50 protein-coding genes (1 of these 50 running past the window's edge) are annotated in these 56,519 nt (G+C 74.6%); 23 read left to right on the top strand and 27 right to left on the bottom strand.

All coding sequences use genetic code 11. The annotated features are described in order from the left end of the window. From ACFC1T_RS26375 to mscL, 4 genes are all read right to left on the bottom strand, one after another. Positions 1-524 carry the 5' portion of a right-handed parallel beta-helix repeat-containing protein gene (locus ACFC1T_RS26375; protein ID WP_375892368.1) on the bottom strand. It extends 1,930 nt beyond the left edge of the window, so the window shows 524 of its 2,454 coding nt (coding positions 1-524); it begins with the start codon at positions 522-524; its stop codon lies beyond the left edge, outside the window. Between the two features lie 297 nt (positions 525-821). Beyond that, positions 822-1,697, bottom strand: a complete 876-nt coding sequence (locus tag ACFC1T_RS26370) for an MOSC domain-containing protein (RefSeq protein ID WP_375892366.1) — start codon at positions 1,695-1,697, stop codon at positions 822-824. Between the two features lie 262 nt (positions 1,698-1,959). Continuing rightward, entirely contained in the window at positions 1,960-2,754 is a 795-nt protein-coding gene (locus tag ACFC1T_RS26365) for a DUF6643 family protein (protein WP_375892364.1), read from the bottom strand. 419 nt (positions 2,755-3,173) lie between these two features. Beyond that, the gene (gene mscL, locus ACFC1T_RS26360; RefSeq protein WP_375892363.1) at positions 3,174-3,620 is read right to left on the bottom strand and encodes a large conductance mechanosensitive channel protein MscL; all 447 of its coding nucleotides are present in this window, start codon (positions 3,618-3,620) and stop codon (positions 3,174-3,176) included. A 498-nt stretch (positions 3,621-4,118) separates the two neighbouring features. On the opposite strand from mscL, the gene ACFC1T_RS26355 reads away from it, so the two are divergent. The 3 genes from ACFC1T_RS26355 to ACFC1T_RS26345 all read left to right on the top strand — a co-directional run bounded on the left by ACFC1T_RS26355 (position 4,119) and on the right by ACFC1T_RS26345 (position 7,041). Beyond that, on the top strand, positions 4,119-5,315 hold the full coding sequence (locus ACFC1T_RS26355) for a glycosyltransferase family 4 protein (protein ID WP_375892362.1): 1,197 nt from the start codon (positions 4,119-4,121) through the stop codon (positions 5,313-5,315). Positions 5,316-5,407: 92 nt separating this feature from the next. Continuing rightward, complete coding sequence (locus ACFC1T_RS26350) at positions 5,408-6,100, top strand: thiol:disulfide interchange protein DsbA/DsbL (RefSeq protein WP_375892360.1); 693 nt, start codon at positions 5,408-5,410, stop codon at positions 6,098-6,100. 65 nt (positions 6,101-6,165) lie between these two features. Beyond that, positions 6,166-7,041 (top strand): alpha/beta fold hydrolase, encoded by an 876-nt coding sequence (locus tag ACFC1T_RS26345; RefSeq protein ID WP_375892358.1) that lies wholly within the window; start codon positions 6,166-6,168, stop codon positions 7,039-7,041. Positions 7,042-7,059: 18 nt separating this feature from the next. Here ACFC1T_RS26345 and ACFC1T_RS26340 read toward each other — a convergent pair whose 3' ends face one another. Next, positions 7,060-7,806: an SAM-dependent methyltransferase gene (locus tag ACFC1T_RS26340; RefSeq protein ID WP_375892357.1), complete on the bottom strand. Its 747-nt coding sequence runs from the start codon at positions 7,804-7,806 to the stop codon at positions 7,060-7,062. A 104-nt stretch (positions 7,807-7,910) separates the two neighbouring features. After that, positions 7,911-9,059 (bottom strand): glycosyltransferase, encoded by a 1,149-nt coding sequence (locus ACFC1T_RS26335; protein ID WP_375892355.1) that lies wholly within the window; start codon positions 9,057-9,059, stop codon positions 7,911-7,913. Positions 9,060-9,116: 57 nt separating this feature from the next. Between ACFC1T_RS26335 and ACFC1T_RS26330 the strand changes: the two genes are divergently transcribed. Beyond that, on the top strand, positions 9,117-9,887 hold the full coding sequence (locus ACFC1T_RS26330; protein ID WP_375892353.1) for a glutamate racemase: 771 nt from the start codon (positions 9,117-9,119) through the stop codon (positions 9,885-9,887). 856 nt (positions 9,888-10,743) lie between these two features. Here ACFC1T_RS26330 and ACFC1T_RS26325 read toward each other — a convergent pair. Beyond that, positions 10,744-11,934, bottom strand: coding sequence for a polysaccharide deacetylase family protein (locus ACFC1T_RS26325; RefSeq protein ID WP_375892351.1), 1,191 nt, complete (start codon positions 11,932-11,934; stop codon positions 10,744-10,746). A 341-nt stretch (positions 11,935-12,275) separates the two neighbouring features. Here ACFC1T_RS26325 and ACFC1T_RS26320 point away from each other — a divergent pair, with 341 nt between their 5' ends. Together ACFC1T_RS26320 and ACFC1T_RS26315 are read left to right on the top strand one after the other, a co-directional pair. Further along, positions 12,276-12,545 (top strand): hypothetical protein, encoded by a 270-nt coding sequence (locus ACFC1T_RS26320; protein ID WP_375892349.1) that lies wholly within the window; start codon positions 12,276-12,278, stop codon positions 12,543-12,545. A gap of 276 nt (positions 12,546-12,821) precedes the next feature. Further along, positions 12,822-13,310 carry an NUDIX domain-containing protein gene (locus ACFC1T_RS26315; protein ID WP_375892347.1) on the top strand — a complete coding sequence of 163 codons (489 nt, stop codon included), beginning with the start codon at positions 12,822-12,824 and terminating at the stop codon, positions 13,308-13,310. Between the two features lie 72 nt (positions 13,311-13,382). Here ACFC1T_RS26315 and ACFC1T_RS26310 read toward each other — a convergent pair whose 3' ends face one another. Further along, on the bottom strand, positions 13,383-13,922 hold the full coding sequence (locus ACFC1T_RS26310; protein WP_375892345.1) for a PTS-dependent dihydroxyacetone kinase phosphotransferase subunit DhaM: 540 nt from the start codon (positions 13,920-13,922) through the stop codon (positions 13,383-13,385). A 412-nt stretch (positions 13,923-14,334) separates the two neighbouring features. Here ACFC1T_RS26310 and ACFC1T_RS26305 point away from each other — a divergent pair, with 412 nt between their 5' ends. The 4 genes from ACFC1T_RS26305 to ACFC1T_RS26290 all read left to right on the top strand — a co-directional run bounded on the left by ACFC1T_RS26305 (position 14,335) and on the right by ACFC1T_RS26290 (position 17,551). After that, positions 14,335-14,523: a DUF397 domain-containing protein gene (locus tag ACFC1T_RS26305; RefSeq protein WP_360243590.1), complete on the top strand. Its 189-nt coding sequence runs from the start codon at positions 14,335-14,337 to the stop codon at positions 14,521-14,523. An 801-nt stretch (positions 14,524-15,324) separates the two neighbouring features. Next, complete coding sequence (locus ACFC1T_RS26300) at positions 15,325-15,819, top strand: hypothetical protein (RefSeq protein WP_375892343.1); 495 nt, start codon at positions 15,325-15,327, stop codon at positions 15,817-15,819. Positions 15,820-15,936: 117 nt separating this feature from the next. After that, the gene (locus ACFC1T_RS26295) at positions 15,937-16,020 is read left to right on the top strand and encodes a putative leader peptide (RefSeq protein WP_375892426.1); all 84 of its coding nucleotides are present in this window, start codon (positions 15,937-15,939) and stop codon (positions 16,018-16,020) included. Between the two features lie 169 nt (positions 16,021-16,189). Continuing rightward, positions 16,190-17,551, top strand: a complete 1,362-nt coding sequence (locus ACFC1T_RS26290; RefSeq protein ID WP_375892340.1) for an acyl-CoA dehydrogenase family protein — start codon at positions 16,190-16,192, stop codon at positions 17,549-17,551. A gap of 57 nt (positions 17,552-17,608) precedes the next feature. Here ACFC1T_RS26290 and ACFC1T_RS26285 read toward each other — a convergent pair whose 3' ends face one another. Then, the gene (locus tag ACFC1T_RS26285; RefSeq protein ID WP_375892338.1) at positions 17,609-18,820 is read right to left on the bottom strand and encodes a phosphotransferase; all 1,212 of its coding nucleotides are present in this window, start codon (positions 18,818-18,820) and stop codon (positions 17,609-17,611) included. A 469-nt stretch (positions 18,821-19,289) separates the two neighbouring features. Between ACFC1T_RS26285 and ACFC1T_RS26280 the strand changes: the two genes are divergently transcribed. After that, a complete protein-coding gene (locus tag ACFC1T_RS26280) occupies positions 19,290-20,771 on the top strand; it encodes a hypothetical protein (protein ID WP_375892337.1) in 1,482 nt (493 codons plus the stop codon). A 103-nt stretch (positions 20,772-20,874) separates the two neighbouring features. Here ACFC1T_RS26280 and ACFC1T_RS26275 read toward each other — a convergent pair whose 3' ends face one another. Continuing rightward, entirely contained in the window at positions 20,875-21,378 is a 504-nt protein-coding gene (locus ACFC1T_RS26275) for a PAS domain-containing protein (RefSeq protein ID WP_375892335.1), read from the bottom strand. 287 nt (positions 21,379-21,665) lie between these two features. Here ACFC1T_RS26275 and ACFC1T_RS26270 point away from each other — a divergent pair, with 287 nt between their 5' ends. Further along, entirely contained in the window at positions 21,666-23,162 is a 1,497-nt protein-coding gene (locus ACFC1T_RS26270; RefSeq protein WP_375892334.1) for a HEAT repeat domain-containing protein, read from the top strand. A gap of 92 nt (positions 23,163-23,254) precedes the next feature. On the opposite strand, the gene ACFC1T_RS26265 is transcribed toward ACFC1T_RS26270, so the two are convergent. The 3 genes from ACFC1T_RS26265 to ACFC1T_RS26255 all read right to left on the bottom strand — a co-directional run bounded on the left by ACFC1T_RS26265 (position 23,255) and on the right by ACFC1T_RS26255 (position 25,683). Beyond that, positions 23,255-24,097 (bottom strand): undecaprenyl-diphosphate phosphatase, encoded by an 843-nt coding sequence (locus ACFC1T_RS26265; protein ID WP_375892425.1) that lies wholly within the window; start codon positions 24,095-24,097, stop codon positions 23,255-23,257. A 260-nt stretch (positions 24,098-24,357) separates the two neighbouring features. Continuing rightward, on the bottom strand, positions 24,358-25,092 hold the full coding sequence (locus tag ACFC1T_RS26260) for a class I SAM-dependent methyltransferase (protein WP_375892332.1): 735 nt from the start codon (positions 25,090-25,092) through the stop codon (positions 24,358-24,360). Between the two features lie 57 nt (positions 25,093-25,149). After that, entirely contained in the window at positions 25,150-25,683 is a 534-nt protein-coding gene (locus ACFC1T_RS26255; RefSeq protein ID WP_375892330.1) for a PadR family transcriptional regulator, read from the bottom strand. A gap of 144 nt (positions 25,684-25,827) precedes the next feature. Here ACFC1T_RS26255 and ACFC1T_RS26250 point away from each other — a divergent pair, with 144 nt between their 5' ends. Continuing rightward, positions 25,828-26,610 carry an alpha/beta fold hydrolase gene (locus tag ACFC1T_RS26250; RefSeq protein WP_375892329.1) on the top strand — a complete coding sequence of 261 codons (783 nt, stop codon included), beginning with the start codon at positions 25,828-25,830 and terminating at the stop codon, positions 26,608-26,610. Between the two features lie 31 nt (positions 26,611-26,641). Here ACFC1T_RS26250 and pxpB read toward each other — a convergent pair whose 3' ends face one another. The 4 genes from pxpB to ACFC1T_RS26230 form a co-directional block, all read right to left on the bottom strand. Continuing rightward, complete coding sequence (gene pxpB / locus ACFC1T_RS26245; RefSeq protein ID WP_375892424.1) at positions 26,642-27,295, bottom strand: 5-oxoprolinase subunit PxpB; 654 nt, start codon at positions 27,293-27,295, stop codon at positions 26,642-26,644. 68 nt (positions 27,296-27,363) lie between these two features. After that, the gene (locus ACFC1T_RS26240; protein ID WP_375892327.1) at positions 27,364-28,140 is read right to left on the bottom strand and encodes a LamB/YcsF family protein; all 777 of its coding nucleotides are present in this window, start codon (positions 28,138-28,140) and stop codon (positions 27,364-27,366) included. Positions 28,141-28,283: 143 nt separating this feature from the next. Then, complete coding sequence (locus ACFC1T_RS26235; protein WP_375892325.1) at positions 28,284-28,808, bottom strand: hypothetical protein; 525 nt, start codon at positions 28,806-28,808, stop codon at positions 28,284-28,286. 254 nt (positions 28,809-29,062) lie between these two features. Next, a complete protein-coding gene (locus ACFC1T_RS26230; protein ID WP_375892323.1) occupies positions 29,063-30,106 on the bottom strand; it encodes an IPT/TIG domain-containing protein in 1,044 nt (347 codons plus the stop codon). Between the two features lie 194 nt (positions 30,107-30,300). Here ACFC1T_RS26230 and ACFC1T_RS26225 point away from each other — a divergent pair, with 194 nt between their 5' ends. The 4 genes from ACFC1T_RS26225 (at position 30,301) to ACFC1T_RS26210 (ending at position 38,175) form a co-directional block, all read left to right on the top strand. Beyond that, entirely contained in the window at positions 30,301-31,836 is a 1,536-nt protein-coding gene (locus ACFC1T_RS26225) for a hypothetical protein (RefSeq protein WP_375892422.1), read from the top strand. Positions 31,837-31,913: 77 nt separating this feature from the next. After that, positions 31,914-32,789: a hypothetical protein gene (locus ACFC1T_RS26220; RefSeq protein WP_375892322.1), complete on the top strand. Its 876-nt coding sequence runs from the start codon at positions 31,914-31,916 to the stop codon at positions 32,787-32,789. A 42-nt stretch (positions 32,790-32,831) separates the two neighbouring features. Continuing rightward, on the top strand, positions 32,832-37,397 hold the full coding sequence (locus ACFC1T_RS26215) for a hypothetical protein (RefSeq protein WP_375892320.1): 4,566 nt from the start codon (positions 32,832-32,834) through the stop codon (positions 37,395-37,397). Positions 37,398-37,416: 19 nt separating this feature from the next. After that, positions 37,417-38,175 carry a metallophosphoesterase gene (locus ACFC1T_RS26210; RefSeq protein ID WP_375892318.1) on the top strand — a complete coding sequence of 253 codons (759 nt, stop codon included), beginning with the start codon at positions 37,417-37,419 and terminating at the stop codon, positions 38,173-38,175. Here ACFC1T_RS26210 and ACFC1T_RS26205 read toward each other — a convergent pair. Then, the gene (locus ACFC1T_RS26205) at positions 38,168-38,596 is read right to left on the bottom strand and encodes a hypothetical protein (protein ID WP_375892317.1); all 429 of its coding nucleotides are present in this window, start codon (positions 38,594-38,596) and stop codon (positions 38,168-38,170) included. The two genes, ACFC1T_RS26210 and ACFC1T_RS26205, sit on opposite strands and share 8 nt — an antisense overlap. Before the next feature lie 160 nt (positions 38,597-38,756). Next, the gene (locus ACFC1T_RS26200) at positions 38,757-39,452 is read right to left on the bottom strand and encodes a FadR/GntR family transcriptional regulator (RefSeq protein WP_375892315.1); all 696 of its coding nucleotides are present in this window, start codon (positions 39,450-39,452) and stop codon (positions 38,757-38,759) included. 149 nt (positions 39,453-39,601) lie between these two features. Here ACFC1T_RS26200 and ACFC1T_RS26195 point away from each other — a divergent pair, with 149 nt between their 5' ends. Both ACFC1T_RS26195 and ACFC1T_RS26190 read left to right on the top strand, forming a co-directional pair. Continuing rightward, on the top strand, positions 39,602-40,156 hold the full coding sequence (locus tag ACFC1T_RS26195) for a gluconokinase (RefSeq protein ID WP_375892313.1): 555 nt from the start codon (positions 39,602-39,604) through the stop codon (positions 40,154-40,156). 2 nt (positions 40,157-40,158) lie between these two features. Then, positions 40,159-41,547, top strand: coding sequence for a gluconate:H+ symporter (locus ACFC1T_RS26190; protein WP_375892421.1), 1,389 nt, complete (start codon positions 40,159-40,161; stop codon positions 41,545-41,547). Between the two features lie 72 nt (positions 41,548-41,619). Here ACFC1T_RS26190 and ACFC1T_RS26185 read toward each other — a convergent pair whose 3' ends face one another. After that, complete coding sequence (locus ACFC1T_RS26185) at positions 41,620-42,243, bottom strand: TetR/AcrR family transcriptional regulator (protein ID WP_375892311.1); 624 nt, start codon at positions 42,241-42,243, stop codon at positions 41,620-41,622. An 83-nt stretch (positions 42,244-42,326) separates the two neighbouring features. Here ACFC1T_RS26185 and ACFC1T_RS26180 point away from each other — a divergent pair, with 83 nt between their 5' ends. Beyond that, positions 42,327-43,547, top strand: a complete 1,221-nt coding sequence (locus ACFC1T_RS26180) for an amidohydrolase family protein (protein WP_375892310.1) — start codon at positions 42,327-42,329, stop codon at positions 43,545-43,547. A 61-nt stretch (positions 43,548-43,608) separates the two neighbouring features. On the opposite strand, the gene ACFC1T_RS26175 is transcribed toward ACFC1T_RS26180, so the two are convergent. The 5 genes from ACFC1T_RS26175 to mmuM form a co-directional block, all read right to left on the bottom strand. After that, positions 43,609-45,204, bottom strand: a complete 1,596-nt coding sequence (locus ACFC1T_RS26175) for an FAD-dependent oxidoreductase (RefSeq protein ID WP_375892308.1) — start codon at positions 45,202-45,204, stop codon at positions 43,609-43,611. Positions 45,205-45,378: 174 nt separating this feature from the next. Then, the gene (glpK, locus tag ACFC1T_RS26170) at positions 45,379-46,899 is read right to left on the bottom strand and encodes a glycerol kinase GlpK (RefSeq protein WP_375892307.1); all 1,521 of its coding nucleotides are present in this window, start codon (positions 46,897-46,899) and stop codon (positions 45,379-45,381) included. A 113-nt stretch (positions 46,900-47,012) separates the two neighbouring features. After that, complete coding sequence (locus ACFC1T_RS26165; RefSeq protein WP_375892419.1) at positions 47,013-47,723, bottom strand: MIP/aquaporin family protein; 711 nt, start codon at positions 47,721-47,723, stop codon at positions 47,013-47,015. Between the two features lie 308 nt (positions 47,724-48,031). Then, positions 48,032-48,796: an IclR family transcriptional regulator gene (locus tag ACFC1T_RS26160; protein WP_375892305.1), complete on the bottom strand. Its 765-nt coding sequence runs from the start codon at positions 48,794-48,796 to the stop codon at positions 48,032-48,034. A gap of 144 nt (positions 48,797-48,940) precedes the next feature. Continuing rightward, on the bottom strand, positions 48,941-49,885 hold the full coding sequence (gene mmuM, locus ACFC1T_RS26155) for a homocysteine S-methyltransferase (protein WP_375892303.1): 945 nt from the start codon (positions 49,883-49,885) through the stop codon (positions 48,941-48,943). A 161-nt stretch (positions 49,886-50,046) separates the two neighbouring features. On the opposite strand from mmuM, the gene ACFC1T_RS26150 reads away from it, so the two are divergent. The 3 genes from ACFC1T_RS26150 (at position 50,047) to ACFC1T_RS26140 (ending at position 53,730) form a co-directional block, all read left to right on the top strand. Then, positions 50,047-50,997, top strand: a complete 951-nt coding sequence (locus ACFC1T_RS26150) for an NUDIX domain-containing protein (protein ID WP_375892301.1) — start codon at positions 50,047-50,049, stop codon at positions 50,995-50,997. A 21-nt stretch (positions 50,998-51,018) separates the two neighbouring features. After that, positions 51,019-51,567, top strand: a complete 549-nt coding sequence (locus tag ACFC1T_RS26145; RefSeq protein ID WP_375892299.1) for an NUDIX domain-containing protein — start codon at positions 51,019-51,021, stop codon at positions 51,565-51,567. Between the two features lie 144 nt (positions 51,568-51,711). Then, positions 51,712-53,730, top strand: a complete 2,019-nt coding sequence (locus ACFC1T_RS26140) for an acetoacetate--CoA ligase (RefSeq protein ID WP_375892297.1) — start codon at positions 51,712-51,714, stop codon at positions 53,728-53,730. Positions 53,731-53,824: 94 nt separating this feature from the next. Here the strand turns inward: ACFC1T_RS26140 and ptsP are convergent, their stop codons facing one another. Together ptsP and ACFC1T_RS26130 are read right to left on the bottom strand one after the other, a co-directional pair. Next, the gene (ptsP, locus tag ACFC1T_RS26135; RefSeq protein ID WP_375892295.1) at positions 53,825-55,495 is read right to left on the bottom strand and encodes a phosphoenolpyruvate--protein phosphotransferase; all 1,671 of its coding nucleotides are present in this window, start codon (positions 55,493-55,495) and stop codon (positions 53,825-53,827) included. A gap of 103 nt (positions 55,496-55,598) precedes the next feature. Beyond that, positions 55,599-56,048: a PTS glucose transporter subunit IIA gene (locus tag ACFC1T_RS26130; protein ID WP_375892293.1), complete on the bottom strand. Its 450-nt coding sequence runs from the start codon at positions 56,046-56,048 to the stop codon at positions 55,599-55,601. Positions 56,049-56,519 lie beyond the last annotated feature (471 nt).

The following is a 56,519-nucleotide window of genomic DNA, read 5'->3' as shown; positions in this document are numbered from 1 at the left end:
CCGAGCACGGCGAGCCCGGCCTGGCCGGCCGCGGCGACCTCGCAGTCCTCGAAGGCGGCGGCGGTGCCCTCGCCGCGCAGCCGCAGCCCGAGGCCGCCGGGGTTGGCGACCACGCAGCCGCGCAGGGTCGGGCGGGCGCCGCCGCCGATCTCGACCCCGGTGGCGGAGCGGGTCTCGATCCGGCAGCCGCTGAACGCGGGCGTCGCCTGCGCTCCGGTGACCAGGACGGCCGGGGCGGAGCTGTCGCCGCCCTCGACCACCAGGTCGCGCACGGTCGCGGCGGCGGTGACGGTGATCGCCACCCCGGAGGCCGGTTCGATCCGGACGGTGCCCGGGCCCTGGGCCGCAACGATCGTCACCGGCTTGTCCAGCAGCACGTTCTCCCGGAAGGTGCCGGGCCGGACGGTCACGGTGTCGCCCGGCTCGGCGGCGGCCAGGGCCTCCGCGAGCGTGTCGTACTCGCCCGCGCGGCGGCGCCAGCGGGATGCGCTGTCCTGGGTGACCCGGACCCTGTGCTCAGCCATGACGATCTGTCGTCCCCACCTTCGTCGTGCCGGCGATCAACGGGCCGTGGGCGCGGGGGTGCGCGGGCCGTCCGCCCACCGTAGCGCGCCCGGACGGGTGATCCGTCCGTCCGTCCGGACCGGCCGGTGCGCCCGCCCGGGGCCGCTCGGCACGGGCGGGCACCGGGGGCGCCCACCGCGGCCACAGGTTCCGACCACTTGCTTCAACGAGCGCGCACAGCCGGAGTTCCGTGCCGGCGGGCCGGAGGCCGCGCTCCGGGCAGGGCGCGGGAGTCGGGGCAGGGCGCGGCGGTGGCGTCAGCGCTGGTCGGGGGACCAGTGCGCCCCGTCCTCCAGGACCTCGACGTCGTCGCCGAGGCGCAGCGTCCCCAGCACGTCGCCCTCGACGCCGGCCGGGCGCTCGGGGATCAGGTTCTGTCCGAACGCGGCCCTCCGCAGCAGCCGGTGGTGCCGGGCCAGGGTGCGCAGCGGCTCGGGGCCGCGCCGCTCGCCGCTCTCCTGGTCGGTGGTGGTGACCACGCAGCGGCCGCAGGGCTTGACCACCTGGAAGGTGAGCGCGCCGATCCGGATCCGGCGCCAGCCGTCCTCGGCCCAGGGCTCGGAGCCGGCGACCGCCACGTTGGGGCGGAAACGTTCCATCGGCAGGGTCTCGTGGCCGTCCGGGTGCTCGGCGGCGATCAGTCCGTTGAGCCGCTCCAGCGAGCCGGTGGTGGTGAGCAGCAGCGGGAAGCCGTCGGCCATCGAGACGGTGTCGCCGGGCCGGCCGTACTCCGGGTCGACGGGCCGGGCGCGCGGGTCGTCCAGGTGCACCAGGCGGTAGTCGCCGAGGCGGTCGGCGATCCACTCGTGGGCGTCCTTGGCGGCCTCGACGGCGCGGAAGCGGGTGCCCCAGACCTCGACCTCGGCGATCGGGTCGCCGGCGTCGGCGGCGGGCGCGGCGACCTCGATCCGGGAGCCGTCGGGGGCGGTCAGCGCGAGTGCGCCGTCCGGCAGCAGGTCGACCCGGACCTGTCCGAGGGCGGCGTTCTCGCGCTGGCTGACGAAGCGTCCGGTGGGGTCGGCGAGCATCCAGCGGCGGTCTCCGGCCAGACCCCAGGGATGGACCGCGGCGCTGTCGGGGCTCAGGCGGTACATCGACTTGACGGGGTAGACGTGGAGTCCGGTGAGGTGCATCCCTCCATCCTGCCAGCAGCGATCGGAGCGGACGCGGCTGCCCCGGGGCGCTTCGCGACCGCTGCGGACCGGTGGGGGAGCACCGGTCCGGGACCTCTCCCGGCCCCCGTACGCGCACGGACCGCCCGGTACGCCGTGGGGGGCGTTCCGGGCGGTCCGTGGATGACCCGTTCTCCGTTCGCCCGGCGTTCGGGGGGCGCCGGGTGGTGCTCAGGTGGTGCGGGTGGTGGCCGGCGGGGGCGGCCCCGTGGTGCGCTCGGGCTCAGTAACCCTGGCCCTGCGGCTGGTAGCCGCCCTGCTGGTAGCCGCCGGGCTCGCCGTACGGGCCGGGGCGCTGCGGCTGCATCGGGCGGACCGGCGCGACCGGCGCCATGGCCGGGCGCAGCTGGGCGCCGCCGAAGCTCTGGTCGCCGCCCTGGCCCTGGAAGCCGGGGCCGGCCGGGTTCTGGCCGCCGAAGGACTGCTGGCCGCCGAAGCCCTGCGGACCGCCCTGCGGGCCGCCGGGCTGGCCCTGGCCGAAACCGGCCGGTCCGCCGGTCGGCTGCGCGCCGAAGGTCTGCTGCCCGCCCTGGCCGATGAAGGTGTTCTGGCCGCCGAAGCTCTGGCCGCCGGTCGGCTGGTAGCCACCGCCGGCGGTCTGCGCGAAGGTCGGGGCGGCGGGCTGCGGTCGCTGGTACGGCTGGGGGGCGCCGTAACCGGGGACGGGCGGCTGCGGCGCGGAGGCGTACGCGGGCGCGGGCTGCGCCGGGATGTACGCCGTGGCCGGGCCGGCGGAGGGGCCGCTGCTCGGGCCGGGGCCCAGGGCGAGGCGGGCGGGCGGCAGCGCGGGGAGGTTGCTGCCGGCACTCTCGTACCCGTTGCCGTACCGGTTCTCGTAGGACTGGCCGAGGCCGGATCCGTAACCGGAGGACAGCGCCGGGGGCAGGGCCGCCGGCACGTTGATGGGTGCGATCTGGGGGACGCCGCGCTCAGCCACGAGGCTGTCGTAGATCGGCGTGCCGGAGGAGAAGGACGGAGAGGGGTAGCCGACTCCGTCGTAGGAGCGGGGCGAGGTCATGGGGCATACGGTAAGCCCACAATGCGCCTGCTGAGGAGAGCGGGAGGGGGAGCAGTTCGAGTGTTTACACAGTCTTCGCCCGCACAAAGGTTTCGAAAGTAGGAAGAACGGACATACCGGCGTTCAGTTCCGGACAGTCCTGGCACCCCGTCAGTGATCGAACAGCACCCGGACGCAGCCCCCGCAAGGCCTTGCGGTGACGGGCCGATGGCCGTTCGGGGACGCCGTGGAGAAACTTTTGCGGACAGGGCGTGCGCCGGCGCATTCGAGCCCCCGCCGACGGTCCGGCGGAGGCTCGTGAATGTTTGGGGAATAAATTTCCCGTCAGCGCCCACAGCGGGCGTTCCGGGCGCGGTCCGGTACCGGTTTGGGCGCGGTCCGGTAGCGGTCCGACCGCCGTCCGGATGCCATCCGGGGCGTCAGTGCGACTGCAGCGCCTGGGACTGCGCGGGCAGACCGGGTCGGGCGGCCACCTCGCTGGTGCAGAAGGAGCAGCGGGTCGCGGCGGCCGGGATCGAGCTCAGGCACTCCGGGCAGTCGGCCTTGGCGGCCGGCGCCGAGGCCTTCTCGAAGCGGTCCTGCAGCTTGCCGACCGGCACCACCACGGCGAAGTAGATGAGCGCGCTGACCAGCACGAACCCGATCAGCGCGTTGACGAAGAGGCCGTACGGGAACTTGGTGCCGCCCACCTCGAAGGTCTTCTGGGTGAAGTCGCCGACCGCGCCGGTGGCGACCCCGATCAGCGGGGTGAGGAAGGCGCTGACGAACCCGGTGACGACGGCGGTGAAGGCCGCGCCGATCACGATGCCGACCGCGAGGTCCACCACGTTGCCGCGCAGCAGGAAGCTGCGGAATCCCTTGAACACCGGGTGACTCCAAATCCGAACGGGGAAGGGGGAGATGGGGCAGAACGGCGGGCGCCCCGGCCGGACATCCTGCCGACCGGCGCGGGCCGAGGTCCAACCGCGTTCACCCGATCCGCGTAACCGGTCGGCGGCCCGGAGCGGGCGCGCCCGGGCGGGGCACGGGCCCTGCGCGTACCGGCCGTCCGGCCGCCCGCGGCCCGAGGTTGACCCGTTGGGGTGACGCTTGGGTGCGCGCCGCTGCCGTGACCGTCGGTGGGGCGCCCGGTGCGGCCCCCGGTGCGGCGCCGGCGGCGTGAGCCGGTCCCCGACGCGGCGTGCGGGGGAGCGGAGGGCGGCCCTGCGGAGCGGCGGGGGGCGAGGCGGGGCGCACGGCGGTCGCAACCGGCGCACGACGGCGGGTCCTCAGCGCACACCGGGTGTACGGGCGCGGGCGCACGGGCCACCACCAGGTTGCGCGAAGGGGCTGTACCGCGCCGGGCGCTGTGCCAAGGTCGGTCCATGCCCGACCCTACGGCGGCCGATTCGGCCGGAGCCCGCCCGCGCGTCCTGCACCTGATCAGCGACGAACGCCGGGGCGGCGCCCAGAACTTCGCCCGTGACCTCCACCGGGAACTGCGCCGCCGGGGCCAGGCCTCCGCGCTGTGCGCGCTCGCCCCGCACCCGGCCGTACCACCCGCCCGGCCGGGCGCGGCCGGGGTGTGCACCGCGGGGACGGTCGTCCCGGGGACCTGCGGCGAGGGCTGTCCCGACACCGCCCGGCCGCGCGCCGCCGCCGTGCTCGGCCCCGGCCGCCTGCGCCCGAGCACCCTGTGGGCGCTGCGCTCCGCCGCCCGCGCCGCCGACGTGGTGCTCGCCCACGGCTCCGACACCCTGGCCGCCTGCGCCCTCGCCCTGGCCGGCACCCCCACCCCCTTCGTCTACGTCTCGGTCGGCCACCCCCGCTACTGGACCGCCAACCGGCTGCGCAGACTGCGCGGGGGCGCCCTGATGCACCGCGCCGCGGCCGTCACCACGCTCACCGACGAGGCGCGCGAGGTGCTGGAGGGACAGTTCGAACTGCCCGGCGGCAAGGTCCGGGTGATCCCCAACTCCCGTGCGGCCGAGAGCTATCCGCCCGCCGACGGCCGGGACGACCGGCGTGCCGCCCGGCATGCCCTGGGCCTGCCCGCCGACGTCCTGCTGGTCGCCTGGATCGGTGCGATAGCTCCCGAGAAGCGGCTCGACCTCGCCCTCGACGTGCTCGACCGGCTGCCCGACGTCCGGATGGCCGTCGCCGGGGACGGCCCGCTGCTGGAGGCCCTGGCACGCCACCCGGCCGCCGCCCGCGCCCACTTCCTCGGCCCGCTGCCCGACCCGGCCCCGCTCTACCGGGCCGCCGACGCACTGCTGCTCACCAGCGACAGCGAGGGAGTGCCCGGGGCGCTGATCGAGGCGGCGCTGGCCGGGGTGCCCGCCGTGGCCACCGACGTCGGCTGGGTGCGCGAGGTGGTCCGGGACGGCGCCACCGGAGCGCTGGTCGCCCCCGGGGACCCGCTCGCGCTGGCCGAGGCGCTGGCCAAGGTGCTGGCCTGCAACCGTGCGGGCCTCGGCGCGGCGGCCCGGGCGCACGCGCTGGAGCACTTCGAACTGGGTGCGGTGGTGGACGACTGGCAGCGGCTGGTCGCCGAGGTGTGGGCGGGCGGCCCGCCGAGCTGAGCCGCGGCCCGGCTACGCCGTTCGGGCGAATCCGGGCCCGCCGCCCCGTACCGACTCGCCGGTAACGGGGCGTCGGCACCACACTGCCCGGTGTGAACTCGAAGTCGCTGCTGCGGTCCGCCGTCCTGCTCGCCATCGCCGCCGGGATCGCCGTGTCGCCCGTCCAGGCCGGTGCGGTGGCCCACCGATCCCCCTCCGAGGGAGCGCAGTTCGTCAAGCTCGACCACCCGCAGCCGGTGCGCGAGGACACCCGCACCGAGGCGGTCGAGTTCTTCTGGTACGACTGCGGCCACTCCCAGGCGCTGGAGCAGCCGCTGGAGGCCTGGGCCGAGAAGCACCGCGCCGACGTCGCGCTCCGCCGGGTCCCGGCGATCTGGCCGGGCGGTTCGGACGAGGGCGTGCAGCGCGCCCACGCCCGGCTGTACTACACCGTGGAGCGCCTCGGGCTGGTCGACCGCCTCCAGGTCAGCGCGTTCCGCTCGATCCACACCGACCACGCCGACCTCACCACCGAGGCCGCCGCCACCGACTGGGCGGTGCGCCACGGCGTCGACGCCCAGCGCTTCCGTACGGCCTACCGCTCCGCCGAGGTGGGGCGGTCGGTGGACGACGCGGCCGCCCAGTTCGTCCGTTACGGCATCAACGAGCTCCCGACGGTGGTCGTCCAGGGCGAGTACCGGACCTCGCCGACCAAGGCCGGCGGCGTCGGGGCGATGCCCGAGGTGCTCGACTACCTGGTGCAGCAGGAGCAGGTGAAGAGCCACCGGAGCACGACCGGCGGGTGACACCTGGTCAGCTCGCTCCCGCACAGGCCTATGCCTAACCGTTCAGATACGCTTTAATGGTTAGCATGAGCGAGCTGACGATCCCCCAGGTCCACCACCGCCACGTCGACCTCGACGGTCTGCGCGTCTTCTACCGCGAAACCGGCCCGGCCGACGCCCCCGTCCTCCTGCTGCTGCACGGCTTCCCCTCCGCCTCCCACCAGTACGCCCGGCTGCTCGACGCGCTCGGCACCCGCTACCGCCTGATAGCCCCCGACTACCCCGGCTTCGGTCACAGCGACAGCCCCTCGCCGGAGACCTTCCCGTACCGCTTCGACACCCTCGCCGACGTCATCGAGCGCTTCTGCCTCGCCCTCGGCCTGGACCGCTTCGCGCTCTACGTCTTCGACTTCGGCGCCCCCGTCGGCCTGCGGCTGGCCACCCGCCGGCCGGAGTGGATCACCGGCCTGGTGGTCCAGAACGGCAACGCCTACGAGGAGGGACTCTCCGACCAGGCAAAGGGGTTCATCGCCAACCGGCGCGGCGTCCCCGGCGCCGAGGAGGCCGCCCGCTCGATCCTCACCCTGGACGTCACCCGCAGCCAGTACGAGGGCGGCACCACCGACCCGAGCCTGGTCGCCCCCGACGGCTGGACCCTCGACCAGCACTTCCTCGACCTGCCCGGCCGCAAGGACATCCAGGTCGAGCTCGCCCTCGACTACTTCTCCAACGTCGAGCTCTACCCGGCCTGGCAGGCCTGGCTGCGCGCCGAGCAGCCGCCCACGCTGGTGATCTGGGGGCGCAACGACCCGTTCTTCACCGAGGCCGGCGCCCGCGCCTACCTGCGCGACCTGCCCGGGGCCGAACTGCACGTCCTGGACACCGGGCACTTCGCCCTGGAGGAGAAGCTGCCCGAAATCGCCCTGCTGATCGACGACTTCCTCGCCCGGACGCAGAAGTAGCCGCTTCGGCGGGGGAGTTCAGCCCCGGCGCAGCAGGTAGCTGACGAAGCCGAGCGTCCCCCGGTAGCCGTGCAGCCATCCGGTGCGGTGCGCGTCCGCGGCCTCGCGGGCGGCCGCCGCGTCCGGGTCCTCCGGGTGGTCCAGTGCCCACTCGGCCAGCGAACCCGTCCAGGAGAACTCGTAGTCGTCCCACTCGCGCACCGAGCTGACGTGCCCGTACACCGGTGTCCAACCCGCCGCGAGCACCCGGTCGGTGGTCGTCGCGAGGTCCGCGAAGTCCTCCGGGACGGCGCCCAGTCCGTCCAGCGCGGCCCGGGACGGCTCCCGCTCCCAGAACCCCTCGCCGACCAGCAACCGCCCACCGGGAGCGAGCAGTTCGCGGGCCGCCGCGAGCGTGGGCAGCAGTCCGTCGAAGGCGTGGGTGGAGCCCACGCACAGCACCAGGTCGAAGGGCTCGCGGTCGGTGAACTCCCGGGCGTCCCGGTGGTGCAGGCCGATCCGGCGCACCACGCCGAGCGCCGTCGCCGCCTCCCTCGCCCGGGTCAGCGCCGCGGCGTCCACGTCCACCCCCACCGCCCGCCAGCCCGGCCGCGCGGCCAGCGCCCGCAGCAGCCAGGCGCCCTCCCCGCAGCCGAGGTCCAGCACCCGGCCGCTGTCCTGCCCGCCCAGCGCGCGCTCCAGCAGCCGGGACACCGAGCCGTCCGACAGGGGCGCCGCGATCGGGCGGTGGGCATGGGCGAGCCGGGAGATCCGCTGACGGTCCATCCGAGCAGTATGGGCCCCGCCCGGCCCGCCGCGCCGCCCTTTTCCCGCCTCGGGGATTGCCTCGGGGACCGCCTCGGGAATCGCCTCTGGGCTCACCTCGCGGCTCACCTCCCGGAGTACGTCCGGCCCTTCCAGGCCGCGCCCCGGCCGCGCCAGTGCTGCACCGCCGAGTCCACCGTCATCAGCAGGTACAGCGAAGCGGTGAACGGCAGCAGCAGCACGGCCACGGCGGGCTGCCCGTAGTACCGGACCATCGGCAGATAGGTGCCCGCCATCAACGCCCAGGCCGCCCCGCCCGCCGCCGCTACCCACGGCGCCCCCGCCACCAGCCCGGCCACCAGCGCCACCGGCGGCACCAGGTACACCAGCGCCAGCCCCAGCACCGTCCCCAGCAGCAACAGCGGCGAGTGCCGCAACTGGGCGTACGCGCTGCGCGACACCATCCGCCACAACTGCTCCAGCCGCGGGTATGGGCGGACGCTGTCCACCTGCTCGGCCAGGCCCAGCCAGGTGCGCCCGCCCGAGGACTTCACCGACCGGGCCAGCGAGACGTCGTCGATCACCGCGCCCCGGATGCCCGCCACCCCGCCCGCCCGCTCCAGCGCCTCCCGCCGCACCAGCGAACAGCCGCCCGCCGCGGCCGCCGTCCGCGCACCCGGGCGGTTGCTCCGGCGAAAGGGGTACAGCTGGGCGAAGAAGTACACGAAGGCCGGCACGACCAGCCGCTCCCAGCCGGTCTCCACCCGCAGCCGGGCCATCTGCGACACCAGGTCCAGCCCGTTCGACTCGGCCGCGGCCACCAGCTCGGCCAGCGAGTCCGGGCCGTGCGCGATGTCCGCGTCCGTCAGCAGCAGGTACTGGACGTCCGGGCCGGCCAGCTCCACCCCGTGCCGCAGCGCCCACAGCTTGCCCGTCCAGCCCTCGGGCAGCGGGGGAGGGGTGGTGACCGTCAGCTCCAGTCCGTCCAGCGTCCGCAGCTCCGCCGCCACCGCGCCGGTGCCGTCCGAACTGTGGTCGTCCACCAGGATCACCCGCGCCCGACCCGGGTACTTCTGCGCCAGCAGCGTCGGCAGGCTCACCGGCAGCACGGCCGCCTCGTCCCGGGCCGGTACCACGATCGCCGCCTCCGGCCAGCGCGCCGGCGGACGGCGCGGCGGCAGCCGGACGTCGGTGCGCCAGAACGAACCGTGGCAGCACGCCAGCCAGAGCCAGACCAGCAGGGAGAACGCGGCGATCCACAGCAGCACGGTCACCCCGGCAGTCTGCCGCAGAACCGGCGGCGAGGGGTGGATCGACTAAAGTCTTGCCTCGTGAAGATCGCACTGATGGACTCCGGAATCGGCCTGCTGGCCGCCGCCGCCGCGATCCGGGAGCTGCGCCCGGACGCCGACCTGGTGCTGTCCTCCAACCCGGCCTCGATGCCGTGGGGGCCCCGCACGCCCGAAGAGGTCACCGAGCTGGCCCTCGGCTGCTGCCGGGCCGCGGCCGCCCTCGGCCCCGACGCCCTGGTGATCGCCTGCAACACGGCCTCGGTCCACGCCCTCGACACGCTGCGCGCCGAACTCGAACCCGGACTGCCCGTCATCGGCACCGTCCCGGCGATCAAGCCCGCCGCCGCCCTCGGCGGCCGGGTCGCGATCTGGGCCACCCCCGCCACCACCGGCAGCGCCTACCAGCGCGGGCTGATCCGTGACTTCGGCGGCACCGCCGAGGTCACCGAGGTCGCCTGCCCCGGCCTGGCGGACGCGGTCGAGCACGGCGACGACGCCGCCATCACCGCGGCCGTCGCCGACGCGGCCGCCCGCACCCCGGAGGGCACCGACGTGGTGGTGCTCGGCTGCACCCACTACGAACTGGTGGCCGACCGCATCCGCGCGGCCGTCGCCCCCACCGCCGCCCCGGGCCTGATCCTCCACGGCTCCGCCGAGGCCGTCGCCGCCCAGGCCCTCCGCCGCGTCGCCGACCCCACCCGCATCGGCGGCGGCACCCTCACCGTCCTCCACGCCGGCGCCCCCGCCACCCTCCCCCCCACCGCCACCCTCTACCCCCAGGGCCTCATCCTCACCCCGGTCCCCGCCTGACCCCAGCGTCCCGGGGACCGCACCCGGTGACCCACCCCCGCGCGGCCCCTTCGGCGCTCCCGCGCACAGGAAGTCGGCCCGTCCGACTTCTTGTGCACCACGGCCCACGCACGAGGCGCCTCCGGCAGCACTCGCATGCTTCGGCCCCCAGCACCCACACAGGAAGTCGGCCCGTCCGACCGCGCGTGCTGCGGGGCCCGGCCCCTGGGCGCTGGGGGGCGAAATCGCACGGGAAGTCGACCCGTCCGACTTCTTGTGCGGCAGGGCCCGCCCGTGAGGGAGCCGGGGTGGCCGATTCGGCGGCTCCGCGCTCCGGCGCCACTGGCCCCAGGCCTGCGTGGACAACGCCGCACGCCCACACCTAGCACGAGAAGTCGGCCCGTCCGACTTCTTGTGCCGCAGCGCCCTGGCCCGAATCCATGTGTCGGGGCGGCGATCCCATCCCCTGCCCGCGCCCGGCATGTCTCGATTCGTTGCTGCGCCGCCCATCGGCACCCGTACAGGAAGTCGGTCGGGCCGACTTCTCCTGCGTCAGGGCTCGCCGGTGAGGGGGCCGGGGCGATTGCCGGCGCGGTCCCGTGCTCCAGGGCCGCCAAGCCCCCACGACCGCGTGCCGCACGGAAGGTCGGCCTGGCTGACTTCTCATGGGGAGGAGGGCCCGGCCTCGAGGAGTCGGGGCGGGCAGAGACCGTTCCTCCTGGCGTAGCAAGTCGGCCTGGCCGACTTCCGGTGCGTGAGGTGGTGCCGTTCGGGCAGGGAGCCTGCCTGGGAGGCAGGGCGGGGTGCGTCCCGGAGCCCCGCGCCGCGCCGCGCGGGGAGTCGCCCGGGTCGACCTCCCGCGCGGCGGTGTCGCCGGTCAGGCCACCTCTTGGCGGCGCCAGCGGCGGTAGGCGGGTTCGAGGCCGGAGAGGATGGTGTCGAAGCGGCGGATGCTGGTGGTGGAGTCGACCTGGAGGCGGCTGATCTGGAGCGGGTGGGAGGGGAGCCGGGGGCCGAGGCGGTGGTCGGAGAGGAAGCCGAGCCGGTAGCCGAGCTCCTGCAGGACGGTTTCGGCACGGGGGTCGTGGCCGCCGTCGGGGTAGGCGAAGGCGGTGGGGGGTTCGCCGAGCCAATGGGTGAGGGCTTCGTGGGCGCCGGTGATCTCGGCGCGGACGGTGGCGTCGTCGCAGCGGCCGAGGCACGGGTGCCCCTGGGTGTGGTTGCCGATGGCGACCCCGCCGTCCCGCAGGGCGAGGAGGTCGGCCGGGGTGAGCTGTTCCTGGCGGGGCGGCCGGCGGTCGGCACTGACCCGTAGTTCGTGCAGGCTGCGGCGCCGGTCCGGGTCGGGCATGGCCTTGAGCCGGGGGAGCAGCTGGGAGGGGTGGCCGCAGTCGAGTGAGCGGGCGCGGCCGCCGTGGCGGGCGAGGAAGTCGGCCTCGTGCCACCAGAAGGGGCGTTCGGTGCCGATGAGTTCGGAGATGACGAAGGCGGTGGCGGGGATGCCACGGGCGTCGAGGGCGGGCAGGGCGTGGGTGAGGACGCTCCGGTCGGCGTCGTCGAAGGTGACCAGGACGCTGCGCGGCGGCAGCGGCCGCCGCTCGGTGACGGCCTGGAGGACGGCCTCCAGTGAGACGGGGGTGGCGAGCCGTCGGAGCCGGTCGAGCTGGGCGCCGAAGGAGCGGTGGTCGGTCACCCCGTGGTAGGCGAGGACGGCGAGGCGCTGGGCGGCCCGGGCCCGGAACAGCGGTTGTACGGGGGCGAACCGCAGCCATTCGCCCCGTGCGTCCTGCTGTTCCTTCGCGGTGTGCTGTGCGTCTGCCTGCTTCGTCTCCAGGTGTTGGGTGTCGAGGCGTCTGGCGGCGAGCCGGGTCGAGTCGAGCAGGGTCGGGTCGATCCGCACCGTTTCGAGCCGACCCGCGTCGAGGCGCTTGGTCTCGACGGCCGGTCGGGGTCGGCCGGCGCCGTGGTGGTCGGACGCGCAGCCGGTGGTGGGTGGGAGGGGGCGCAGGCCGGGCCGGGGCCTGGCGCGTGCAGTGGCGGTCGATGGGGTGGACTGGGTCTGCGGCAACGGTTCCCCCTTGGTCGCCGAGCGGCGTGGCGGTACCGCCGGAGGACGGAGCCCGGCCTCCGGCTCCAGGGGGCGGCGGCTCCGCTCCCTGGGTATTCCGGTTCTCGGTGGGGGGTTCTCTCCCGTCCCGTGAACGGCTCCTGGATCACTCGATGCCATTGAGACCGCTGCACCGGACGGATGGTTGTACCGGGGGGACGAGGATTTTTCGTGGACTGATTGTGGAGCCCGTACACGCGTGAGCAGGCCAGGGGCACCCCCGCGGGGCTGCTCGCGCAGGGTGTCCGGGCCCTCACTCCCTGCGGGCTGCCTCGGGGGCCCGCCCGGGGTACCTTGGGCTCATGGCAGATGCGGACCGTGATCACTTCCACCTGCACGGCGCGACCCGTTGGAACCGCGCATGCAGCGGCGGAGCCCTGGTCACCCACCGGATTCCGCTGACGGCGGCGGGTGTGGCCTGTCTCGTGCTGGGCATCGTGGTGGCCGTGATCGTTCCGGACAGTGACGGTCCGGCGTGGGCGATGGCGGTGGCCGGCTGCTTGGCGGCGGGGGTCCTGCTGCTCGGCCGGATCGCCTTCGGGGTGGTCCGGCGGCGGGGTGCCGCGCTCTGACGGAGCCCTCGGGGTCACTCCGTCGGACGTCCGATCGGATGGTCCGGCGTGAGCCGATCAACTTTTCAACAGATGTATTAACAGATAGAGCGAATTTGGTCAGAACGACCGAATTTCATCTCATCGGACAATCCCGCACCCCCTTCTCCCGCAATTCCGGGTGACACCCCCTTCCCCCCTCTCCGGTGAATGCGTTCCCGCGGCCCCGACCGCCCCGAGCCGCTGGTGGCGGTGACGGCCGGAGGCCCGAGCGGCGGGCTGGATAGGCTGCGTCGCATGGCGATCCCTCCCTTCCTCCTCGAACTCCGCTCCCTCGTGGGCCACCGTCCGCTCTGGCTGAGCGCCGTCGCCGCCGTCGTCGTGGACGACCGGGGGCGGGTGCTGCTCGCCCGCCGGGCCGACGACGGCCGGTGGGCGTCGGTCGGCGGCATCCTCGATCCCGGCGAGCAGCCCGCCGACGGCGTGGTGCGCGAGTGCCTGGAGGAGACCGGCGTGGAGGTCGTGCCCGAGCTGCTCGCCTCGACCACGGTCACCCCTCCGGTCCACTACCCGAACGGTGACGTGACCCAGTACCTGGTGCTGACCTTCCGCTGCCGGGCGGTCGGCGGCGAGGCCCGGGTGAACGACGACGAGTCGCTGGAGGTGGGCTGGTTCGGGCTGGACGAGCTGCCGCCGATGCTCGACTTCGAGCACGACCGGCTGCGCCACGCGCTGGAGTGCCAAGGCCCGGCGGTCTTCACCTGGGAGGGCCGGGAGCGCCCGTAGCGGGCCCGGCGGCGCTCCGTCCTCGTGGCGGGCGTCGGCCCGTCTGACGGACCTCGGCCCGTGTGACGGATCTCAGCCTTTGTGCTGCCGGTAGGCCTCCTCCGCGGCGTCGAGCACCGCGGCCAGGTCCCCGCCCGCCGTGGCGGTCGCGGTGGCGGCCACCGCGCCCTCCACGAACGGCGCGTTCGCGAAGCGGACCGGGAACGGCAGGCCGTGCTCGTCGGCGTCCGAGAGCAGGGCCCGCACGGTGGTGACGGCTCCGCCCAGGTCGGCGAGCACCACCACGCCGTGGCCCTGGTCGACCCGCCGGGTGGCGGCGGCCACCAGGACCGCGCTGATGCCCGGTCCGTCCGCCGGGTCGCCGCCCGTCGCGGCGACCGGCGCGGGGGAGTCGGATCCGGTCAGCGCGAGCGCCAGGGAGCGTACGGCGGTGGCCAGTTCCTGGCTGTGCGAGACCAGGACGATGCCGACCCGGCCGTGCGCGGCCGTCCGCGCCGGGGTGGGGCGGGGCAGCGGGGTGGGCGTGGGCGGGGTGCGGGGGGCCGGCGGGTGGGCCGAGGGAGCATCGGAGATGGGGATGACGTCGGCGCGGGTGCCGTCCCGGCGGCTCATCGGCTGCTCCCTGGGGCGAGGTGGAGGTTGGGGTGGTGAAACGGGGCGCGGGCGGGACCGTACGCGCCCTGGCAGCACTCTGGCAGCTGCCCGCGGCCCGGTCCGGCGGGACACGCCCCACCGGGCCCCGACCGCTCCTCCGCGGGCCCTTCGCCGATCCACCGGCCCCGCGCGGCGCAGGCGCGGCAGAACACGCGGCCGAGGCGCGACAGGAGACCCGGCCGAGGCGTGGCGCAGACGTGGGGGTGACCTCGCCAACCCGCTGACCGGGGCCGGTGGCTGTGGTTAGGCTGGCGCTGGAATGCCGTCGGGAGGAGATCGGTCAGTGGCAGTCAACAGCGGTACGGACACCGGGGCGAGCACCGGGACGGTCGGCGCCGAGCCGGAGCTCGCGCGGAACGGGAAGCCGAAGGTGGACTTCACCGGGGCCGAGTGGCTGTGCAGCAGCCAGGGCGTCGGGGACGTCCAGATCGCGTTCGTGGACGGGTACATCGGGATGCGGGACGGCCGTCAGGAGGACGGGCCGGTCCTGGTCTTCACCCCGGCCGAGTGGCGGGCCTTCGTGCTCGGCGCCCGGGACGGCGAGTTCGACCTCACCTGATCGTCCGCGCCGTCCGGGCGCACCCGCGGAGCGGTCCGAGCTGCAGGGAGAAGTGCGGCGTCCGGGTCCGCTCCGTCGGTGTGTCCGGTGTGTCCGGGGCGGGCGGGTCGGGTGGGTCGCTGATTCCGGTACCGAACATCACAACTGATGATCTTTTGAGCGTGCCCCGTCAGAATTTCTGTTGACTGTTAGACAAACGCAGCTCAGAGTATGAGCACAGGCAGACGCCGTGCCCACCGCCCCCACGCGGCCAGACACGGCGCCTGCTGTTGCGGCCCGGCAGCACTGCCAGGCCATACCTCCCAGTCATCCCCTGCGCACCGGGGTGCGTCGGCCGGTCCCGGCCCACGAGGGGCCGGCAGTCGCCGGGAGGCTGGCACCACCGCCGAGAGCGACTCGGCGGACGGCACCGTTTGCTCGGGACCCGCACGCCCCCACGCGGCGGCGTCCCGAGCAGATCCACGGGAGCGACGGGCCGGGGCCCCGCGGATCTGGCTCTTGTTGCACGGAACTGCAGTGGAACTGTTGGCTTGTGTGTTCGTGCTGTGTGCGACGACGAAGCTGGGTGCTCGGCAGTTCGGCACGACGAGTGCACAGTGAGGGATACGCGTGTAGGGCCGCGTTGCGACATGCCGTCCCCCCGGAGGGTGAAACCCAGAACGGCTGTCGTGCTGAACCGAACGTAGCCCGGACGGTTGCTCAGAGTCAACATTGGTCTCTGAGCGTCGACCTCCCGCCCGCCCCCCGTCGGCGTCCCACCCGCCTCGCGAGTGTGGTGTGCCGGACACGTACGATGTTCCCATGTCTTTTCTCCGCCGTCGCTCCGGACAGCCCGCCGGCCCGGACTTCGACGTGCTCGCGATGGACCCGGGTGACTGGCCCGGTGACTTCGGTGCGGCCATGATGACCGGCCCGGACGGCTCCTGCCAGGGGATTTTCCTGCGCTACGACCTGTTCGGCGGCAGAGGCCCGGCGATGTTCATCGGCAACCTCCCCGAGGGTTCGCCCGCCCGGGACACCGGCGACGAGGTGCCCTTCGAGGTGCGGCAGCTGCTCGCGGCGCTGGAGAACGACGAGCCGGTCGAGTTCGCCTCGGCCGAGGACTTCCCGGTGATGCTCGGGGACGACCTGCTGATCGTGAAGAAGGTCAAGGTCAGCGAGGAGCGCGTGTTCTGCGCCCAGTTCGGCCGCAGCGACGGGGTGCTCGTCACCATCGCGTCGTGGGACCGACCGATTTCGGACGACCTGTATCAGCTGTTGAAGCCGCTGCCGGCCGACATGTTCCAGCAGGGCTGATTCCGGCGGGGCCGATTCCGGCACGGCCGACCGTGCCCGCCCGCGGCCCGGTCGGGGCCCGGCCAGGGCTCGGACGCTGCTTGACGGTATCGATCACCGGTTCGTACAGTCGCGAACATGCCGTGCCGTCTCCCGCTGTTGACCCGTCGCAGGCATCTGGACCTGTGCCGGACCGCCGGCGCGGTGTGTCCGGGCCGCTGAGGGGGGGTCTCGCCCCCGTGGCGGCGGGTGGCCGACCGGACCGGGTCGGCGCCGAGACCGGGGGGCGGGCCGCGGGCCGGCCTCCGGGGCCGCCGGCCCGTTCGCGCGCCCGTACGGCGTGCCGTCCGCACCCGCTGAGCCCATGCTGCCGCCCGGAGGCACCAGCCCCATGACGACCATCGCCGCCAACGATCGTTCACCGAACGATCGTCCCCGAACCGATTCGTCGGATTCCGGCCATCCCGCCCCTTCCGCCCCGCCCGCGCGCCCGGCGTCCCCCGCCCGGCCCTCCCGCCCCGCGGCGCCCGCGGCACCCGTCCCGCCCGCTCCCGCCGCGGCCACCCCTCCCACCGCGACCGCCGCCACCGCCGAGCCCGACCGCTCGGCGGTCGAGGCCGCGCTGGCCGGCCTGCCCCGGGTGGTCGACCTGCTCGCCGCCCGCGCCGAGGAGCACGACCGCGACGCGACCTTCCCGTACCAGGGCATCGAGGCGGTCCACGAGGCCGGACTGCTCACCCTGACGGTCTCCCGGCGGTACGGCGGACCGGGCGGGACGCTCGCCGACACCGTCCGGGTGCTGGCCCAACTCGGCCGCGGGGACGCCTCGGTGGCCGTGGTCACCGCCTTCACCCTGCTCCAGCACGCCGAGCAGGCCCGCCGCGCGAGCTGGCCGGCGGCCGGCTACCGGCGGCTGCTGACCGAGTCCCGGCGCGGGCCCGCGCTGGTCAACACGCTGCGGGCGGAGCCCGGCGGCCGGCCGGACGAGCCGCTCGGGACGGTGGCCCGACGGGACGACGAGGGCTGGCTGCTGACCGGCCGCAAGACGTACTGCACCGGCGCCGAGGCACTCGCCTGGATGGCCGTCACCGCGCGGACCGACGAACCCGAGCCGCGGGTCGGCACGTTCCTGGTCCGCGGGGAGAGCGAGGGCCTGGAGATCGACCCCACCTGGGACCAGCTCGGCCTGCGGGCCAGCGCCAGCCACGACGTCGTCCTCGACGCGGTGCGGGTCCCGCTCGAACTCGGGCTCGGGCTGCGCACGCCCGGCCGGGAGGACGCGCAGGAGGCCGAACTCGCCCGCGCCTGGCACGACCTGGCCCTCGCCGCGGTGGCGGTCGGGGTCGCCCGGGCCGCCGAGGCCTGGCTGGTCCGCTTCCTGAACCAGCGGACTCCGGCCAATCTCACCGAGCCGCTCGGCACTCTGCCGCGCTACCGCGCCGGGCTCGGCGAGATCGACGCCCAGCTGATCGGCGCCGAGGAGCTGCTGCACGGCCTGGCCCCCCGGGTGGACCGGGGCGAGGCGGACGCGGTGGCCCGGACCGGACCGGCCCACCTGCTGGCCACCCGGGCCGCCACCGCGGCCGTCCAGCAGGCCGTCGCGCTCACCGGCAACCCGGGACTGAGCCGGCGTCACCCGCTGGAGCGCTACCTGCGGGACGTGCTCAGCAGCCGGGTGCACCTGGCGCCCGAGGAGGCGGTGCTGGACGCCGCCGGCCGGGCCGCCCTGGCGCAGCAGGGCGGCCGGGCATAGCGTCACCGGCCGGGGCGCCGTGCGCCAGGGCCGGTGACGGGGGTTCGGCGGAGGCGGTCAGCGGGTGCCGACCGCCGCCCGGACCGCGCGGCGGGCCAGCGCGGCGTCGTCGTAGAGCCGGCGGATCATGATCCGCTGCTCCTCGCCGGCGCCCGGCACGTCGTACAGCCGGATCTCCCGCATCAGCACCAGCACCAGGTTGACCAGGAACGCGTCCCGGGCCATGGTGCCGCCGCTCTGGGCGAGTTGGCTGATCTGGCGGCGGGCGGCGGTGTCGCCGGAGAGCACGCCCCAGAGCACCGCCAGGTCGTAGCCCGGCAGGTACCAGCCGGCCTGCTCCCAGTCGACCAGCACCGGCCCGGACGGCGCCAGCAGCATGTTGCTGAGCAGTGCGTCGCCGTGGCACAGCTGCAGCGGGGTGTTGCCCAGGCCGTGCAGCAGGCCGCGCAGGTCGCCGGCGTCCCGGTCGGTGAGCTGGCCCACCGAGTGGTAGCGGGCGATCTCCAACTGGTAGTCCAGGCGCGGCTGGAACACGTCGCTCGGCGGCCGCCAGAGGTTCAGCGTCCGGACCGCGCCGAGCAGCGCGCGGACCTCGCCCGGGGTGGGCGCGTTGACCGGGTGGCGCTCCCGGGCGGCCGGGCGGCCGGGGATCCGCTCCATGACCAGCACGCACCGGTCGTGGTCGGCCGCGACCAGCCGGGGCAGCCGCACCGGCGGGCGGTGCCGGACGAACGCCCGGTAGACCGCGACCTCGTGGTGGAAGTCGGCCACCAGCTGCTCGAAGTACTCACTCCGCACCGCCTGCGGCGCCAGGCACTTGGCGACCACCGGCGCCCGCCCGATGGTGCCCGCCACCAGGATGTGGCGGCTGCCCTCGCGCAGGACCTGGCGCGGGGTGAACGCCGGACATATCCGCGCGATGCTCCCCAGCGCGGCCCGCACCGACGGGGTCTGCAGCGCCGCCGGGTCGATCCGCTCGGGCCCGAGCGGCTGGCCGGGGCGCCGGGTGCGCAGCACCTGGCCGTCGGCCTGCCGGGCCAGCGGGAGGCGGTGGCCGGCCGGGGGGGCGGCCTCGGGGGTGCGCAGTCCCAGCGCCGTGCGGCCGACCGGGACGCGGGCGTCCGCGGCCCGGCCCTCGGTGCCCCGCGGGGCCACCGGACGGCTCGCCGGGGGCACCTGCCGGGGCCCCGGACGGCCGGTGGCTGCGGTGGGGGGGCGCAGCGCGGTGCGGCTCGCGGTCGGCGTGGGGGTCGTCGCTGAGGAGTACATGGGCTGAGGGTGGTCCCTTCCGGTCCGTCTGCGGGTTCGCCCCGCGGGGCGGGGGAGGGCTGGTGCCGCGTGCTTCCTGGCGTGACGGCGGCCCTGCTTCGGTGGGTGGTGCGCGGGCGCCGGGCACGGACGAGGGGTCAGGAACCCCTGTTCGACGGCGTCCCGGTCGTCCGCACCCTGGGGAATGCGGTCGGCCGGACTGCCGCGGCCGTGCCCGGCGCCCCCGCGCCACCCGGCCGCGCCACCCCCTCGGGTGAGGACCGGGAGCGTCCCGTGCCACGGTCGGGGGACTGCCCCGACGCTGGTGGGACGCCGCCCGACCCGAGGGGCGAGGTGGCGCATCCCTACAACACACCCGTCGGGCACTGGCTTAGTAGTCTGGCGGGCCCTGGCGAACGGTGGCGAATGCTCGCCTGGCACTTGCCGGAGCCTCTAGCCTCGGAGGTGCCGAGGAACCTGGGGGCTTCATTTGAGCAGGGAACCCAACACCCGACTCGCCGATCTGTTCGTCCTGACCGGATGGTCCAAGGGCGAACTGGCCCGGCTGGTCAACCGTCGGGGTGCCGCGATGGGTCAGCAGCAGCTGTCCACCGACACGTCGAGGGTACGGCGGTGGATCGAGCAGGGGGAGATCCCGCGCGATCCGGTGCCGAGGGTGCTGGCGGCCGTGTTCACGGAGCGGCTCGGACGTGTCGTCACCACTGAGGACCTCGGTCTGGAACGACACCGGCCCACCAGGTCCGGAGCGGAGCCGTCCGCAGCAGTCCCGTGGTCGCCGGATCGAACAGCCGCGGTCCTCACCGAGTTCACGGGAATGGACCTCATGCTGAACCGACGTGGATTGGTGGGCGCCGGAGCCGCGCTCACGGCCGGGGCGGTCGTCGCCGACTCCCTCAAGGGCTGGCTGGGCGGGGACGCGGTCGCGTACGCGGCCTCCCTGCCGGGCCCGCGCCAGGTGGTCACCGGGGGCGGCGCGCGCCCGGTGGTCGACGTGTACGACGCGGGCCCGGTCGGGCTCGACGAGGTGGAGTCGCTGGAGCGCTCGGTGCAGGTGTTCCGGGCCTGGGACGCCGCGCGCGGCGGCGGGCTCCAGCGCAAGGCGGTGGTCGGCCAGCTCAACGAGGTCGGCGGCCTGTTGACGCACCGGCACGCCCCGGTGGTGGAGCAGCGGCTGTGGCTGGTCGCGGCCAACCTGGCGGTGCTGGCCGGCTGGATGTCGCACGACGTGGGCCTGGAGCCCACCGCCCAGAAGTACTTCATGATGGCGGCCGAGGCCGCCAAGGAGGCCGGTGACCGGCCGCGGGCCGGCGAGGCGATCTCCCGGGCGGCCCGGCAGATGGTGCACCTCGGCCGGGCCGACGACGCGATCGAACTGATGTCGGCGGCCAAGGCGGGCGGCGGCCTGCTGCTGCCCAGAGCGCGGGCGATGTTCAACACCGTCGAGGCCTGGGCGCACGCCTCGATCGGGCACTCCCAGGACACCTACCGGCTGCTCGGCGAGGCGGAGGACCTCTTCACCGAGGACGCGCCGGAGCCGCCGCCGACCTGGATGCAGGTCTTCGACGAGGCCGAGCTGCGCGGCATGCAGGCGCTGGTGCTGCGCACCCTGGCCGAGCACGACCCGGCGGCGGCCCCGCGGGCCCGGCGGCACGCGGAGCGGGTGATCACCCTGCGGGAGGGCACCGGGCAGCTGCGGTCGGCGCTGTTCGACCGGATCACCCTGGCCTCGGTGCACTGGATCACCGGGGAGCCGGACGCGGCGGAGTTCCAGGCCAAGATGGTGATGAACCTGATCGGCCAGAACTCCTCGCACCGGACCTGGGACCGGCTGCGGGAGATGTACCGGCTGACCGCCCGGTACCGGGGGCTGCCGGTGGTGGACGAGCTGCGGGCGCAGCTCGGGCGGGAGCTGCGGGCGGCGGACGCGAAGAACCGGCCGCGGCCGTCGTGAGACGGGCGGCCGGTCCGGGGTCGGAGTGGGACGGAGCCGGTCGGGCAGGGCTCGAGCGGGCAGGGCGCGAGCGGGAAAGGCTCGGCCGGGAAGGGCCCGGGGTTCAGGTCGGCGGGGCCGGCCGGAGCAGCATCCGCAGCGCGGTGACGGTGCCGTCGGCGTCGAGCACGGGCTCGCCCGCGCACTCGACTTGGTCGTGCCGTCCGCCGGGGCGCCGGATCCGCAGGGTGCCGGCGGCCGGACGGCCGTGCACCAGGGCGTCGGTCATCATCCGCCGCAGCAGCGGCCGGTCCGCCTCGGGGAGGCGGTCGGGCAGCCGGTCCAGGCTGAGCGGGCCGCGGCCAGGGTCGCAGCCGAGGAGGAGGTAGGTCGCCTGGTCCCAGCGGACTCCGTCGGTCAGCAGGTCCCACTCGGCCGAGCCGACGGGCCGGTCCTCGCCGGTGCCGCCGCCGAGGTGGGGCCCGGACGGCTCCTGCGCCGTGCCGTCCACTCTGCCGTCCGTTCCGCTGTCGGAGCCGTCGTCGGCGTTGCCGTCCGCGCCCGCCCGGGCGCCGTCCACCACCGTGGCGGTGTCCGGCGGGCGGGCGGTGCCTGAGGACATGTTCATGACGGGTCCATCGCTCGGTGTGTCCCCCCGTGTGCGGGGTGTCGTGGTGGTGAGAAGACTGTCGCACAGCGTTCCGGGCGGTGTGGGCGATTTGGATAGAACGCAGGCAAAGTTCCCCTGGCATATGCCACTGTGGCAGCGGCCTTCGTCGCCCTGTGTGCGGAAGGGGGTCCGAGGCGGTAACCTTCGGTGATTCCGGCGCCCGGGCGCCCACCGCAGTACCGACCAGAGACCCCGGCGACGGAAATCCCGTTGCCACTACGACCGCCGCAACGGATGCTGACCTCATGTTCGAGCCAGTGATAGCACCTAGCGCCAGCCTCCTTGGCCTCCTGCAACGAGGCCGTGGTGACGGGCAGCTCCATGCGCTGGCCGCCGACCGTGCCGAGGCCATCGCCGCGCTGGAGGAATGCGTCACCAGGGATCCGCGGGCCGACTGGCAGGTCGAGAGCCGCTCCCTCTACTACGCACGCCTCTACATGGAGCTGGAGGCCTCCCTCGAGGGCATCGAGGACCACCTCCACTCCGCCGAGGACCTCGTCAGCGACGACGAGAGCCGCACCGGCCTCGCCCTCTCCGTCCTGGGCCACCTCGCCGCCTACGGCCGGCGCGACGCGCTGCTGATGCTGCGCGAGTACGCCGCCACGGGCGCCAACTGGGCCTGGGCCCTCGACGAACTCGCCCTGCGCGACGACGACCGGGGCCTGCTGCTGCTCGGGACGGCCGTGCTGGACCGGTTCCCGCCGGGCCCGGAGGGCGACGCCGAGCTGCGCGACTTCATCCGCAACGCCTACGAACCCAGGCCCTGGCGGCTCTGGGCGGCCTACCACCCGAGAGTGGCCGCCGCCGCCGAGCAGTCGCCCTTCGACCTGTGGCAGCGCCAGCTCAACCGCGGTGGCGTCACCCCGGGCTGGTCCACCGCCGACGTCCTGGCCTGGGCCGACCAGGGCCAGCTGGGCGACCTCGGCGCCGGTGCCTTCCTGAGCCGCCCCGAGCCCGTGCGCACCGACGAGGACCGCTCCGGCCCCGACGCGGTGGACCGCCGGGCCGCCGCGGCCGCCCGCTGTCTGACCGCCGTGGTCCGCCCCGAGGACCGTCCGCTCCTGCTGGAGGCCGCCCGGGACGGCCTGCCCGGCGCCCGGCGGGCCGCCCTGCGCTACCTGGTCGACCAGCGCGACCGGGCCGCCCTCGAACTGATCGAGGCCGCCGCAGCTGACGTGGACGACCGGATCGTCCGGGCCGCGTTGGAGCTGCTCGGCCGGATGCGCGGCCCCGAGGTGCTGGCGCAGGCCCGCCGCTGGGCCGACCCGGCCAGCGGGGGCGCCGACAGCGCGCTCGGCGAGACCGCCGTGCGCCTGCTCGCCGACGCGGGCGAGCCGGCCGACGCCCCGCTGGTGGTCGCCGGTCTGCGCCGCTGGATCTCCGTGCACGGGGTCAGCGGTACCGGGCTCGGGTCCCTGGTCGACGGTGCGGGGCGGCTGGCCGCCGCCGACGCCGTCCCGGTCCTGCGCCACGTCTACGGGGAGGCCGCCTCCTCCGAACTGCGCGGCCGTGCCGCCCGGGCGCTCGCCGTGACCGATGTGCGCTTCCCCGACGGGCCCGCCGTCGAGTGCCTCTGGGACTGCGAGGAGTCCACCCGCGAGCTCGCCGCGCGCCATGTCGCCACCACCGGCGACGCGCGCGTGCTGGAGCGATTGCGCAGGCTCGCCGCCGACCCGGCCGAGGAGGCCGAGGTCCACGCCGCCGTCCGCGGCCGGCTGACCGCCCGGGAGCCCGGGCGGTAGGTCCGTCGGTATCGGGTGGGCCGGGGCACCGTGTCGGTGCCCCGGCCCACCGTTTTCCCGGGCCGTTCCGGCGCCACTGGTGGAACCGCGTTCTACTTGACCGATCCCGCGTCCGGCGCCAGCACGCCGCCCGCCACCAGACCGATGATCAGAACGCCGAGCAGCACCCGGTACACCACGAACGGCAGGAAACTGTTGTTCGAGATGTACCTGAGGAACCAGGCGATCGCCGCGTAGCCGACCGCGAAGGCGATCAGGGTGGCCAGGATCGTCGGACCCCAGGCCGGCGCCGGGCCCTCGCCGATCTTGAACAGCTCCAGCGTCCCCGAGGCGAGCACCGCCGGGATCGCGAGCAGGAACGAGTAGCGGGCCGCCGCCTCCCGGCTGTAGCCGAGCAGCAGGCCCGCGCTGATCGTGCCGCCGGAGCGGGAGACCCCGGGGATCAGCGCCAGCGCCTGGGCGAAGCCGTAGGCGGCCGCGTGCGGCAGGGTCAGGTCGGTGATCGGACGGGCGTGGCGGACGGCGCGGGTGCGGTCCGCGAGGGCCAGGACGAGGCCGAACACGATCAGCGTGGTGCCGATGACCCGCAGGTCGCGCAGGTGGGTCTCGATGGAGTCCTGGAACAGCTTGCCGAGGACGCCGATCGGCAGCGTCCCGAGGATCACGAACCAGCCCATCCGGGCGTCCGGATCGGAGCGCAGCGCCGGGCGGAACAGCGACTGCGCCCAGGTGCGGACGATCGAGGCGATGTCCCGGCGGAAGTAGATCAGCACGGCGGCCTCGGTGCCGAGCTGGGTCACGGCGGTGAAGGCGGCGCCCGGGTCGTCCCAGCCCAACAGGGCCGAGAACACCCGCAGGTGGGCGCTGGAGGAGATCGGCAGGAACTCGGTGAGCCCCTGGATCAGGCCGAGAACGGCCCCGTGGAACCAGTCGATCACCGAACACCCGCCGGGGGTATCGGGCGGGCGTGGCGGGGGTGCGGCATGGGCGGGTCCTCGCGGGTCGGAGCGGGCGTGCGGGCGTGCGGACGACCGCGACCCGCGCGACCCGGGGCCGCGCACGGGCCCGGCGCGCGGCCGATGGTACGGGGTGAAGGTAACAGTTCTTTGTTCACCCTTTAATCGGACTTTGCGCACCGGGCTCGCACCGGGCTCGCACCCGGCTCGCACCGGGCTCGCACCCGGCCCGCGCCGGGCTAGCCGGCGGGCCGGGCCCGGACCCAGGTGCGATCGTCCGTCAGGTACGTCTCGATCCGCAGCCCGGCGTCCGCCAGGGCCTCCTCGAAGGCCGCCGTCGAGAGCGGGCGGGACAGGAAGGTCTGGGTCCAGGTGCCGTCCGGGAAGACGTACTCCGTCCGGACCGAATTCACCCCGGCACCGACCGGTGTCGCCGAGAGGATCCTGGCCACCCCGTCCGTCCCGGCGATCCGGCTCTCCCGCGGCACGTTCCGGTGCCAGTCCTCGCCCTCGCGCTGCACCAGGACGCAGCCGTCCCCGGCGACGTGGCGGCGGCAGGTCTCCAACAGGCCCTGGCGGACGGCCGGATCGCCGGCGTGCACCAGGAAGGAGGCGAGCAGCACGACGTCGAAGCGCTCGCCGAGGTTTAACCGCTCGATCGGGCTGCGCACCGTACGGACCTCCGGGCGCACCCGGGCGAGCATCTCGGCGGACTCGTCCACCGCCGTCACGGCGAAGCCGCGCTTGACCAGCGGGTGGGTCATCCGGCCGACGCCGCAGCCGAGTTCGAGGATCCGGGCGCCGGGCGGGGCGGCCGCCTCGATCACGTCCGGGGCGTCGCCCACCGGGAGGCGGGTCCACACCTCCACCGCGCAGCCGTCCGGGGTGATCGCGCCCGCGCCCGTGCCCTCGTAGCCCTCACGCCGCCCGTCGTGCCCGTGCGCGCCGCCGTTCTCGTGCAAGTCGTTGCCCATGGGGGCCATCGGAACACGCGCGGGGCGGGGAGGGAAGGCGCTCCGGGCGGCTTTCGGTCAGCCCGTCAGGAGCTCCAGATCCGCCAAGGTGGCGCGCAGCCAGGCGAGTTCGGCCTCGGTGGTGGCCCGGGCGGTGAGCAGCAGGCCGCGCCGGAAGGGGTCGGCGAACTCCTCGGCGCTGCGCGGGCGCTCGCCCTCGTAGAAGAAGCTGGCCGGCTCGGACAGGAAGGTCAGCCGGCGGCGGAGCACGGCGGCCTGGGCGGCCGGGTCGTCGAGGTGGCGGAGGAAGGAGACCACGGTGGTCCAGCGGTTGCCGTCGCTGATGTCGAGCGGCTCGGGCGCGCGGAGCCGGTCGAGCAGTGCGGTGCGGCCGGCTCCGGTCAGGTGGAGGGTGTGCCGGGGCGCGGCGGCGCTGCCGGGCTCGGTCTCGCGCACCAGCAGGCCGTCGGCCTCCAGTCGCTTGATCGCGGGGTAGAGCGAGCCGTCGCTGATCGGGCGGATGTGACCGGTGAGCGCGGCGAGGTGGCGACGCAGTTCGTAGCCGTGCAGCGGGCGGTCGTACAGGAAGCCGAGGATCGCGAGCTTGAGCATGGGGCCACTCTCCCAGATCGGTGTCTCGGTGCGCGGGTATATCGATACCGGTGTACCTCGACTTCGAGGTATGGTCTGGCCTCGGCAGTCCCGAACCGGAACCGCCGAGCGACCCGACCCGACCCGACCCAGGAGTGTGTGCACGTGCGCGAGGCCCCCGTCACCCCGAACGGCGACCGGATCCGCTGGGTCGAGCTGCCCGGCGCCGAGCCCGCCCGGCTCTACCTGCACGGCCTCGGCGCCAGCTCGCCGGTCCACTTCGCGGCCGCCGCCGCCCACCCGCTGCTCACCGGGCGCCGCGCACTGCTGCTCGACCTGCTCGGCTTCGGGATCAGCGACCGGCCCACCGACTTCGGCTACACCCTGGAGCAGCACGCCGACGCGGTCGCCACGGCCGTCGCGGCGGCCGGGCTCCAGCAGGTCGAGGTGGTCGCCCACAGCATGGGCGGCGCGATCGCGATCGTCCTGGCGCACCGCCACCCCGGGCTGGTCTCCCGGCTGGTCCTGGTGGACGCCAACCTCGACCCGATCGCCCCCGACCCCGAGCGGATCGGCAGCAGCGGCATCGCGGCCCGCACCGAGGCCGAGTTCCTGGCCGGCGGCCGGGCGGAGGTCGCCGAACGGGTCGGCCCGTCCTGGTGGTCCACCATGCGGCTGGCCGGTCCCGAGGCCCTCCACCGCAGCGCCGTGCACCTCGCCCGGGGCAGCGAGCCGACCATGCGCGCCCTGCTGCTCGGACTCGACCTCCCGCGCACCTTCCTCCACCCGGAGGCGGACGCCCCCGCGGACGCCGACGGCCTGCGCGCGGCCGGGGTCCGGGTGGTGGCGGTGCCGGACTGCGGGCACACCATCATGCTCGACAACCCGGACGGCTTCGCGGCGGCGGCCGCCACCGCGCTCGGGGAACCGGCGCAGACGGCCGACTAGGCCCTGTCCGGCAAGGTCGGCCGGACAGGGCCTAGGTCGGACGGGACGGCCGGAGAGGTCCCGGACGGTGGTCGGCGGCCCGTACCGCCGTGAACCGGACCCGTACCCCCGGCGCCAGCAGGGCCGCCGGCTCCCGGGCCGGGTCCCAGAGCGCCAGCGCCGTCCGCCCGATCAGCTGCCAGCCGCCGGGGGACGGGCTCGGATAGACGCCGGTGTACGTCCCGGCCAGGGCCACCGAGCCGGTCGGGACGGCGCTGCGCGGGGTGGCCCGGCGCGGCACCCCGTACCGCGGCGGCAGTCCGGTGAGGTAGCCGAAGCCGGGGGCGAAGCCGCAGAAGGCGACCACGTACTCGGGCTCGGTGTGGATCCGTACGGCCGCCTCGGCGGAGACGCCCCAGCGGGCCGCGACCTCCGCGAGGTCGGCGCCGTCGTACACGGTCGGGATCTCCACCAGCGGCCCGCCCGCGGTCGTGGCCGCCGTCGGGCGGGCGGTGCGCAGCAGCGCCGCCAGCGCGGTGACGTCCGCGACCTCGTCCAGCAGGACGGTGCGGGCGGCGGGCACGATCTCGCCGACCTCGCCGAGCTCCCCGCCGGTCTGCCGGTCGCGCAGCCAGCCGTACAGCGCGGCGACCTCGGCCGTCCCCGGGAGCTCGACCAGTAGCGCCCGCTCGCCGACCCGCCGCACCGCCGGGCCCGCGCCGAGCGGATCCCCGCCGAGCCGTTCCCCGCCGGGCCGCTCCCCGGCGCCGCCCGTCACGCGAACGCCTCGACCCGCACCCCGGCCGAGGCGAGCGCCCCACGGATCCGCCAGGCGAGCTGGGCGGCGCCGGGGGTGTCGCCGTGGACGCACAGCGAGCGGGCCTCGACGGCGATCCGGTCGCCGCCGACGGCCTCCACCGCGCGGTCCCGGGCGATCCCGACGGCCCGGGTGATGACCGTTTCGGGGTCGTGCACCACCGCGTCGGGCTCGCGGCGCGGTACGAGGGTGCCGGCCCAGGTGTAGGCGCGGTCGGCGAAGGCCTCGGCGACCACCGGCAGTCCGACCCCCTCGGCGACGGCGAGCAGCCGGGAGCCGGGCAGTCCGAGGACGGGCAGCGGCCCGTCGCAGACCGCGCCGGCCCGCAGCACCCCGGCCACCACGGCCTCGGCCTGCTCGGAGTCGGAGACCACCCGGTTGTAGAGCGCGCCGTGCGGTTTGACGTAGGAGACCCGGGAGCCGGCGGCCCGGGCGAAGACCTGGAGGGCGCCGATCTGGTAGGCGATCTCGTCGGCGAGTTCCTCCGGTGGGACGTCCATGGCGCGGCGGCCGAAGCCCGCGAGGTCGCGGTAGGAGACCTGGGCGCCGATCCGGACGCCGCGTTCGGCGGCCAGCGCGCAGACCCGGCGCATCGTGGACGGGTCCCCGGCGTGGAAGCCGCAGGCGACGTTGGCGCTGGTCACCACGGAGAGCAGGGCCTCGTCGTCGGTCAGGGTCCAGCGTCCGAACCCCTCGCCGAGGTCCGCATTGAGATCGATCACCGCATCGGCCACGCCCGTCCGCCTCCCAGCAGCTGTTGAGCCAGATGGTAGGGCCTGGCGGTGAAGCCCGTTGCCCGTCACCCGGACGGCTGACGGGCCCACCGGCGCGCAGCCTGCACGCACGCGCCCCGGGGCGGCACCCCGGGGCGGTCGGCTCAGTTCGCGGCAAGGCGTTCCTGGAAGGAACGTTCCAGCGGGCGCAGGGCGCGGAGCACGATCAGCAGCGGAACGACACCGAAGACGCCGAACGACATGTCGATGAATCGCCACGCCAGCGGGATGCCGCGCAGCGGTCCGCAGATCAGCGCCAGCGGGATCACCGCGCCGCAGGCGAGCACCGCCCAGCGGATCACCCAGATGTTGCGGACCGGGTCCTTGAGCGGCCCCCAGAAGGCGGCGCCGATCACCAGGTGGGCGAAGGCCAGCCAGTCGCTGCCGTACGCCAGGAAGGGGTAGCTCCGGTTGGTCTCGACGAGGCCGGTGTGCACCCGCTCGAACCAGGCCGCGGCGCCCGGGAAGCGGTCGGCCAGCGGGGCGGCCGGGCCGGAGGCGAGGTCGACCAGCCAGCCGGTCTCGGTCTCCAGCGGGAAGGCGGTCAGGCCGCTCAGCACCAGGCAGACCAGGAAGAACCCGAGCCAGCGCCGGACCCGCCGCAGGATGACCGCAGGATCGCCGTCCATCACGCACACCTCCCGCGCGCGCCGGGCGCGCGCCCATGCCGGTTGTGCAGACGGGCCTTGTCCCGTCTGCGTACGGCCGACTCTAGACCCGGGATTTGAACGTGTTCAACGCGGCCCCCGGGAAGCCGGCGACCCTCGGGCGGCCGCCCCCTCGCGGCCCCCTCGCGGCCCCCTCGCGACCCCCTCGCGACCGCCCCCGGACGCACCGGTGCCCGGGCGCCGAAGCGGCACCCGGGCACCGGGAGGGGGAGCGGCTACGCCGTGTACGTGAACGTCACCGGCGCGCTGGTGCCGCCCGCCGTGGTGAGCACCACGTCCACCGGCCCGGCCGCGGTGCCCGCCGGGGAGGTCGCCGAGCAGAAGGACGGCCCGCAGGAGACGTGCGCGGCCGGCACCCCGCCGAAGGTGATCGAGCCGTAGGTCAGGTTGGTGCCCTGGAGGTACACCTGGGTCCCGCCGGCCACCGGCCCGCTCTTGGTGGTCAGGTTGCTCACCACCGGCGCGGGCGGCGCCGCCGGTGCGGCGCCGGTGTAGTCGAAGGCGACCGGGGAGGCGGCCGTGCCGCCGGGGGTCACCACGCTGACCGGGGCGCTGCCCGATCCGCCGGGGGTGGTCACCGTGCAGGCGGTGTCGGTGCAGGTGCCCGGCGCGGGCACGCCGCCGACCAGCACCATGCCGTTGGACAGGTTGCTGCCGTTGACGGTCACCGCGGTGCCGCCGGTGCCCGGGCCGGTGGTGGTGCCGAGGCCGCTGACGGCCGGGGCGGCCTGGACGGTGGCCGGCAGGTAGCCGCGGCTGCCGAGGTCGTACCGGGAGACGTGCCCGGTCGGGTCGGTGTCGTTGGGGTTGGCGGCCGTGACCGTGATCACGCCGGCGATCGGCACGCCCGGGGTGGTGCGCAGGTTGAGCTTCATGAACTCGCTCTTCCCGACCACCCGGGTGCCGGTGAGCACGGCCTCCAGGTGGCGGCCGTCGGGGGAGAGGGTCTCGGTGAAGGTGTAGTCGTACGGCGTGGAGTAGAACATCGCGCCGTCGGTGGTGACGCCCGGCGGCAGGTCGACGGTGAAGTGGGTCGGCCCGGTCAGGTCGGCGGTGCCGGCGGAGGTCCAGCTCGCCGACATGTTGCCGGAGGTGAAGATGCCGCCGGGGTAGTTCCCGCTCTGCGACACGGTCACGTGCTGGGCGGAGGTCGACGCGGAGGATGCCCCGGGGGCCGCCGCGGCGACGGCGGCACCGGTGCTGAGGACGGTCACGGACAGCGCGGCGGCGAGGCCGGCTTTCGCCAGTCGGGTGATCATGGGTCGATCATCACCGAACCATCGCGCTGACCTCACGGTTTTCTCGCATGACCGTTCGAGAATGGCGGAATCCCGTCGAAACCCCGTTCCGTTTCGGCCCCGGGGACCGCCGCCCAGCTGCCGCTCCGCCCGTCCACAAGGTCCGTTTCGGTCGATGTCGGTGCGAACCTCTAATCTTGTCCACCGTGACCGTCATCGCTGACCCGCCCACCGAGCCCGGCCTCCGCCCGGCCGCCGGCGCCGCCGTGCCCGCACCGCGGCCCGCGCCCGGCCCCGCCGCCGACGAGGGCCTGGCCCGCCGGCTCAAGGCGCTGGCCTGCACCGCCCCGCTGCACGACCTGGACAACCGCAAGGTCAACCTGGCCGGCGAGTACGGCGGCTACGCGATGGCCGAGGTCGGCCTCGCCGCGATCGACCTGGTCACCCTGCACATGGACTTCGACACCGGGGCCGACCGCGAGATAGTGCTCGCCCGGATGCTGCCCCGGGTTGCCGCCCAGGCCCCGCGCCGGCCCGCCCCCGAGCACGAGCGGGTCGCCCGCTGGGTGCTGGAGTCGCTGATCAACGTCGGCAGCGTGGACCGCGGCTTCCGCGCCGTCTACGGCACCTTCGGCGCCGACGGCGAGTACGTCCGCCGGGACTACGACTTCAAGCTGATCGAGGAGGTCCCCGGCCCCGACGGCGGTGTCTACCTGCGCACCACCGACGAGGCGGTCAACGTCCTGGTCGGCGCGCTCGACACCGACGTCACCTCGGCCCAGATCGCCGCCGAGGTCAAGCTGGAGGTGCTGATCCGCCGCGGCCGCCTGGCCGACGCCCAGCTCGCCGCCGAACAGGCCCGCTACCGCACCGTCCAGTACGCCGAGACGCTGCGCCGCGCCCTCGACGCCACCCGCCGCAACGTCCGCGCGGTCGACTGGATGCAGGCCGTCCCCGACCTCATCGACGAGGCGCTGGACCACATCGCCGACCGCTACCGGCACGAGAACGCGATTCTCACCAACATCCGCAAGGCCCGCGACGAGGCCGAGGACCAGGAGCACAAGCGCCGCGCCGCCGAACTGGTCGACATCGTCAAGGACTGCATCCGCCGCCACACCCAGCTCCAGACCCGGCTGCTGGAGGCCGGGCCGCTGTTCCGCGCCGAGCAGGACCGGCAGGCCTTCGCCGCCCCCGGCGCCCGCAGCGGCATCGACCTGTACGGCCAGCTGCTGGCCCCCGTGCTGCGGCTCCCGGTGGAGCAGGCCGTCCGGCCCACCGGCGCCTTCTTCGCCCGCGGCGCCGGCCTGCGCACCCCCGTCTCGGTCCGGGTCGCCGACCTGGTCGACCTGCTGCTCACCCCGCCGGTCGAGCGCGAGCACCTCGGCGCCGAACTGCCCGACCCGGACCTCGTCGCCACCCCGGACGACAGCCGCTTCTCCGAGGCCCAGCTGGAAGCCGCCCAGGTCCTGCTCGACCTGCCCCCGGACGCCCCCCGCCGGCTCTCCGGCCTGCTCGCCGACGCCCGCAGGCAGGACCCGGAACTCCCGTACCTGGTCGCCCTGCTGGCCGTGCACGCGGCCAGCCCGCCGGTCGGCACCGCCTACCGCCAGGGCGAGGAGCGGCTGCTGTTCGCCGTGGACGACGGCACCCCGCTGCGCGACCGGGAGTTCGGCGGCGCCGACCTGATCGTCGGCAGCGCCCTGCTCGACGCGGTCGGCATGGCCGCCGACCGCAAGGACGCCGGCTGACCGGCCCGGCCGCGACACCCACAGGCACCCACGTTGACGAACCACCACCACCGCGCCACCCCCGAGGAGCACCGCCCGTGACGACCCACCACGACACGTCCTGGGCGGCCGAGACCGAACCCGCGGCCCCCGCGCCGATCACCCCGGCCGACGTCGCCGACGCCGCCCGGCTGGTCTCCTTCGGCCTCCAGGCCAAGCTGCTCCCCGCCCGCGACGCCGAGTACGCCGAACTCGTCCGCCGCCACCGCGAGGACCCGCCGTTCGCCCGCCTCGCCGACGCCGTCGCCACCGGCATGGGCCTGGTGGTCCTGGAGGTCTCGCCGCGGGCCGGCATGGCCGTCGCCGCCGCCGAGGAGTCGCTGTTCGCCGTCCGGATGGGCGACTACTCGCGCCGCGCCGCCTCCGAGTCCACCGACCGCTTCCTGCACGGACTGGCCCACCTTGCCGTCGCCGCGATGGCCTTCCCCCGCCCCGAGGACCTCGCCGACGACGGCTACCTCGGCCGGATCACCGTCAACGGCGTCGACTCCTTCGTCCGCCAGGCCTGCCGCCGCCTGGAGGAGCAGGCCGACGCCGAGGGCGCCAACACCGACCCGGCCAGCGACGCCCCCGGGCTGGAGGCCGCCTGGCGGGTCTGGGCCCGGCGCACCGCCACCGGCGCCACCAAGGACGCCCGCCGGCTCTCCGGCTCCACCATCGGCATCGTGGCCAAGGCGGTGATGTTCCTGGTCGACTCCGGCTTCCTGCAGAAGGTCTCCGACGACTCCGGCGGCACCTACCGCACCACCGCCCGCTACCAGCTCCAGGTCCGCGACCTGGCCGGCGGCGCCGCGATGGCCGAACTGCTCGACCTCGGCATCGTCCCGGTCTCCGACGGCACCGCCAGCCTGCTGCCGCCGGACACCGGCGACGAGCTGGTCGCCGACGCCGGCCTGCCGTTCCACTCGCTCTGATCGCTCTGACAACCCCATAAGACGCACGGAGAACCGCCGCACATGTACGAGCTCAACCGGGTCCGCCTCTACTCGATCGGACCGGCCGGCGCGCGCTACGCCGACACGGTGCTCGACCTGCGCGGCGTCGGCGAGCCCGTCGCCGACCCGGCCCCGCAGCAGATCGGCCTGTTCGGCGAGGACACCGAGGGCCCGGTCCGCCGCCCCGCCCCGGCCGGCGTGCTCTTCCTGGAGAACGGCGGCGGCAAGTCCGTCCTGCTCAAGCTGATCTTCTCGGTGATGCTCCCCGGCCACCGCAACACCCTCGGCGGCGCCAGTTCCGGCGTGCTGCGCAAGTTCCTGCTCGCCGACGACTGCGGCCACGTCGCCCTGGAGTGGCAGCACACCGTCACCGGCGAACCGATCGTGGTCGGCAAGGTCAGCGAGTGGCGCGGCCGCCAGGTCTCCTCCGACCCGCGCAAGTTCGCCGAGACCTGGTACTCCTTCCGCCCCGGCCCCGGCCTCACCCTCGACTCGCTCCCCGTCGCCGAACGGGTCAGCCTGGTCGGCGACCAGAAGGCCCGCGGCCGCCGCCGCACCATGAAGGGCTTCCGCGACGCCCTCACCGAGGCCGGCAAGGCCCACCCCCACCTCGACCTGGTCTTCGAGGACGGCCACGACCGCTGGACCGAACACCTCGGCGAACTCGGCCTCGACCCCGAACTCTTCCGCTACCAGCGCGAGATGAACGCCGACGAGGGCGAGGCGGCCGGCCTCTTCGCGGTCAAGCAGGACAAGGACTTCACCGACCTGCTGCTGCGCGCCGTCACCGACACCCGGGACACCGACGGCCTGGCCGACCTCGTCCACGGCTTCGCCGCCAAGCTCGGCCTGCGCTCCGAACTCACCGCCGAACGCGACTTCACCGCCGGCTCGCTCGACCTGCTGGAACGCATCGTCGGGGCCACCGCCGCCCGCGAGACCGTCCGCGAGGCGCACCGCACCGCCGAACGCCGCGCCCGCCGCCTCGCCCACGCCCTCACCTCCCGCGCCGCCGCCGAACGCGACCGCGCCCAGGACCTCGCCATCGAGGTCGCCGCCGCCGTGAGCGCCGTCACCGCCGCCGAGTCCGACCGCACCCGGCACAGCCTGATCGCCGACGAACTCACCCACCGGCACGCCACCCTGAGCCTCGCCGCGGCCACCGCCGAGGCCGCCACCCTGCGCCGCGAACTCATCGACGCCCGCACCCTGCACTCCGCCTGGCAGGCCGCCGAGGCCGTGCTGCGCCAGCGCGCCGCCGCCGACCGGGTCGCCCGGGTCGCCGTCGCCATCCGCGAGGCCGAACTGGACGCCGCCCCGGCGCTCGCCGCCCGCGCCCGCGCCGCCGGCGCGCTCGCCCGCGCCCTGGAAGCCGCCGCCACGGCCGCCGAGACCCGCGCCGACACCGAGGAGCAGCGCGCGAGCGAGCTCCAGGAGGACGGCGGCAAGGCCCAGTCCGCCGCCACCGAGGCCGCCACCGCCGCCCAGAAGGCCCGCAGCGAGGCCGAGCACCTGCGCCAGCGCCTCGCCGAGGTCGAGCAGGAGACCGAGGCCGCCGTCGAGGCCGGGTTCATCGACTCCGACGGCGACGCGGACCCGGCCCGCGCCGCCCTGCACGCCGCCGACGTGGAGCAGGCCGCCGCCGCGGCCCTCGCCCAGGCCCGGACCGTCGCGGAGGCCTGCGCCACCCGGCTGCGGGAGGCCGCCGCCGCCACCTCCCGCGCCGAACTCGCCGCCGAACGGGCGGGCGACGCCCGCAAGGACGCGGCCCGCGCGCTGGCCGCCGAGCAGCGCACCGCCGCCCTGCTCGCCACCGAGCAGCGCCTCGCCGACCTGCTCTCCCTCACCCCGTACCAAGAAGAGGCCGAGGAGGACGCCGGCTTCCTCACCCCCGCCGTGCTCGACCGCAACGCCGAGTACCTGCGCGAACTCCTCGACGAGGCCATCGCCACCGCCGAACGCACCCTGTTCGACCTGCGCACCGCCGCCGCCGACGACTCCCGCATCCTCGCCGCCCTCGGCGACGGCGGCCTGCTGCCGCCCGGCCCCGACGTGCTGGCCACCGTCGAGTACCTCGCCGAGCACGGCATCCCCGCCCTGCCCGGCTGGCGCTACCTCGCCCAGTCCGTCGACCCCGCCGACCACGAGGCGATCCTCGCCGCCCGCCCCGAACTGGTGGACGGCGTGGTCGTCACCGACCCGGCCTCGCTGGAGCGCGCCCGCGAGGCCCTCCAGGCCGCCGCCCTGCTGCCGCGCTCCACCGTCGCCGTCGGCGCCGCCGCCTCGTTGATCGCCCCGATCACCGACCGGCCCGCCTTCTTCCTGGTGCCGCCGAACCCGGCCATGCACGACGAGTCCGCCGCCGACGGCGAGCGCCGCGAACTGCGCGCCCGCGCCGCCGCCCGCGAGGAGCACATCCGCGAACTCGCCGGCCGGCTCGGCGCCGACCGCGCCCTCGCCGCCCGGCTCGCCTCCTGGCACGCCAGCTGCCCGCCCGGCACCCTCGCCGAACTCGCCGCCGCCGCCGAGGCCGGCCGCGAGCACGCCGAGCAGGCCGCCGCCGCCCTGGCCACCCTGCGCTCCGACCACGACGAGGCCGAGACCGACCACGCGGCCGCCGCCTCCGCCCACGAGGAGCACCGGGAGGCCGCCCAGCGCGCCCGCCGCCGCGCCGACGCCCTCTCCGGCCTCGCCTTCCGGCTGCGCGAGCGCGCCACCTGGGCCCGCCGCCAGCGCGAACTCGCCGAGGACGCCGCCGAGTGCGACCGCCGCCAGGCCGTCTGCGCCGAACGCGCCCGCACCTGCGACGAGGACCGCCGCGCCGCCCAGCGCGCCGCCGACGACGCCCGCCGCACCGTGCGCGCGCTGCGCGCCGAACGCGCCGAGATCCCCGCCGCCGAGCAGGCCGACGAGCCCGCCGAGCAGACCGCCCCCGCCGCGCTGCCCGCCCTGCGCGAGGCCTACCGGGCCGCCTCCCAGCTGTACGAGAAGGTCGGCGTCGGCGCCGACCTGCGCGCCGAGCAGGCCCGCGCCGAGGGCGACGAGGCCGCCGCCGCGACCGAGCTCGACCGCCTCACCAACAAGGTCCGCACCCGCGCCGAGGAACTCCTCGGCAGCCCCGACGGCGCCGACGGCCCCGCCCGCCAGGCCGCCGCGGCCCGCGCCGAGGAGCTGGTCGCCACCATCGAGGCCCGCTCCGCCGCCGCCAGCGAGCAGCTCGGCCGCCTGCGCGGCGAGGCCGAGCGCTCCGCCCCGGCCGACGGCGAGGCACACACCGAACTGCCCGAGGAACTCGTCCCGGCCGACCCCGAGCACGCCCAGGTCCTGCTGCGCACGGCCACCGGCCGGCTCGCCGAGTGCCGCGAGGCCGTCGACACCGCCCGCACCGCGCACGCCGACCTCCAGCGCACCTTCGACGCCGCCCAGTCCGCCGCCGCCGACTTCGACGAGCTGGCCGGCCAGCTGCGCGACGGCCTGCGCGAGCAGCAGGAGGAGGACGGCCGACCGGTCGAGCCCTACCTCGGCTCGCTGCCCGAGGCCCGCAACGCCTCCACCGACGCCCGCCGAGCCCTGCGCACGGCCGTCGGCGAGCTGTCCTCCGCCGAACTCGCCGTCCGGGACGCCTCCGACGCGCTGGTCCGGCACGCCAACGCGGCCCGCTACGAGGCCGTCCGCACCCCCGCCCGCCAGCAGATCCGCGAACTGCCCGCGTCCGCGCTGCCCGAGCACGCGGCCGCCTGGGCCACCGCCTTCGCCCCCCGGCTGCGGGTGCTCACCGACGAGCTCACCCAGCTGGAGCGCAACCGCGGCTCGATCGTCGACCGGCTGCGCGGACTGGTCGAGTCCTCGCTCACCACCCTGCGGGCCGCCCAGCGGCTGTCCCGGCTGCCCGAGGGCCTGGGGGAGTGGTCCGGCCAGGAGTTCCTGCGGATCCGCTTCGAGGACCCGGACCACACCACCCTGGTGGAGCGCCTCGGCGAGGTCATCGACGAGGCCACCCGTGCCGCCGTCCGGAAGAACAGCGACCTGCGCCGCGACGGCATGTCCCTGCTGCTGCGCGGCGTTGCCGCCGCGATCGGCCCCAAGGGCGTCAGCGTCGAGATCCTCAAGCCCGACGCGGTGCTGCGCGCCGAGCGGGTGAGCGTCGGCCAGATGTCCGACGTCTTCTCCGGCGGCCAGCTGCTCACCGCCGCCATCGCGCTCTACTGCACGATGGCCGCGCTGCGCGCCAACGACCGCGGCCAGTCCCAACTGCGGCACGCCGGCACGCTGTTCCTCGACAACCCGATCGGCCGCGCCAACGCCACCTACCTGCTGGAGCTCCAGCGCGCGGTGGCGGACGCGCTCGGCGTCCAACTGATCTACACCACCGGCCTGTTCGACACCACGGCGCTCGCCGAGTTCCCGCTGGTGATCCGCCTGCGCAACGACGCCGACCTGCGGGCCGGCCTCAAGTACATCTCGGTGGAGGAGCACCTGCGCCCGGGCCTGCCCGCCCCGCAGGACCCGGACGGCCCGACCATCCACGGCGAGATCACCGCCACCCGGATGTTCAAGCGCCCGGCGGAGGTTCCCGCCCAGCCGTGAAGTCATTAGCGTGACCGCCATGCTGACGATCGCGCACCTCAGTGACATCCACCTCGGCCAGGTCCACCGTCGGGACGGCGGCAAGCGCGCCCGGCGGCGGGCCGAGCAGGTGATGGCGTACCTCGACGCCCTGCCCGGCCCGCTGGACGCGGTGCTGGTCACCGGCGACCTCGCCGACCACGGCTCGCCCGAGGAGTACCGCCAGGTCGCCGAGGTGCTGGCGTCCCGGCACCCGGTGCTCACCTGCCCCGGCAACCACGACGTCCGGGAGCCGTACCGGGAGGTGCTGCTCGGCGAGGCGCCGTCGACGGACCCGGTCAACCGGCTGCACCGGCTGCCCGGCGTCGACGTGCTGATGCTCGACTCCTCGATACCCGGGCAGCACGACGGCCTGCTGGCGGACGCCACCCTGGACTGGCTGGACGACCGACTCGCCTCCGGAGAGCAGGAGTCGCCGGCCCTGGTGGCCTTCCACCACCCGCCGGTCGAGCTGCACGTCCCGAGCGTGGACCGGATCCGCCAGTACGGCGAGGTCCGGCTCGCACGGGTGCTCCGCCGCCACCCCCGGGTGGCCGCCCTGCTCTGCGGCCACTCCCACACCCCCGCCGCGACCACCTTCGCGGGCCTTCCGGTGCTGGTCGCGCCCGGCGTGGTGTCCACCACCACCCTGCCCTGCGAGGGCGGCCGCGGCATCACCTTCGACCACCCGCCGATGCTCGCCTTCCACGTCCTGGACGGGGACTCCCGGCTCACCACCCACTACCGGATCGTCATCTGACGGTCCGTCGGCCCCCGCCCGGCCACGTGGTCGGCGCCTGCGCCTGCGGATGCTGCGGCGACTGCGGAGGTTGCTGCGACCGGTAGGGCTGCTGCGGCGCGCTGCCCGGCCGGGGGAACGGGCGGGGCGCCAGCGGTTCGGGGGCGGCCCGGCTGCCCGCCATCGGGTGCGCGGAGTTCGGCCCGCGCATCCGCTGGGCGGCCACCTGGCGGGAGATCAGGATCTCCAGCAGGCACCACATCGTGCCGAACACCCCCAGCCCCATGGCCATCAGCGCGGGTGTCATCAGCCAACTGCCCGCGTACGAGGCCAGGGTCGCGACGACCACGCCCACCAGTGTGAAGGAGAGGCAGAGCACCGCCCGGACTGCGGCGGAGCGCACTTCGTCGGGCAGGCGGCGGCGACGGCGTGGCGCGGACATCGGGCGACCCCCAGGCGCGGATCCGGTGCTGGAACGGGGAACGGGCGCACACGAATTGCGCCCCCTTCACCTCACTCTGCCCCCGCCGAACCCGGACCATGCGTCCGAATCCACCGAACTGCCGTCAAACCGTGCCATCCGGGCAGGCGGCGGCGGGAGCTCACCCCAACTGCTGGTCGAGCTCCTCCAGGGCGCCGGTGACGATCGTCCGCATCGCCCGTTCGGCGTGCGCGGCGTCGCCGCCGCAGATCGCGTCGGCGACCTCCCGGTGCAGCCTGATCGCGTACGGCTCGGGCTGATGGGGCATCAGATGGTACTCGGTCCGGCCGGTGAGCACCGCCCCGACGGTGTCGCCGAGGTGGGCGAACATCTCGTTCCCGGAGGCGCGCAGCACGAGGGCGTGGAAGGCGATGTCGTACCCGAGGAAGGTGGTGAGGTCGGCCTCCCGGGCGGCGACCGTCAACTCCACGGCCAGCGAGCTGAGTTCGCGCCGGTCGTCGTCGCTGGCGTGGCTCGCGGCGAGCGCGGCCGCGGCCGGTTCGACGGCCACCCGCAGGGAGCCGAGCGAGCGCAGTTGGGCGGGCCGGTCGGCGCCGGCCAGCCGCCAGCGGATCACCATGGGGTCGAAGACGTCCCAGACCGACTTCGGCTGGACGGTGATCCCGACCCGCCGGCGGGACGCCACCAGGCGCATCCCCTCCAGGACGCGCACCGCCTCCCGGACGACCGTCCGGGACACCCCGAACCGTTCCTCCAGGTCCTCCGCGCGCAGCACCGCGCCCTCGGGGAGCTCCCCGGACGCGATCGCCGGCCCGAGCTCGTCAAGCACCCGGCCGGGCAGCCCCTGGATCTCCATCCGCCCAGGGTAGACGGCCGCCCCCGCGCGGCGCGCACCGCCCTGCGACCTACCCCACACTCCAAAAGTATGACGATTTGGTTTCCGGCACTTGAATACGTCATATCTTTGAGGCGATAGTGGCGGCCTGCAACGAAGGAGCACCACCGATGGCTCTCAACGTCGAGAACCGCGCCCTCCCGGGCACCCCCCTCACCGTCGTGGTGATGGGCGTCTCCGGTGTCGGCAAGACCACCCTGGCCCGCCTCCTGGCCGACCGCCTCGATCTCCCCTTCGCCGAGGCGGACGAGTTCCACCCGCCGGCCAACATCGCCAAGATGTCCGCCGGCATGCCGCTGGACGACCGGGACCGGGAACCCTGGCTGCGCGCCATCGGCGCCTGGCTCGGGGAGCGCACCGAGTCCGGCACCGGCGGCGTGGTCACCTGCTCGGCGTTGAAGCACGGCTACCGCGACATCCTGCGCGCGGCCGCCCCGGGCGCCTTCTTCCTGCACCTCAGCGGCGGTCACGAGCTGGTCGAGGACCGGCTCTCCCACCGCACCGGCCACTTCATGCCGTCGTCGCTGCTCGGATCCCAGTACGCCACCCTGGAGCCCCTGGGTGCGGACGAGCGCGGCGCCGTCCTGGACGTGGGCCCGTCCCCCGAAGAACTCGTCGAGATGGCCGTGGCGCTGCTGCGGCCCGTCAATGGAGACCTCGCGTGAGTATTGCCCCCACCCTCCTGGCGGCCGCCCCACCGGCCCTGCCGCACACCGGCAGCGACTCCCAGCTGCTGATCGCGGTGCTGCTCAGCATCGGCGCGATCGTCCTGCTGATCACCAAGCTGAAACTGCACCCGTTCCTCGCCCTCACGCTCGGCTCCGGCCTGCTGGCCGCCGTCGCGGGCGCCCCCTTCGACAAGCTGCTGAGCAGCTTCTCCACGGGCTTCGGTTCCACCGTGGCCAGCGTCGGTCTGCTGATCGGCCTGGGCGCGATGCTCGGCAAGCTGCTCGCGGACTCGGGCGGCGCCAACATCATCGCGGACACCGTGCTGTCCCGGACCGGCAACAAGGCGCTGCCCTGGGCGATGGCGCTGATCGCCGCCGTGCTCGGCCTGCCGCTGTTCTTCGAGGTCGGCGTCGTCCTGCTGATCCCGATCGTGCTGCTGGTCGCCCGCCGCGGCAACGTGCCGCTGATGCGGGTCGGCATCCCGGCCCTGGCCGGCCTGTCGGTGCTGCACGGCCTGGTGCCCCCGCACCCGGGCCCGCTGGTCGCGGTCGACGCGCTCAAGGCCGACCTCGGCATCACCCTGGCGCTCGGCCTGCTGATCGCCGTCCCGACCCTGATCATCGCCGGCCCGCTGTTCGCCCGGGTCGCCGAGCGCTGGGTGGGCCCGCTGGAGGTCCCGGCCGCCACGGCCCCCGAGGAGACCACCAGGTCCGAGCGCACCCCGTCGTTCGGCGCGGTGATGGCGACCATCCTGCTGCCCGTCGTGCTGATGCTCGGCAAGGCCCTGGCCGACGTGGTGATCGACGACCCGAAGGCGGTCGGCCAGCGGGTCTTCGACTTCATCGGCTCCCCGCTGATCGCCCTGCTCGCCGCGACCCTGCTCGCCATGCTGACCCTCGGCAGGGCGGCCGGCTTCGACCGGGCCCGGATCTCCGACACCGTCGGAAAGTCGCTCGGCCCGATCGCCGGGATCGTGTTCATCGTCGGCGCCGGCGGCGGCTTCAAGCAGACCCTGATCGACGTGGGCGTCGGCAACGCGGTGAGCGAGTGGTCCGGCAAGTGGCACATCTCCGCGCTGCTGCTGGGCTGGCTGATCGCCGTGCTGATCCGCCTGGCCACCGGCTCGGCGACGGTGGCCACCATCACCGCGGCCGGCATCGTGTCGCCGCTCGCCGCGAACATGTCCTCGACCCACGCGGCCCTGCTGGTGCTCGCGATCGGGGCCGGCTCGCTGTTCCTGTCGCACGTCAACGACGCCGGCTTCTGGCTGGTGAAGGAGTACTTCGGGATGAGCGTCGGGCAGACGCTCAAGTCCTGGTCGGTGATGGAGACGGTGATCTCGGTGGTCGCGATCGCCCTGATCATGCCGTTGAGCCTGATCATCTAGCGCGCCCGGCGCGCCTTCGCCCGCAGGGGCGGCACCCGTACCGTACGGGTGCCGCCCCTGCGGCGTTCGCGGTCAGTGCCCGAGCAGCCCCGAGAGCACCGCCGTGGTGGCCGCCAGCAGCTCCTCGGCCGCCGCGCCGCCGGCCGCCGTACGGGCCAGCACCCCCTCGCGCGCCGCCAGCACGACCGCCGCCGTCCGCCCGGCCCCGGCTCCGGCCGGCACCAGCTCGGGCAGCACCCGCTCCAGGACGTCGGCCAGCGCCCGCGCCACCGTCCGGTCGTGCGCGGCGAGCTGTTCGGCCAGCTCCGCGGACCGGGCCGCGACCAGCCGGAACTCCAGGAACAGTAGGATCCACCCGCTCTCCGCCGGCTCGACCCGCAGCAGCGCCTCGACCAGCAGCCGGGCCCGCTCCGGCGGCGCGAGCGCCTCGCAGGCGGCGGCGAGCCGCTCCAGCTCGGTGATCCGCCGGGCGGCCTGGTCGTCGAAGAGGGCCAGCAGCAGGTCCTCCTTGCCGGCGAAGTTCGAGTAGAAGGCCCCGCGGGTGTACCCGGCGGCGGCGCAGACGTCCTCGATGCTCGTCCGCGCGAAGCCGACGGAGAGGAACAGCTCGCTCGCCGCGGCGAGCAGTCGGGCCCGGGTGTGGACGCGCCGCCGGGGCGGTCGGGGAGCGGCGGCTTCGGTGGGGGGTGGGTTCACAGCAGCACGATACATGGTGTATTCAGTACGAGTCGTATTCAATACGAGCCGTACTGAACCACGCGCGGCCGAAGGAGCCGGACATGACCCGCCTGCTGATCACCAACGCCCACCTGCTCCACCCCGAGGACGGCACCCGCACCGACCCCGGCTGGCTGGAGGCCGCCGACGGCCGGATCACCGCCACCGGCACCGGCCGCCCGCCGACCGCCACCGAAGCGGTCCGGGTCCTGGACGCACGGGGCGCCACCGTGCTGCCCGGCCTGATCGACGCCCACGTCCACCTGCTGGTCACCTCGCTCGACCTGCGCGACGTCGCGAACTGGACGCCCGGCTACGCCACCGTCCGCGCCCTGGCCGAGGCCGAACGGATGCTGCGCCGCGGCTTCACCACCGTCCGCGACGTCGGCGGCGCCGACCACGGCATGGCCCGCGCCCTGGCCGAGGGCCTCGTCCCCGGTCCGCGCCTGCTGCACGGCGGCAAGGCGCTCTCCCAGACCGGCGGCCACGGCGACCTGCGCCCGCTCGGTGACGACTCGCTGCCCTGCTGCGAGGCCCGCCCCCACTTCGGCCGGATCGCCGACGGTGTGGACGCGGTGCGCGCCGCCGCCCGGGACGAGTTCCGCAAGGGCGCCCGGCACCTCAAGGTGCTGCTCTCCGGCGGCGTCGCCTCCCCGCACGACGAGATCGCCGCGGTCCAGTACAGCGAGGAGGAGATCCGGGCGGCCGTCGAGGAGGCCGAGAACCACAACCGCTACGTCACCGTGCACGCCTACCACCCGCGCGCGATCGACCGCGCCCTGCGGGCCGGCGTGCGCTGCGTCGAACACGGCAACCTGCTGGACGGCACCACCGTCGCGCTGCTGCTGGAGAAGGACGCCTTCCTGGTCCCCACCCTGGTCGCCTACGAGCGGACCGCGAAGCTCGGCGCCGCCTCCGGCCTGCCGCCGGCCTCACTGGCCAAGCTCGCCGAGGTCCGCGACCGCGGCCTGGAGGCCCTGGAGCTCGCCCACCGCGCGGGCGTCAACCTGGTCTACGGCAGCGACCTGCTCGGCCCGCTGCACCACGCCCAGCTGGAGGAGTTCACCCTGCGCGCCCAGGTCCAGCCGGCCCCCGACGTGCTCCGCTCGGCGACCACCACGGCGGCCCGGCTGCTCGGCCTGGCGGGGGAGATCGGCACCCTCGCCCCGGGCGCGCACGCGGACCTGCTGGTCGTCGACGGCGACCCGCTGGCCGACCTCACCGTGCTGACCCGCCCGGAGCGGCACCTCCGGCACGTGGTCAGGGCGGGCGCCGTGGTGTGAAAACGCGGGCGGGCGCCCGGGGAAACCCCGAACGCCCGCCCGCCGTACCGCAGTTACGCGTCTACTTGTTCCCGCGCTTCGCGAGGAAGGCCTCGACCTCGTCCCGGATCTCCGGGGTGTCCAGCCCGCGCACCGTCATGGTGGTGCGGCGGCGCAGCACGTCGTCCGTGGTGTACGCCCACTCGTTGTCGGCCGCGTAGGCGACCTGCGCCCAGACGTCCGGGCCGTCGGCGTGGATCGGCCGGCCGAGCTCCGGGTTCTCGTCGATCATGCGGGCGATGTCGAAGGACAGGGTGCCGTAGTGGCTGGCCAGGTGCTTGGCGACCAGCGGCTCCATCCGCGAGCCCGGCTCGCGGTCGATCAGCAGCCGGTGCGCGACGGCGTTCGGCGCGCCGACGCCCGGCAGCGGGACGGTCGGGGCGATCGGGGACATGTCCTCGGCGAGGCCGGTGCCGGGCACGTGGGCCAGCTTCTCCAGCACCGCGCGGCCGATGTGCCGGTAGGTGGTCCACTTGCCGCCGGAGACCGACAGCATGCCGCCGCGGCCCTCGGTGACGACGGTCTCGCGCTTGGCGGCGGCGGTGTCACCCGGGCCGCCGGGCAGCACGCGCAGGCCGGCGAAGGAGTAGGTGATCAGGTCGCGGTCGAGGTGCTCGTCGCGGATCGCGTGTGCGGCCTCGCCCATGATCTGGTCGATGTCCGCCTCGGTGGCCCGGACGTCCTTCGGGTCGCCGGTGTACTCCTCGTCGGTGGTGCCGAGGAGGACGTGGTCCTCCCACGGGATGGCGAAGGAGACGCGGTACTTGTCGATCGGGATGGTCAGCGCGGCGCGCCACGGCGAGCGGCGCTTGACGACGACGTGGGCGCCCTTGGAGAGGCGGATCGACGGCGCGGCGCCGGCGTCCTCCATCGTGCGCAGGTGGTCGACCCACGGGCCGGTGGCGTTGAGCACCAGGCGGGCGTTCACGCCGAACTCGCTGCCGTCCAGGCGGTCGCGCAGCTCGGCGCCGGTGACCCGGCCGCCGGTGAAGCGCAGACCGGTGACCTCGGCGTGGTTGAGGACCACGGCGCCGGCGTCGACGGCGGCGCGCACGGTCATCACCGCGACGCGCGAGTCGTTCATCTGGTGGTCGCCGTAGACGGCCACCGAGCGCAGGCCCTCGGTGCGCAGCGCGGGCACCTGCTGGGCGGCGTGCGCGGCGGTGGAGACCCGGCCCATGCCGTCGCGGAAGGCGGACAGCGCCGAGTAGAGGAACACGCCGGCGCCGAGCTTGGCCGCGCCGTGCGGGCCGCCCTTGTAGACCGGCACGAAGAAGGTCAGCGGGTTGACCAGGTGCGGGGCCACGTCGGTGGAGAGCGCGCGGCGCTCCTTGTGGTTCTCGGCGACGAGCTTGACCGCGCCGGTCTGCAGGTAGCGCAGACCGCCGTGGACGAGCTTGGAGGAGGCGCTGGAGGTGGCGCCGGCGAAGTCGCCGGCGTCGACCATGGCGACCTTCAGGCCGGCCTGGGACGCGGTCCAGGCGACGGCCGTGCCGAGGATGCCGCCCCCGATCACCAGCAGGTCGTAGGTGGCCTTGCCGAGCAGCTCACGGGTCTCGGCGCGGGAAGCGGTGCGGCCGGCGGTGCGCTCGGCGCCCAGGGTCGGGATGGTTGCCATGGTGGTTGTGTACGGCGCGCTGTTCCGGCTGCGCCGTTACTCCTCTCGGGTGCGGTGCGGCCCCTGCTGGAGAGGCCGGTCGGCCCGGTGCGGCGGGCCGGTGGAACACGGTTGCGCCCGGTGCCGGAACAGCGGGCGGCCGGCCGGGGCACGGGGCCCCGACCGGCGGGTCGGTCAGTTGGTCTCTTCCTCCTCCACCCAGCCCATGGTGCGCTCCACGGCCTTGAGCCACTTCTTGTACTCGCGCTCCCGGGTGTCCTCGTCCATGCGCGGGGTCCACTCGGCGGCGCGGTGCCAGTTGGCCCGCAGGGTGTCGAGGTCGTTCCAGAAGCCGACGGCGAGACCGGCCGCGTAGGCGGCGCCGAGGGCGGTGGTCTCGGCCACGTACGGGCGCTCGACCGGGGCGTCCAGGACGTCGGCGATGTTCTGCATGAGCAGGTTGTTGCTGGTCATGCCGCCGTCGACCTTGAGGGCGGTGAGCTCGACGCCGGAGTCCTTCTGCATGGCGTCGACGACCTCGCGGGTCTGCCAGGCGGTGGCCTCCAGGACGGCCCGGGCCAGGTGGCCCTTGGTGACGTACCGGGTCAGACCGGCGATCACACCGCGGGCGTCGGAGCGCCAGTACGGGGCGAACAGGCCGGAGAAGGCCGGGACGAAGTAGGCGCCGCCGTTGTCCTCGACGGTGTTGGCGAGGGTCTCGATCTCGGCGGCGGTGGAGATGATGCCGAGCTGGTCGCGCAGCCACTGGACGAGCGAGCCGGTGACGGCGATCGAGCCCTCCAGCGCGTAGACCGGGGCCTGGTCGCCGATCCGGTAGCCGACCGTGGTCAGCAGGCCGTGGTACGAGTTGACGATCTTCTCGCCGGTGTTCAGCAGCAGGAAGGTGCCGGTGCCGTAGGTCGACTTGGCCTCGCCCTCGTTGAAGCAGGTCTGGCCGAACAGGGCGGCCTGCTGGTCGCCGAGCGCGGCGGCGACCGGGACGCCGGCCAGGTCGCCGACGGCCTCGCCGTAGACCTCGGCGGAGGAGCGGATCTCCGGGAGGACGGTCAGCGGCACGCCCATCGAGTCGGCGATCTTCTCGTCCCACGCCAGGGTGTTCAGGTTCATCAGCATGGTGCGGCTGGCGTTGGTCACGTCGGTGACGTGCTTGCCGCCGTTCACACCGCCGGTGAGGTTCCAGATCACCCAGGTGTCCATGGTGCCGAACAGGATGTCGCCGGCCTCGGCGCGCTCGCGCAGGCCCTCGACGTTGTCCAGCAGCCAGCGGATCTTCGGGCCGGCGAAGTAGCTGGCCAGCGGGAGGCCGGTCTCGCGGCGGAAGCGGTCCTGGCCGACGTTGCGGCCCAGTTCGCGGCAGAGCGCCTCGGTGCGGGTGTCCTGCCACACCAGCGCGTTGTGCACCGGCTCACCGGTGTTCTTGTCCCACAGGACGGTGGTCTCGCGCTGGTTGGTGATGCCGATCGCGCGGATGTCGTCCTTGGTCAGGCCGGCCTTCTCCAGCGCACCGCGGACGACCGACTGCACCCGGGTCCAGATCTCGGCGGCGTCGTGCTCGACGTAGCCGGGCTGGGGGAAGATCTGCCGGTGCTCCTGCTGGTCGACGGAGACGATCCGGCCGTCGGCGCCGAAGATGATGCAGCGGCTGGAGGTGGTGCCCTGGTCGATCGCGGCGATGTAGTTACCGGTGGAGGTCATGTGGAGGGTCCTCGGCTCAAGTTCGGGGGTTACGGGGTGGGTGGGCCTGACACGGACGTTCGTTACCCGTACGTCCGGTCAGTCCCCGTGCTCGGCGGTTTCCAACCGGGCCTTTAGAACAGGGCGTTGTAGACGCCGCCGGCCGCGAGGCCGCCCAGGATCGGGCCGACGACCGGGATCCAGGCGTACGACCAGTCCGAGCCGCCCTTGTTCGGGATCGGCAGGAAGGTGTGGGCGATGCGCGGGCCGAGGTCGCGGGCCGGGTTGATCGCGTAGCCGGTCGGGCCACCGAGGGAGAGGCCGATGCCCACGACGGTGAGGGCGACGATCAGGGTGCCCATGCCGCTGTCGCCCAGGCCCTTGGTGGTGCCGAGGGTGAGGATCGCCATGCAGAGCACGAAGGTGCCGATGACCTCGGTGATCACGTTCTGGAGCGGGTTCCGGATCTCGGGCCCGGTCGAGAAGATGCCGAGGGTGGGCTCCTTGTTGGCCTGGAACTGGCCGAGGTAGGCGAGCCAGACCATGACGGCGCCGATGATCGCGCCGAGCAGCTGGGAGCCGATGTAGAGCGGCACCTGGCTCCACTCGCCGGTCTTGACGGCGATGGCGATGGTGACGGCCGGGTTGAGGTGGGCGCCGGACTTGGCCCCGGTCATGTAGGCGGCGATGAGGACCGCGAAGCCCCAGCCGAAGGTGATCGCCAGCCAGCCGGCGTTGAAGGCCTTCGACTTCTTGAGGGTCACGGCGGCGCAGACGCCGCCGCCGAGGAGTATCAGGGCGGCGGTGCCGAGGGTTTCGCCGACGAAGACGTCGCCGTTGGAGATGGCGGACACAAAGACTCCCTTGTCATGGCCCGAAGTGCGGGTGGGGGCAGGTGGCCGGTGGATCCCTGTGCGGGTGAGCGCGCCGTGGGAGTGATCTTCCCGGCCATCGTTCGACAATGTCGACCGTCATGCGGAAGCTTCCTCCCCAGGTCGGCCCCGCGTCAAGGCGGGGTTACGCAGCTGTGACCCTTCCCTCGGAAGGTCCCCCGAAGTTACCCAGCGGAGCGGCCCGAATCGGGGCAAAACGCCAAGGCGCGGACAGGCTCACCGCCCGTCCGCGCCTCAGCGTGACGAATCGACCGCGTTGCTCAGAACCGCCCGGCGCCCAGGTCGCGGGAGATCGCCCGCGCCGCGCTGCGCACCGAGGCCACCAGCGAGGGCTTCACGAAGCCGTCCTCGCAGACCCGCTCGACCGGCCCGTTGATGCACACCGCGCCCACCGGGTTGCGCCGCCGGTCCTGGATCAGCGCCGCGATCGAGGCCACGCCGTCCCAGGTCTCCTCGATCGAGTCCGCCCAGCCGCGCTCGCGGATCAGCGCGCACTCGGCGTCCAGGTCGCTCGCCTCGGTCAGCGTCCGCACGGTGTACGACTCGTACGGACCGTCGCCCAACTCCCCGCGCGCGACCGGGTCGTAGGCCACCAGGACCTTGCCGATCGCGGTGCTGTGCAGCGGCTGCATCGAGCCGACCTCCAGCACCTGCCGGGTGTCGTCGGGCCGGAACACGTGGTGCACGATCAGCACGCCCTGCTGGTGCAGCACCCCCAGGTAGACGGTCTCCCCGGCCGCCCGGGCCAGGTCGTCCGCCCAGACCAGCGCCCGCGCCCGCAGCTCGTGCACGTCCAGGTAGCTCTGTCCCAGCCGCAGCAGCTCGGCGCCCAGCTGGTACTTGCCGCTCTCCGGGTCCTGCTCGACGAACCCCTCCTGCTGCAGCGTGCGCAGGATGCCGTGCGCGGTGCCCTTGGCGAGGTCCAGTGCCGTCGCGACCTCGGACAGCCCCAGGCGGCGCTCGCCGCCGGCCAGCAGGCGCATGATCGCGGCGGCCCGGGAGAGCGACTGGATCGGGCCGGGCATGGATACCTCCGGACGACAGGCGGTCGACATTGTCGACCGCAGTGGTGACGGGACGAGTCTGCCAGGCCGCCGTCCGTCCGTGCACCTTCCCCCTCGGTAACCCGCGCTCGACCCGGTGTTAACCTTCCGCGCCCGCGCCGTCCGCTACCCTTCCACCCCGCTGAGCAGCCCGCGCCGCACCGACACCTCGGCCGCCAGCGCGGCGATCCCGTCGGTGCCGACCCGGCAGCAGCCGCCGACCAGGCGCGCGCCGTCCGCCAGCCAGCCGCCCACCCGCGCCGAGCGGAAGGTCGGCTCCCCGCGCCAGTCCCGGCGGTCCGGGTCCCAGTGCTCCCCGCTGTTCGGGTAGACCACCACCGGCTTCCCGGTCACCTCCGCGGCCACCGCCACTGCCAGGTCCGCGTCCCGCGGAGTGCAGCAGTTCACACCCACCGCCAGCACCTCGTCCACCTCCGCGGCCAGCGCGAACGCCTCCTCCAAGGGCTGCCCGGCCCTGGTCCGGCCGTCCGCCACGCTGTACGACAGCCAGGCCGGCACCCCCAGCCCGCGCACCAGCTCCAGCAGCGCCCGCGCCTCGTCCGCGTCCGGCACCGTCTCCAGCGCCAGCACGTCCGGCCGGGCCGCCGCCAGCACCTCCAGCCGGGGCCGGTGGAACGCCACCAGCTCCGCGTGGTCCAGCCCGTACCGGCCCCGGTACTCCGAACCGTCCGCCAGCACCGCCCCGTACGGGCCGACCGAGGCCGCCACCCAGCGCCGCCGGCCGCCCGGCTCGGCCCGCGCCGCCTCCCGGGCCAGCTCCACGCTGCTCGCCAGCAACCGGGCCGCCGCCGCGTGCCCCACCCCGCGCCGGGCGAAGCCCGCGAAGCTCGCCTGGTAGCTCGCCGTGATCGCGACGTCGGCCCCCGCCGCGAAGTACGCCCGGTGCGCCGCCACCACGGCGTCCGGGTCGTCCGCGAGCAGCCGCGCCGACCACAACGCGTCCGACAGGTCGTGCCCCGCGGAGGCCAGCTGGTTGGACATCCCGCCGTCCAGGACCAGCGGGCCGGCCGCCAGCGCCGTGGCGAAGTCCGGCGGGGGAGCAGTGGGCATCTCGGTCTCCTCGGGCGCGGTCGTTCCTGGTCACAGCCTAGAAGCCGGAGCCCCCCGCCGACCGGGAAAACCGTTTGCCGCCGGGGAACGGAGTCGTTACGTTGTGCTCATCCCGAGAACGACAGCACCAGGTGCCCCAGGGGCGCGGAGAGGAGCCGGCGATGGCAGCGGACGACGCGTCCCCCCAGCCCGCCGCCGGGCCCACGGCCGAGCAGGAGTGGCTCGCCGCGTACGACCCGCGCGCCTACGCCCCGATCGCCGTCACCGTCGACGTGGTGGCCCTGACGCTGCGCGGCGGCCGGCTGCACGTGCTGCTGGTCGAGCGCGGCGCCCCGCCCTACCAGGGCTGCTGGGCGCTGCCCGGCGGCTTCCTGCGGGCGGGGGAGGAGGGCCTCGACGAGGCCGCCGCCCGCGAACTCGCCGAGGAGACGGGCCTCCAGGGCGTCTCCGAGGCCGAGGCCGCGCTCTGCCGCCTGCACCTCGAACAACTCGGCACCTACGGCGCCCCCGAGCGGGACCCGCGGATGCACGTCGTCTCCGTCGCCTACCTGGCCTTCGCCCCGGACCTGCCCGACCCGCAGGCCGGCACGGACGCCGCGGCCGCCGCCTGGCACCCGGTGGCCGATCTCGACCCGGCCCCGCGGCCCTCGGACCGCGCCCCAGCCGCCGGTGTGCCCGCCGACACCCACGGGGGTGGCGTCGACGGGCACACCGGCCCCCCGCCGGTCGCACCGCAGCCGATCCGGCTCGCCTTCGACCACGCCCGCATCCTGGCCGACGGCCTCGACCGGGTGCGCGCCAAGCTGGAGTACAGCCCGCTCGCCACCGCTTTCCTGCCCCACGACTTCACCATCCCCGACCTCCGCGCCGTCTACGAGGCCGTCTGGGACGAGAAGCTCCACCCCGGCAACTTCCACCGCAAGGTCCTCTCCGCCCCCGGCTTCGTCGAGAGCACCGGCACCACCACCCAGCGCGGCGGCGCCCGCGGCGGCCCCCGCGCCCGCACCTACCACGCCGGCGGCGCCCGACTGCTGCACCCCGCCCTGCTCCGCCCCGCCCGCGAGGACGGCCCGGGCCCCGGCGCACCCGCCACCGACGACCGGCCCCGCTGAGCCCCGGGCTACCATCCGCCCATGACCACCGACGAAGCGACCCGCACCACCCACCGGCCGTTCTCCCACTGCCACTTCTGCGGCACGCCGTACGCGCCCGGCACCGACGGCTGGCCCCGCACCTGCCCCGGCTGCGCCGAGATCAGCTACCGCAACCCGCTGCCCGTCGCCGTCACCGTCCTGCCCGTCACCCGGCCCGACGCCGAGCCGGCCCTGGTCGTCATCCGTCGCACCATCGAACCCGGCTACGGCGAACTCGCCTTCCCCGGCGGCTACATGGACTTCGGCGAGAGCTGGCAGCAGGCCTGCGTGCGCGAACTCGCCGAGGAGACCGGCATCCTGGCCGACGCCGCCGACGTCCGCCTGATCCACACGGCCTCCGACCCCAACGGCCGCTTCATCATGCTCTGCGGACTCCTCCCCGCCCGCCCGCTCGCCGAACTCCCGCCCTCCCTCCCCACCGACGAGACCGAGGGCTGGCTGCTCGCCACCGCCGACACCGCGCTGGTCTGGGACTTCCACAACGGCATCCTGCGCCGCTGGTTCGACGGCGAGTTCACCCCCCGCTGAGGGGCGGCCCGCCGAGGGGTGGCGCAACGCCCGGCCGACCCTGGCGCAGCGGCCGCTCGCATGGCATGGTCTGCACCGACAGCCCAACCGGACGGGTTGGCCACGAGCTCACCCGTCCCCACCACCGGCCGGGAGACCACCACCGTGAGCACCCCAACCCAGGACCAGCCGCTCTGGCGCCCCAACCCCGCTCGCGCCGCCGCCACCAGCCTGGTCGCCTTCCAGGCCTGGGCCGCCGAACACCACGGAGCCCCGGCCGCCCCGCTCGCTCCGGCCGCCGACGACCAGCAGGCCGCCCAGCGCTACGCGGACCTGCACGCCTGGTCCACCGCCGACCTCGACCGCTTCTGGACCGCGGTGACGCAGTGGTTCGACGTCCGCTTCACCGAGGCCCCCGAGGCCGTCCTCGCCGACCCGGCCATGCCCGGCGCCCGCTGGTTCCCCGGCGCCCGCCTCAACTACGCCGAGCACGCCCTGCGCGCCGCCGAGGACGAGGCGAACGCCGACCGCCCGGCGATCCTCCACCTGGACGAGACCACCGAGCAGCCGGCCGCCCTCAGCTGGTCCGAACTGCGCCGCCAGGTCGGCTCGCTGGCCGCCGCCCTGCGCGCCCGCGGCGTCCGCCCCGGCGACCGGGTCAGCGCCTACCTGCCGAACATCCCGCAGGCCGCCGTCGCGCTGCTCGCCACCGCCGCCGTCGGCGCCGTCTGGACCAGCTGCGCCCCCGACTTCGGCGCCCGCAGCGTCCTCGACCGCCTCCAGCAGATCGAACCCGCGGTCCTCTTCGCCGTCGACGGCTACCACTACGGCGGCAAGGACCACGACCGCACCGAGGTCGTCGCGGAGCTGCGCCGCGAACTCCCCAGCCTGCACACCGTGGTGCACGTCCCGCTGCTCGGCGCCCCGGCCCCCGAGGGCGCCCTCCGGTGGGAGGACCTGGTCGCCGAGGACGTGGCGCCGGTGTTCGAGCCGGTCCCCTTCGACCACCCGCTCTGGGTCCTCTACTCCTCCGGCACCACCGGCCTGCCCAAGGCCATCGTCCAGAGCCAGGGCGGCATCCTGCTCGAACACCTCAAGCAGGCCGGCCTCCACCTCGACCTCGGCCCCCGGGACCGCTTCCTCTGGTACACCTCCACCGGCTGGATGATGTGGAACTTCCTGCTGGCCGGCCTCCTGGTCGGGGCCACGATCGTCACCTACGACGGCAGCCCCGGCCACCCCGACACCGGCGCCCTGTGGTCCGTCGCCGCCCGCACCCGCGCCACCGTCCTCGGCACCTCCGCCGCGTACGTCATCGCCAGCCGCAAGGCCGAGCTGCACCCCGGCCGCGAACTCGACCTCTCCGCCGTCCGCTGCATCGGCACCACCGGCTCCCCGCTCCCGCCGGACGGCTTCCGCTGGATCTACGACGAGGTCAAGCAGGACGTCTGGCTCGCCTCGGTCAGCGGCGGCACCGACGTCTGCTCCTGCTTCGTCGGCGGCGTCCCCACCCTGCCCGTGTACCTCGGCGAGATCCAGGCCCCCTGCCTGGGCGCCGCCGTCGAGTCCTGGGACGTCCAGGGCCACCCGCACACCGACACCGTCGGCGAGCTCGTCGTCACCAAGCCGATCCCGTCGATGCCCACCGGCTTCTGGAACGACCCCGAGGGCACCCGGTACCACGACAGCTACTTCGACACCTACCCCGGCATCTGGCGCCACGGCGACTGGATCACCGTCACCTCCCGGGGCACCGTCGTCATCCACGGCCGCTCCGACTCCACCCTCAACCGCCAGGGCGTCCGGATGGGCTCCTCGGACATCTACGAGGTGGTCGAGCGTCTCCCCGAGATCGCCGAGTCCCTGGTCATCGGCCTGGAGGAGCCCGACGGCGGCTACTGGATGCCGCTGTTCGTCGTCCTCGCCCCCGGCGCCGAACTCGACGACGACCTCATCGGCCGCATCCGCACCTCGCTGCGCACCGAGCTCTCCCCGCGCCACGTCCCGGACGAGGTGATCGTCGTCCGCGGCCTGCCGCACACGCTGACCGGCAAGCGCATCGAGGTCCCGGTCAAGCGGATCCTCTCCGGTACCCCGCTGGAGCAGGCCGTCAACCCCGGTTCGGTCGACAACCTCGACCACCTGCGCTTCTTCGAGCGGCTCCGGGTCGACCGCCAGGCCTGACCGACCCGGGCGAACGCCGAAGGGGCGCCCCCACCGGTGCGGTGGGGGCGCCCCTTCAGCGTTTCCCGGGTCCTACTCTTCCCGGTCCCGGCTCCTACTCGCCGGAGAGCACCTGCTGCGCGGCGGCCCGCGCCTCCTCGGCGCTGTCCGCGGCCCGGGCCGCCTCGGCGGCCCGGCGGCACTGCGCCAGCGTGTACTTCGCCAGCGTGCTCCGGACGTAGGGGATCGAGGCCGAGCCCATGGAGAGGCTGGTGACGCCCAGACCGGTCAGCACCACGGCCAGCAGCGGGTCGGACGCCGCCTCACCGCAGACGCCACAGCTCTTGCCGGTCGCCTGCGCGGCCTCGGCGGCCGCGGCGACCAGGTCCAGCAGCGCCGGCTGCCACGGGTCCTGCAGCCGGGCCAGCGCACCGACCTGACGGTCGGCGGCGAAGGTGTACTGGGCCAGGTCGTTGGTCCCCAGCGACAGGAACTCGACCTCCTGGAGGATCGACCGGGCCCGCAGCGCGGCCGACGGGATCTCCACCATCGCACCGAACTTGGCGTCCAGCCCGGCCTCGCGGCACGCGGCGGCGAAGTCCGCGGCGTCCTTGCGGTCGGCCACCATCGGGGCCATCACCTCAAGGTGCACCGGCAGGCCCGCGGCCGCCGTGGCCAGCGCCCGCAGCTGGGTGCGCAGCACCTCCGGGTGCTCCAGCAGGGTGCGCAGACCGCGCACGCCCAGCGCCGGGTTCGGCTCGTCGGCCGGGGTCAGGAAGTCCAGCGGCTTGTCCGCGCCCGCGTCCAGCGCCCGGACCACGACCCGGCCCTCCGGGAAGGCCTCCAGCACCTTGCGGTACGCCTCGACCTGCTTCTCCTCGCTGGGAGCCTTCGCCGAGTCGTCCAGGAACAGGAACTCGGTACGGAACAGGCCGACGCCCTCCGCACCGTTCTCCAGCGCGGCCGGCACGTCCGCCGGGCCGCCCACGTTGGCGAGCAGCGGCACCCGGTGCCCGTCCGAGGTCTGCCCCGGGCCGGAGGAGGCGGCCAGCGCGGCCTTGCGCTCGGCGGCGACCGCCCGCAGCTCGTCCTGCTTCTCCTGCGACGGGTCCAGCAGCACGTCGCCCGAACTGCCGTCCACCGCGACGACGGTGCCCTCGGCGACGTCCGTCGCCCCCGACAACGCGACCACGGCCGGCACGCCCATGGCCCGCGCCAGGATGGCGCTGTGGCTGGTCGGCCCGCCCTCCTCGGTCACGAAGCCGAGCACCAGCGTCGGGTCCAGCAGCGCGGTGTCGGCCGGCGCCAGGTCCCGCGCGAACAGCACGTACGGCTCGTCGCTGTCCGGCACGCCCGGCATCGGCACGCCCAGCAGGCGCGCCACGATGCGGTTGCGCACGTCGTCCAGGTCGGCGACACGCCCGGCCAGGTACTCCCCGGCGGAGGCCAGCAGCGCCCGGTAGGCCGCGAAGGCGTCGTACACGCCGCGCTCGGCACTGCTGCCGACGGCGATCCGGCGGGACACGTCGGCCATCAGCTCCGGGTCCTGCGCCATCAGCGCCTGGGCCTCCAGCACGGCCTGCGCCTCGCCGCCGGCCAGGTTGCCGCGCGCGATCAGGTCGGCCGCGACCGCCTCGACGGCCGCCTGGGCGCGTGCCTGCTCACGCGGGGCGTCCTCGGTCGGGATCTGGGTGGCCGGGGGCTCCAGGACCGCCGTACCCATGTGCCGCACCTGGCCGATCGCGACCCCGTGGCTGACCCCCACGCCGCGCAGTGTCTTCTCCATGTTCCTGTTTCTCCGCTGAGAGGAGCGGCCCCGCCGGGAACCGCTGAGTGCCGGGTCGCCCCGTCAACTCCTGCGGGGCGGGTGTGTGTCGGTGACCGAGGGGTCAGTTCCAGCTGAACAGCTGGTCGCCGGCCTGGGCCTCGCCGGACTCGACCAGGTTGCCCAGGGAGTCGGGAGCGGCCTCCAGCGCCACGATCGGCGAGATCGGCGACTTGCCGGCGGCCTCGACCGCGGCCGGGTCCCACCGGATCACGGCCTGACCGCGGGTCACCGTGTCGCCCTTGTTGACGAGCAGCTCGAAGCCCTCACCGTTCAGCTGCACCGTGTCGATCCCCAGGTGGGTCAGCACACCGTGCCCGTCCGCGTCCACCACCACGAAGGCGTGCGGGTGCATGGAGACCACGACGCCGTCCACCGGAGCGACCGCCTCGGTGGGCTCGCGAACCGGGTCGATCGCGGTGCCCGGGCCGACCATCGCGCCCGAGAACACCGGGTCCGGAACGCCCGCGAGCCCGACGACCTGTCCGGTCAGCGGCGACGTCACAGTGGTCATGGTTGTGCCTCCCAAGTACGCAATACAGCGAAGCGGCCGCGAGCGCGGCGCGACGATCAACTGAAGCCTAAATCATGTCAACTTCGGACATCTGTTGACATTCCCGGGCGAAGACCCACGCCCCCACCCGTCTACCGACCGGCGTCACATCGACCCGCGACTGGTCTAGTCCTCTTAGCCGATGCGCCGCACTCTACAGCCATCTTGGCGAACCGGGACCATTGCTGTATATGCTCGCGAGAGCAACAAATCATGCCGCCGTCCGGGTGACCCGTGGCGAGCCTCGATTCGCGCTCCGGCAACCGACCCGCTATGGTTGGCCGAGTCGCCACAACTTGGCGGTTAACACCAGATTTCAGATGCAAAAAGCCCCGGTAAACGGAGCGGAAAACATCTGGTAAGCTGGAAACACGAAAGAACGAAGCGCCCGGAGGGCCCGCTGGAAGGCGGTCCGAAGGAAGCGTCCGTTCC

It is taken from the genome of Kitasatospora sp. NPDC056076 (genome assembly GCF_042266305.1).
Lineage (GTDB): Bacteria > Actinomycetota > Actinomycetes > Streptomycetales > Streptomycetaceae > Kitasatospora.
This window is presented reverse-complemented; position numbering and strand designations above follow the sequence as displayed.

Excerpts from the sequence above, each read along its gene's own strand:
- ACFC1T_RS26370 (WP_375892366.1), bottom strand. The coding sequence starts at position 1,697 with ATGCACCTCACCGGACTCCACGTCTACCCCGTCAAGTCGATGTACCGC.
- ACFC1T_RS26365 (WP_375892364.1), bottom strand. The coding sequence starts at position 2,754 with ATGACCTCGCCCCGCTCCTACGACGGAGTCGGCTACCCCTCTCCGTCC.
- ACFC1T_RS26355 (WP_375892362.1), top strand. The coding sequence starts at position 4,119 with ATGCCCGACCCTACGGCGGCCGATTCGGCCGGAGCCCGCCCGCGCGTC.
- ACFC1T_RS26345 (WP_375892358.1), top strand. The coding sequence starts at position 6,166 with ATGAGCGAGCTGACGATCCCCCAGGTCCACCACCGCCACGTCGACCTC.
- ACFC1T_RS26340 (WP_375892357.1), bottom strand. The coding sequence starts at position 7,806 with ATGGACCGTCAGCGGATCTCCCGGCTCGCCCATGCCCACCGCCCGATC.
- ACFC1T_RS26320 (WP_375892349.1), top strand. The coding sequence starts at position 12,276 with ATGGCAGATGCGGACCGTGATCACTTCCACCTGCACGGCGCGACCCGT.
- ACFC1T_RS26315 (WP_375892347.1), top strand. The coding sequence starts at position 12,822 with ATGGCGATCCCTCCCTTCCTCCTCGAACTCCGCTCCCTCGTGGGCCAC.
- ACFC1T_RS26310 (WP_375892345.1), bottom strand. The coding sequence starts at position 13,922 with ATGAGCCGCCGGGACGGCACCCGCGCCGACGTCATCCCCATCTCCGAT.
- ACFC1T_RS26300 (WP_375892343.1), top strand. The coding sequence starts at position 15,325 with ATGTCTTTTCTCCGCCGTCGCTCCGGACAGCCCGCCGGCCCGGACTTC.
- ACFC1T_RS26295 (WP_375892426.1), top strand. The coding sequence starts at position 15,937 with ATGCCGTGCCGTCTCCCGCTGTTGACCCGTCGCAGGCATCTGGACCTG.
- ACFC1T_RS26290 (WP_375892340.1), top strand. The coding sequence starts at position 16,190 with ATGACGACCATCGCCGCCAACGATCGTTCACCGAACGATCGTCCCCGA.
- ACFC1T_RS26285 (WP_375892338.1), bottom strand. The coding sequence starts at position 18,820 with ATGTACTCCTCAGCGACGACCCCCACGCCGACCGCGAGCCGCACCGCG.
- ACFC1T_RS26275 (WP_375892335.1), bottom strand. The coding sequence starts at position 21,378 with ATGAACATGTCCTCAGGCACCGCCCGCCCGCCGGACACCGCCACGGTG.
- ACFC1T_RS26270 (WP_375892334.1), top strand. The coding sequence starts at position 21,666 with ATGTTCGAGCCAGTGATAGCACCTAGCGCCAGCCTCCTTGGCCTCCTG.
- ACFC1T_RS26260 (WP_375892332.1), bottom strand. The coding sequence starts at position 25,092 with ATGGGCAACGACTTGCACGAGAACGGCGGCGCGCACGGGCACGACGGG.
- ACFC1T_RS26255 (WP_375892330.1), bottom strand. The coding sequence starts at position 25,683 with ATGCTCAAGCTCGCGATCCTCGGCTTCCTGTACGACCGCCCGCTGCAC.
- ACFC1T_RS26235 (WP_375892325.1), bottom strand. The coding sequence starts at position 28,808 with ATGGACGGCGATCCTGCGGTCATCCTGCGGCGGGTCCGGCGCTGGCTC.
- ACFC1T_RS26230 (WP_375892323.1), bottom strand. The coding sequence starts at position 30,106 with ATGATCACCCGACTGGCGAAAGCCGGCCTCGCCGCCGCGCTGTCCGTG.
- ACFC1T_RS26215 (WP_375892320.1), top strand. The coding sequence starts at position 32,832 with ATGTACGAGCTCAACCGGGTCCGCCTCTACTCGATCGGACCGGCCGGC.
- ACFC1T_RS26210 (WP_375892318.1), top strand. The coding sequence starts at position 37,417 with ATGCTGACGATCGCGCACCTCAGTGACATCCACCTCGGCCAGGTCCAC.
- ACFC1T_RS26205 (WP_375892317.1), bottom strand. The coding sequence starts at position 38,596 with ATGTCCGCGCCACGCCGTCGCCGCCGCCTGCCCGACGAAGTGCGCTCC.
- ACFC1T_RS26200 (WP_375892315.1), bottom strand. The coding sequence starts at position 39,452 with ATGGAGATCCAGGGGCTGCCCGGCCGGGTGCTTGACGAGCTCGGGCCG.
- ACFC1T_RS26195 (WP_375892313.1), top strand. The coding sequence starts at position 39,602 with ATGGCTCTCAACGTCGAGAACCGCGCCCTCCCGGGCACCCCCCTCACC.
- ACFC1T_RS26180 (WP_375892310.1), top strand. The coding sequence starts at position 42,327 with ATGACCCGCCTGCTGATCACCAACGCCCACCTGCTCCACCCCGAGGAC.
- ACFC1T_RS26175 (WP_375892308.1), bottom strand. The coding sequence starts at position 45,204 with ATGGCAACCATCCCGACCCTGGGCGCCGAGCGCACCGCCGGCCGCACC.
- glpK (WP_375892307.1), bottom strand. The coding sequence starts at position 46,899 with ATGACCTCCACCGGTAACTACATCGCCGCGATCGACCAGGGCACCACC.
- ACFC1T_RS26160 (WP_375892305.1), bottom strand. The coding sequence starts at position 48,796 with ATGCCCGGCCCGATCCAGTCGCTCTCCCGGGCCGCCGCGATCATGCGC.
- mmuM (WP_375892303.1), bottom strand. The coding sequence starts at position 49,885 with ATGCCCACTGCTCCCCCGCCGGACTTCGCCACGGCGCTGGCGGCCGGC.
- ACFC1T_RS26150 (WP_375892301.1), top strand. The coding sequence starts at position 50,047 with ATGGCAGCGGACGACGCGTCCCCCCAGCCCGCCGCCGGGCCCACGGCC.
- ACFC1T_RS26145 (WP_375892299.1), top strand. The coding sequence starts at position 51,019 with ATGACCACCGACGAAGCGACCCGCACCACCCACCGGCCGTTCTCCCAC.
- ptsP (WP_375892295.1), bottom strand. The coding sequence starts at position 55,495 with ATGGAGAAGACACTGCGCGGCGTGGGGGTCAGCCACGGGGTCGCGATC.
- ACFC1T_RS26130 (WP_375892293.1), bottom strand. The coding sequence starts at position 56,048 with ATGACCACTGTGACGTCGCCGCTGACCGGACAGGTCGTCGGGCTCGCG.